The 57671-nt window shown below is 32.0% G+C and carries 47 protein-coding genes; 8 read left to right on the top strand and 39 right to left on the bottom strand.

Annotated elements, in window-relative coordinates; genetic code table 11:
* Positions 1 to 104: 104 nt before the first annotated feature.
* Together recG and RBH29_RS01070 are read right to left on the bottom strand one after the other, a co-directional pair.
* Entirely contained in the window at positions 105 to 2171 is a 2067-nt protein-coding gene (gene recG / locus RBH29_RS01075; RefSeq protein WP_306694499.1) for an ATP-dependent DNA helicase RecG, read from the bottom strand.
* A gap of 109 nt (positions 2172 to 2280) precedes the next feature.
* Positions 2281 to 2628 (bottom strand): hypothetical protein, encoded by a 348-nt coding sequence (locus tag RBH29_RS01070; RefSeq protein ID WP_306694497.1) that lies wholly within the window; start codon positions 2626 to 2628, stop codon positions 2281 to 2283.
* 205 nt (positions 2629 to 2833) lie between these two features.
* Between RBH29_RS01070 and rpmB the strand changes: the two genes are divergently transcribed.
* Positions 2834 to 3022, top strand: a complete 189-nt coding sequence (gene rpmB, locus RBH29_RS01065) for a 50S ribosomal protein L28 (RefSeq protein ID WP_306694495.1) — start codon at positions 2834 to 2836, stop codon at positions 3020 to 3022.
* Positions 3023 to 3374: 352 nt separating this feature from the next.
* The gene (locus tag RBH29_RS01060; protein WP_306694493.1) at positions 3375 to 4064 is read left to right on the top strand and encodes a hypothetical protein; all 690 of its coding nucleotides are present in this window, start codon (positions 3375 to 3377) and stop codon (positions 4062 to 4064) included.
* A 218-nt stretch (positions 4065 to 4282) separates the two neighbouring features.
* On the opposite strand, the gene RBH29_RS01055 is transcribed toward RBH29_RS01060, so the two are convergent.
* The 8 genes from RBH29_RS01055 to RBH29_RS01020 form a co-directional block, all read right to left on the bottom strand.
* Positions 4283 to 5962, bottom strand: a complete 1680-nt coding sequence (locus tag RBH29_RS01055; RefSeq protein ID WP_306694492.1) for a sensor domain-containing diguanylate cyclase — start codon at positions 5960 to 5962, stop codon at positions 4283 to 4285.
* A gap of 107 nt (positions 5963 to 6069) precedes the next feature.
* Entirely contained in the window at positions 6070 to 6705 is a 636-nt protein-coding gene (nth, locus tag RBH29_RS01050) for an endonuclease III (RefSeq protein ID WP_306694491.1), read from the bottom strand.
* Between the two features lie 177 nt (positions 6706 to 6882).
* Positions 6883 to 8328 carry a glycogen synthase GlgA gene (gene glgA, locus RBH29_RS01045; RefSeq protein ID WP_306694489.1) on the bottom strand — a complete coding sequence of 482 codons (1446 nt, stop codon included), beginning with the start codon at positions 8326 to 8328 and terminating at the stop codon, positions 6883 to 6885.
* A gap of 168 nt (positions 8329 to 8496) precedes the next feature.
* Positions 8497 to 9390 carry an HD-GYP domain-containing protein gene (locus RBH29_RS01040; protein ID WP_459076745.1) on the bottom strand — a complete coding sequence of 298 codons (894 nt, stop codon included), beginning with the start codon at positions 9388 to 9390 and terminating at the stop codon, positions 8497 to 8499.
* A 358-nt stretch (positions 9391 to 9748) separates the two neighbouring features.
* Complete coding sequence (locus tag RBH29_RS01035; protein WP_306694488.1) at positions 9749 to 11200, bottom strand: S1C family serine protease; 1452 nt, start codon at positions 11198 to 11200, stop codon at positions 9749 to 9751.
* Between the two features lie 197 nt (positions 11201 to 11397).
* Positions 11398 to 12891, bottom strand: a complete 1494-nt coding sequence (locus tag RBH29_RS01030; protein WP_306694486.1) for a sensor histidine kinase — start codon at positions 12889 to 12891, stop codon at positions 11398 to 11400.
* Positions 12891 to 13577: a response regulator transcription factor gene (locus RBH29_RS01025; protein ID WP_306694484.1), complete on the bottom strand. Its 687-nt coding sequence runs from the start codon at positions 13575 to 13577 to the stop codon at positions 12891 to 12893. Before RBH29_RS01025 ends, RBH29_RS01030 begins: the two co-directional genes overlap by 1 nt.
* A gap of 39 nt (positions 13578 to 13616) precedes the next feature.
* A complete protein-coding gene (locus RBH29_RS01020; protein WP_306694482.1) occupies positions 13617 to 13805 on the bottom strand; it encodes a hypothetical protein in 189 nt (62 codons plus the stop codon).
* A 364-nt stretch (positions 13806 to 14169) separates the two neighbouring features.
* Here RBH29_RS01020 and RBH29_RS01015 point away from each other — a divergent pair, with 364 nt between their 5' ends.
* Together RBH29_RS01015 and RBH29_RS01010 are read left to right on the top strand one after the other, a co-directional pair.
* On the top strand, positions 14170 to 14526 hold the full coding sequence (locus RBH29_RS01015; protein WP_306694481.1) for an OadG family protein: 357 nt from the start codon (positions 14170 to 14172) through the stop codon (positions 14524 to 14526).
* A gap of 93 nt (positions 14527 to 14619) precedes the next feature.
* Positions 14620 to 15792, top strand: coding sequence for a sodium ion-translocating decarboxylase subunit beta (locus tag RBH29_RS01010; RefSeq protein WP_306694480.1), 1173 nt, complete (start codon positions 14620 to 14622; stop codon positions 15790 to 15792).
* A 78-nt stretch (positions 15793 to 15870) separates the two neighbouring features.
* Here the strand turns inward: RBH29_RS01010 and RBH29_RS01005 are convergent, their stop codons facing one another.
* Together RBH29_RS01005 and RBH29_RS01000 are read right to left on the bottom strand one after the other, a co-directional pair.
* Positions 15871 to 16512 carry a bifunctional 4-hydroxy-2-oxoglutarate aldolase/2-dehydro-3-deoxy-phosphogluconate aldolase gene (locus RBH29_RS01005; protein ID WP_306694479.1) on the bottom strand — a complete coding sequence of 214 codons (642 nt, stop codon included), beginning with the start codon at positions 16510 to 16512 and terminating at the stop codon, positions 15871 to 15873.
* 142 nt (positions 16513 to 16654) lie between these two features.
* Positions 16655 to 17089: a Fur family transcriptional regulator gene (locus tag RBH29_RS01000; RefSeq protein ID WP_306694478.1), complete on the bottom strand. Its 435-nt coding sequence runs from the start codon at positions 17087 to 17089 to the stop codon at positions 16655 to 16657.
* A gap of 192 nt (positions 17090 to 17281) precedes the next feature.
* Here RBH29_RS01000 and RBH29_RS00995 point away from each other — a divergent pair, with 192 nt between their 5' ends.
* Entirely contained in the window at positions 17282 to 18490 is a 1209-nt protein-coding gene (locus tag RBH29_RS00995) for a cofactor-independent phosphoglycerate mutase (protein ID WP_306694476.1), read from the top strand.
* A gap of 81 nt (positions 18491 to 18571) precedes the next feature.
* Here RBH29_RS00995 and RBH29_RS00990 read toward each other — a convergent pair whose 3' ends face one another.
* The 5 genes from RBH29_RS00990 to RBH29_RS00970 all read right to left on the bottom strand — a co-directional run bounded on the left by RBH29_RS00990 (position 18572) and on the right by RBH29_RS00970 (position 23866).
* Entirely contained in the window at positions 18572 to 20095 is a 1524-nt protein-coding gene (locus tag RBH29_RS00990) for a recombinase family protein (protein ID WP_306694474.1), read from the bottom strand.
* Positions 20096 to 20330: 235 nt separating this feature from the next.
* A complete protein-coding gene (gene rpoN, locus RBH29_RS00985) occupies positions 20331 to 21677 on the bottom strand; it encodes an RNA polymerase factor sigma-54 (RefSeq protein ID WP_306694473.1) in 1347 nt (448 codons plus the stop codon).
* A 94-nt stretch (positions 21678 to 21771) separates the two neighbouring features.
* Positions 21772 to 22416, bottom strand: coding sequence for a 5-formyltetrahydrofolate cyclo-ligase (locus RBH29_RS00980; RefSeq protein ID WP_306694471.1), 645 nt, complete (start codon positions 22414 to 22416; stop codon positions 21772 to 21774).
* Positions 22379 to 23437, bottom strand: a complete 1059-nt coding sequence (cobT, locus tag RBH29_RS00975; protein ID WP_306694470.1) for a nicotinate-nucleotide--dimethylbenzimidazole phosphoribosyltransferase — start codon at positions 23435 to 23437, stop codon at positions 22379 to 22381. The genes RBH29_RS00980 and cobT overlap by 38 nt, the downstream gene beginning before the upstream one ends.
* Before the next feature lie 117 nt (positions 23438 to 23554).
* Complete coding sequence (locus RBH29_RS00970; RefSeq protein ID WP_306694469.1) at positions 23555 to 23866, bottom strand: hypothetical protein; 312 nt, start codon at positions 23864 to 23866, stop codon at positions 23555 to 23557.
* Positions 23867 to 24186: 320 nt separating this feature from the next.
* Here RBH29_RS00970 and RBH29_RS00965 point away from each other — a divergent pair, with 320 nt between their 5' ends.
* Both RBH29_RS00965 and RBH29_RS00960 read left to right on the top strand, forming a co-directional pair.
* Positions 24187 to 25134: a hypothetical protein gene (locus tag RBH29_RS00965; protein ID WP_306694467.1), complete on the top strand. Its 948-nt coding sequence runs from the start codon at positions 24187 to 24189 to the stop codon at positions 25132 to 25134.
* A gap of 174 nt (positions 25135 to 25308) precedes the next feature.
* A complete protein-coding gene (locus tag RBH29_RS00960; RefSeq protein ID WP_306694466.1) occupies positions 25309 to 26568 on the top strand; it encodes a nucleotidyltransferase in 1260 nt (419 codons plus the stop codon).
* A 70-nt stretch (positions 26569 to 26638) separates the two neighbouring features.
* Here the strand turns inward: RBH29_RS00960 and RBH29_RS00955 are convergent, their stop codons facing one another.
* The 5 genes from RBH29_RS00955 to RBH29_RS00935 form a co-directional block, all read right to left on the bottom strand.
* Complete coding sequence (locus tag RBH29_RS00955; RefSeq protein ID WP_306694465.1) at positions 26639 to 27439, bottom strand: dihydropteroate synthase; 801 nt, start codon at positions 27437 to 27439, stop codon at positions 26639 to 26641.
* A gap of 35 nt (positions 27440 to 27474) precedes the next feature.
* Positions 27475 to 29142 carry a ribonuclease J gene (locus tag RBH29_RS00950; protein WP_306694464.1) on the bottom strand — a complete coding sequence of 556 codons (1668 nt, stop codon included), beginning with the start codon at positions 29140 to 29142 and terminating at the stop codon, positions 27475 to 27477.
* 554 nt (positions 29143 to 29696) lie between these two features.
* Positions 29697 to 32279 (bottom strand): glycoside hydrolase family 9 protein, encoded by a 2583-nt coding sequence (locus RBH29_RS00945; RefSeq protein WP_306694459.1) that lies wholly within the window; start codon positions 32277 to 32279, stop codon positions 29697 to 29699.
* 581 nt (positions 32280 to 32860) lie between these two features.
* Positions 32861 to 34078, bottom strand: coding sequence for a glycosyltransferase family 4 protein (locus tag RBH29_RS00940; protein WP_306694452.1), 1218 nt, complete (start codon positions 34076 to 34078; stop codon positions 32861 to 32863).
* Positions 34079 to 34328: 250 nt separating this feature from the next.
* On the bottom strand, positions 34329 to 35708 hold the full coding sequence (locus tag RBH29_RS00935) for a PhoH family protein (protein WP_306694447.1): 1380 nt from the start codon (positions 35706 to 35708) through the stop codon (positions 34329 to 34331).
* A gap of 182 nt (positions 35709 to 35890) precedes the next feature.
* On the opposite strand from RBH29_RS00935, the gene RBH29_RS00930 reads away from it, so the two are divergent.
* Positions 35891 to 36325, top strand: a complete 435-nt coding sequence (locus RBH29_RS00930; RefSeq protein WP_306694444.1) for a hypothetical protein — start codon at positions 35891 to 35893, stop codon at positions 36323 to 36325.
* A gap of 158 nt (positions 36326 to 36483) precedes the next feature.
* On the opposite strand, the gene RBH29_RS00925 is transcribed toward RBH29_RS00930, so the two are convergent.
* The 17 genes from RBH29_RS00925 to lepA all read right to left on the bottom strand — a co-directional run bounded on the left by RBH29_RS00925 (position 36484) and on the right by lepA (position 57569).
* Positions 36484 to 38343, bottom strand: a complete 1860-nt coding sequence (locus tag RBH29_RS00925) for an S-layer homology domain-containing protein (RefSeq protein WP_306694443.1) — start codon at positions 38341 to 38343, stop codon at positions 36484 to 36486.
* A 12-nt stretch (positions 38344 to 38355) separates the two neighbouring features.
* Complete coding sequence (locus RBH29_RS00920; protein ID WP_306694441.1) at positions 38356 to 39702, bottom strand: WD40/YVTN/BNR-like repeat-containing protein; 1347 nt, start codon at positions 39700 to 39702, stop codon at positions 38356 to 38358.
* A 254-nt stretch (positions 39703 to 39956) separates the two neighbouring features.
* Entirely contained in the window at positions 39957 to 42581 is a 2625-nt protein-coding gene (ppdK, locus tag RBH29_RS00915; protein ID WP_306694440.1) for a pyruvate, phosphate dikinase, read from the bottom strand.
* A 261-nt stretch (positions 42582 to 42842) separates the two neighbouring features.
* A complete protein-coding gene (locus RBH29_RS00910; protein ID WP_306694438.1) occupies positions 42843 to 44231 on the bottom strand; it encodes a glycine--tRNA ligase in 1389 nt (462 codons plus the stop codon).
* 103 nt (positions 44232 to 44334) lie between these two features.
* Positions 44335 to 45564, bottom strand: a complete 1230-nt coding sequence (coaBC, locus tag RBH29_RS00905; RefSeq protein ID WP_306694436.1) for a bifunctional phosphopantothenoylcysteine decarboxylase/phosphopantothenate--cysteine ligase CoaBC — start codon at positions 45562 to 45564, stop codon at positions 44335 to 44337.
* 74 nt (positions 45565 to 45638) lie between these two features.
* Complete coding sequence (gene rpoZ, locus RBH29_RS00900; protein ID WP_306694434.1) at positions 45639 to 45869, bottom strand: DNA-directed RNA polymerase subunit omega; 231 nt, start codon at positions 45867 to 45869, stop codon at positions 45639 to 45641.
* Positions 45870 to 46023: 154 nt separating this feature from the next.
* Entirely contained in the window at positions 46024 to 46293 is a 270-nt protein-coding gene (gene remA / locus RBH29_RS00895) for an extracellular matrix/biofilm regulator RemA (RefSeq protein WP_306694432.1), read from the bottom strand.
* 28 nt (positions 46294 to 46321) lie between these two features.
* Positions 46322 to 47200: a YicC/YloC family endoribonuclease gene (locus RBH29_RS00890; RefSeq protein WP_306694430.1), complete on the bottom strand. Its 879-nt coding sequence runs from the start codon at positions 47198 to 47200 to the stop codon at positions 46322 to 46324.
* Between the two features lie 178 nt (positions 47201 to 47378).
* Positions 47379 to 47750, bottom strand: coding sequence for a response regulator (locus tag RBH29_RS00885; RefSeq protein ID WP_306694429.1), 372 nt, complete (start codon positions 47748 to 47750; stop codon positions 47379 to 47381).
* Entirely contained in the window at positions 47743 to 48492 is a 750-nt protein-coding gene (locus RBH29_RS00880) for a 16S rRNA (uracil(1498)-N(3))-methyltransferase (protein WP_306694427.1), read from the bottom strand. The genes RBH29_RS00885 and RBH29_RS00880 overlap by 8 nt, the downstream gene beginning before the upstream one ends.
* Positions 48474 to 49418: a 50S ribosomal protein L11 methyltransferase gene (prmA, locus tag RBH29_RS00875; protein WP_459076744.1), complete on the bottom strand. Its 945-nt coding sequence runs from the start codon at positions 49416 to 49418 to the stop codon at positions 48474 to 48476. Before prmA ends, RBH29_RS00880 begins: the two co-directional genes overlap by 19 nt.
* Before the next feature lie 28 nt (positions 49419 to 49446).
* Complete coding sequence (dnaJ, locus tag RBH29_RS00870; protein WP_306694426.1) at positions 49447 to 50592, bottom strand: molecular chaperone DnaJ; 1146 nt, start codon at positions 50590 to 50592, stop codon at positions 49447 to 49449.
* Positions 50593 to 50678: 86 nt separating this feature from the next.
* Positions 50679 to 52544, bottom strand: coding sequence for a molecular chaperone DnaK (gene dnaK, locus RBH29_RS00865; RefSeq protein WP_306694425.1), 1866 nt, complete (start codon positions 52542 to 52544; stop codon positions 50679 to 50681).
* A 60-nt stretch (positions 52545 to 52604) separates the two neighbouring features.
* A complete protein-coding gene (gene grpE / locus RBH29_RS00860; protein ID WP_306694424.1) occupies positions 52605 to 53201 on the bottom strand; it encodes a nucleotide exchange factor GrpE in 597 nt (198 codons plus the stop codon).
* A 106-nt stretch (positions 53202 to 53307) separates the two neighbouring features.
* Positions 53308 to 54372 carry a heat-inducible transcriptional repressor HrcA gene (hrcA, locus tag RBH29_RS00855; protein WP_306694422.1) on the bottom strand — a complete coding sequence of 355 codons (1065 nt, stop codon included), beginning with the start codon at positions 54370 to 54372 and terminating at the stop codon, positions 53308 to 53310.
* Positions 54373 to 54479: 107 nt separating this feature from the next.
* Positions 54480 to 55616 (bottom strand): radical SAM family heme chaperone HemW, encoded by a 1137-nt coding sequence (gene hemW, locus RBH29_RS00850; protein ID WP_306694421.1) that lies wholly within the window; start codon positions 55614 to 55616, stop codon positions 54480 to 54482.
* A gap of 141 nt (positions 55617 to 55757) precedes the next feature.
* Positions 55758 to 57569 carry a translation elongation factor 4 gene (lepA, locus tag RBH29_RS00845; RefSeq protein ID WP_306694420.1) on the bottom strand — a complete coding sequence of 604 codons (1812 nt, stop codon included), beginning with the start codon at positions 57567 to 57569 and terminating at the stop codon, positions 55758 to 55760.
* Positions 57570 to 57671 lie beyond the last annotated feature (102 nt).

The following is a 57671-nucleotide window of genomic DNA, read 5'->3' as shown; positions in this document are numbered from 1 at the left end:
AGAATCTCTACTTAAAACTCAGATGTTTAGACAAATCTAAACGAGCTCACTTCTATAATGTTATTTTATACTATCATGTATCATTGTCAACCATAATAAATCATTTAATTTAAACTTAATATATTTATCTTTTCCTTAAACTCCTTTTTTATTTTATTTTTTAACAATAAATGCTCTTTTGTCGAAAGATTTCTGTCCTTGTCTATTATATTTATAGCCGTATCTTGAGCCTTTTTTAAAACATCCATGTCATTATAGAGATTGGCAATTTTAAGCTGAGGAATTCCATGCTGCCGTGTTCCAAAAAATTCTCCTGGTCCTCTCAACTCCAAATCTTTTTGAGATATGACAAAACCATCCCTGTTTTTTTCCATTACTTTCATTCTTTCCTTTGCCACTTTGCCTTTTCCCTCATTGTATAAAATGCAATATGATTTGTGTATACTTCTTCCTACCCGGCCTCTTAATTGATGAAGTTGTGACATCCCAAATCTCTCAGAGTTTTCAACAACCATTACTGCTGCATTAGCAACATTAACTCCAACTTCAATAACCGTTGTAGAAACTAATATATCAATATCTCCTTTTAAAAACTCCTCCATTACATTATCTTTATCTTTTCCACTCATTTTTCCATGAATAAGACCTACTCTTAAATCCTTAAAATCCTCTTTTTTTATTTTATCTGCCAATTTTTCTGCTGATTTTGCTTCAATTGAGTCAGATTCTTCAATTAAGGGACATACTATATAAACCTGCCTGCCTTCTAAAACTTTTTTTCTTATAAACTTATTTATTCTTTCTCTCATACTGTTATCAACAGCATAGGTCTCAACAGGTTTTCTCCCAGGAGGAAGTTCGTCAATAATAGATACATCCAAATCTCCATATAAAATAAGAGCTAAAGTTCTTGGAATAGGAGTAGCTGTCATTACAATTATATCTGGATTCTCCCCCTTATTTGAAAGCACTGTCCTCTGTCTTACACCAAAACGATGTTGTTCATCGGTTATAACAATCCCAAGACGAAAAAAGTTTACATTTTCCTGTATAATAGCGTGAGTGCCTATAACCACATCTGTTTTTCCATTTTCAATATCTCTTAAAACATCTCTCTTTTCTTTTGGTGTCTGACTTCCAACCAGCAAATCAACTTTTATTCCTTCTTTTAAAAATAATTTCTGTACAGATTCAAAATGCTGCCTTGCTAAAATCTCTGTAGGTGCCATTAGGGCTCCTTGATATCCACTTATTACAGCTTTATATAAAGCTATAATGGCAACAATAGTTTTACCTGATCCTACATCTCCCTGAACAAGCCTATTCATTACTTTAGGCCTTTCCATATCATTTTTTATTTCCTCAAACACTTTTTTTTGAGCATTTGTAAGGGGAAAACCTATATTTTTAATGAATTTTTCAATTTTCTCACTATACACACCAAATTCAATCCCCTCCTTATCCTTATCCAATGTATTTTTTATGGATAAAAGGGCAAGTTGAAGCAAAAAAAGCTCTTCAAATACCAATCGATACCGAGCCTTTATAAAATCATCATCACTTTTAGGAAAATGAATATTAGAAATTGAATAATTTATATCCGCGAGATTATATTTGTTTTTTATCCAACAGGGAAGTACTTCTTCAATTTTTCCACCAGTTAATTCTAAGGTATCTTTAATTGAAGAGCGAATAATATTTTGGCTTAACCCTTTTGTAGAAGGATAAACAGGTACAATCCCCATTAGCTTATCTTTTTTATCTTCTCTCTCATAAATAGCATTTTGAACTTCAAAACTATTAAACTTTTTAGAAATTGTCCCATAGAAAATATATCTAGCTCCAAGTCTAAAAATCTTTTTTATAAAATGTTGATTATACCATATTGCTGTAATTCTACCAGTATCATCCCTTATACTAACTTGATAAATACTAAGACCTCTTCTAATATGCTTTTCTCTTACTCTTGAGTCTATAACACCTATAAAAGCACACTTTTCTCCATCTTCTAATTTGGCAATCTTTTTAATATGACTTCTATCTTCATAATCTCGAGGGTAATAAAATATTAAGTCCTCAACATTAAAAATACCCAGCTTATTAAAAAGTTTTGCACGAGTAGCTCCTATTCCCTTAACAACAGTTATAGCTTTATTAAATACATCACTCATATCTTTACTCACATACCTTAATTTTTAACTATAATTATAATATACTAAGTCCATAACTGCAACGAAAGAGAATGATTAGGGTATATATTAAATGACATGATCCTTAAAATTATAAATCTGAAAAATCAACCTGTTCTGGCTCATCAGTAAAAGCTACGTATCCAAGAACAACAAGGTTTACAAGAGGTATAAACATTAATAAACCAAGCCAAGGGCTTTTTCCTACAAATGCAAATATCCTCATATAACAAAAAGCTATTAAAAAATAATTTACTACTGGAATTAAAAAAGCTATGCAAGCATAAATTGGCAAGTCTGCAAATGACACTAATACGTACAAATTTAAAAGAGGAACAAATGCCATCCACGCATCCTCTTCTCTGTTTAACTTAATAGCAATAGCATATGTACAAAAAGCCACATACCCATAAATCAGTAATCCAATTATATAATACATAAAAACAACTCCCCTCATTTTATTTTATTATAAGCTACACCTATAATTGTAAATCATTTATTCAATTTATTCAATAAAATAATCCATTTTTCTTTTAAAAAAACTTGCTATAACTCTAAAGGATGTGTTAAAATGAATGTTAGTTTTATTAAATATAATTTGTGTTTTAAATATTTCTCCAGATTAAAAGGAGGTGTGAATATAAATGGCTAAATGTGATATCTGTAGTAAGGACAAACTTTTTGGTTCAAATGTCAGTCACTCAAATAGGAAATCTAACAGAGCTTGGAAACCAAATGTAAGAAAGATAAAAATTGTTGATAATGGTTCTCCAAAAACAATAAATATATGTGCTAAGTGCTTGCGTTCAAACAAGGTTACAAGAGCAGTATAATATTGGTATTTTAAATTGAGCATCAACAATCTTCAATTCAAAAAAGTGTATCCTTTTTTTAAGTGATACACTTTTTTAAATTGTAACTTGACACTAAGTACATCAATCCATTTTTAATACCCGTCTTATGATGTTACCAAGGAACTTTGGCATTTTTACCACCAGTATTTTCATACAACACTCCTCCCAGCTGGAATTTAAACTCATCACTACATAATATACAAAAAAGTGTTTTTTTGTGAATATCCCTGTACATACTTAAAATTATGTTTTTTTATATTAAAAAGTCTTTTTTAATGGTCAATTGAATAGGAATATATAAATAGGTATTGGCTTTTAAGGGGGGCTTATTTTGTATATTATTTATATTAAACACTATAAAAGAAGAATTGCGATAGCTTCTACAATTACTTTTCTATGGCTGATTATTTTTTTAGTTACTAGTTTATTTTTTAATAATAGTTTTTTTATAGATATGATAGTCGATGAATATATATCTTTTTCACATCCTGTAGAATACCAAATTGAAAATATATATATAAATAAAGACATAGATGATATATCAATTGAAACAAGCCATAATTTTAACAAACCAATAACTCAAAATTTTTCTACACATAAATCATTAAAAGGCGAACTTACTTTCTCATACCCTTCAGCCTTTGAATTAAATGAACAGGATTTTCATGACTCAGAAGTGCTTTATCATATTTCTTTCAAAAACAAAAACATACATGGCTTTATTCAAACTTGGAATTTACCTTATGAACTAGATGATTTTTTGAAAAAATCTAATTCATTATCTCAACAAGAATATGCTGATTTTTTGAAAAAGCCAGTCACTGTTAATGATATTCCTGGCTTTTATTTAAGTTATACTATTTCTACAATGGAAGGCAAAAACATTAAGGGATCTGAAATTTTCTTAAAGAAAAATGATAAAATGTATAGAATCAGCTATTTTGTCCCTATAGAATTGTGGGATGAAAAAGAAGCAAAAATTTTCTGGCATATAGTAGATTCCTTTAAAGTAAACAACTAAAATTTCTAAATTACAACATAGCAGACTAATTTGGGTATATTTAATAAGTGTGAAGAAAAATATTCCAAAAGTGAACTCGTTTAGCTAAAGCTAAACATAGAGACTTCAGTTGGAGACTCAACTCCAACTGAAGATTTATAAGAGGAAAGTTGTGCAATATAGAGTCTTAAAACAAAATTAATTTTTTTAGAATCTTTCAGGAAAATTTAAATAATTATCTATTCCTCTAAAGAGGCTACTTTAACACAATTTCTACCTGACTCTTTTGCATCATATAGTGCATTATCTGCTGTTTTTAAAAGATCTGATTCTGTCTGTGCAAATTCAGGATAACAGGAGACTCCAAAACTTACCGTCACAGAAGCAGATACCAACTCATCTTTAATGGTGGTTTGCTCAAGTTTTTTTCTAAGATTTTCAACTTTTTCCACAGCTCTACTTATATCTGTTTTAGGCAATACTATTACAAATTCTTCTCCTCCATATCTTGCAATAAGGTCTCCACTTCTTAAAGAATTTTTTATAAGACTGGCAATATGTTTTAAAACCTTATCTCCAAATAAATGCCCGTAAGTATCATTAAACTTTTTAAAATGATCTATATCAAAAATAGCAAGAGACAGTGGATAATTGTTTTTCTTTGCAATTTCAAATTCATCTTTAAGTTTCTCCTGAAATGAAAGTCTGTTGTAAACCTTTGTCAAATTATCAATGGTTGCTAACTCATGCATTTTTTGATATAACTCAGCATTTTCCATTGCAATCCCTACCTGTCTTCCGATAATATTCATAAGCCTTAGATTGTTGTCGTCAAAAGCATTTGCTAATTTATGCTCAATTAAAACAAGACCAAACTTCTTTGTCTTTGTAAGAAGAGGAATACAAATTAATGAATTAATATCTCTGTTTTCAATAAACGGAAATTCTTTAGAATCCACAAAATTTTCAATTATAGAGTCCCCATTCCCGAGAGTTTCCATAAGAATATTACAGTTAACATTGTCGTTTATGGTTATAAGCTCCTGTTTGTTTCTTATATTTGTAGTGTGAACCTTCAACTTCTTTTTGTTTTCATCATATATCAAAATAGTAGAATTATTTACTCCCATAACTCCTATAATTATATCATTAACATGCTGTAAAAGTTCCTTAATATCAAAAATAGAGCTTATAGCCTGTGCAATCTGTTGAACAGTATATAATTCTGCTAAACTTTCCATCAACTTTTTATTTGTATCTTCTACTTTGTAATTTGTATCCTTTAACTTATCATTTTGATTCTGTATCTCTTTTTGTGCTTCTTCTAATTGTTCATATCTACTGGCAAGTTCAGCAAACAGCCTTTTATTTTGTTGCTCACTTTCATAATTGTCTTCATATATTTTTCCACAGAGCTCTGAAAACATTAATAATACAATATGTAAAAAAATTATTGTTGAAAAGCAACAAAATATATTTATATTTAAAAGTTCATATTCAGAATATACCTTTACTCCCTGAAACACACCTGCAAATGCCAAAGAACAAATCAGAAAAAACTGAGCCTTTCTTTTTCCCTTTTCCAAAGTTGTTATTAGAATAGAAAACACAAGCAATATATACGCCCATTTTTCAAATCCAATAACAATTACTGCAAATAAAACAAACATGATTTCCAGTAATCTTACTACATAATAAGTATGCTTACCTTGAAATATGTTCTTTTTTATAAAACAAATTTTACATATATTAGTGATTGATGCAATGGATAAAAAAATGATTGCAACCAAATTAGAAGTTTCTAGTACATTTTCACATTGAAAACCATACTTTATAATTACCATCCGAAGTAAGGCAATTATAATAAAAATCCATGTAAAATTAACATACATTTTTTCATACTTGTCAATTTTTCTCACAAATACACATCCTTGTATAATTGACTTGGAAATTCTAAGTGTATAACTTTATTGTAAATATTATTACTGCGTACAACTTTTGTGTGAATAAAGCGATTAGATTTTTTTTATTTTCGACTTTGACCATAACAACAATACTTTAAAATGTTACAGTTTTCACAATCAGGCTTCCTTGCCTTGCAAACGCTTCGACCATGATATACTAATTGGTGACAGAACTTTGACCAGCTTTTTTTGGGAACAACTTCCATCAAGTCGAATTCAACTTTTTTAGGATTGTCACTCTGGCTAAGCCCTATTCTATTACTTAATCTTTTTGCATGGGTATCAACAACAACACCAGGAATTCCAAATACGTCTCCTAAAATCAGATTTGCCGTTTTACGTCCTACTCCTGGAAGTTTCAACAACTTTTCCATAGTATCAGGTACTTGACCATTATGCTGCTCTATTAAAATATTACAGGTCTCTTTAATATTCTTAGCCTTATTTCTAAAAAAACCTGTTGATTTAATATCCTTTTCTAACTCTTTTAAATCCGCATTAGCAAAATCATGTACATTTTTGTACTTTCTATAAAGCTTATCAGTTACAATATTTACTCTCTGATCAGTACATTGAGCTGCTAATTGTGTAGATATCAAAAGTTCTAACGGCTCTTTGTATTTTAGAGTACACTCTGCCTCTCCATAATCATTATAAAATATCTGTAATATTTTTTTTACTGCTTCTTTCTTGTCCATAAATTCTCCTTACATATATTATACCAAAAAAACTGGTGATATACTATACAAGATATCCCGCTAATGTTTGTAAGTATCAAGCCCCAAGCTTTTAAAATTTGGATTTTCAATTATTTTAAAGGGCTTATATGTATTAAATGTACAAGTCCAAACACTTAGATCTCTATTATGTACAAACTAATTAAGATTTTGGTACAGTACCATATATTCTTTGGCCGATTTATCCCATGAAAAATCTGTTGTCATAGCATTTTCCATTAATTTATTCCATCTCTCTTTGTTGTTTTTATAAAATTGAATACCTCTGTTAATCTTTTTTATCATATCTTCAGCACAAAACCTTTTGAATAAAAAACCATTTCCCTCTTCTTTATTTGTTTCAACATCAACTATCGTCTCAGCTAATCCACCTGTTTCTCTTGCTATTGGAATTGTACCATATCTCAAACTTATCATTTGACCTAAGCCACAAGGTTCAAAACGTGAAGGCATTAGAAAAAAATCACTGGCAGCATAAATCCTTTGGGATAATGAAGCATCAAACCCTATGTAAACTGCCATTTTATCTGAATATTTTTCCTGCAATTTTATAAAAGTCTTTTCGTAATGATCTTCACCAGATCCAACTAAAACAAATTGCAAATCATTTTCCATCATTTCGTCAATCTTATCTATTATTAAGTTTAATCCCTTCTGACTGGTCAGTCTTGAAACCAAGCCAATTACAGGAACATCCTTCTTCGGTAATTCCATTTCTTTTTGCAATGCATATTTATTGTCCTTTTTATAGTTTAAAGTATTCACATTATAGTTTTTATAAATTCTTTTATCTGTTTCAGCATTAAAAACTTCATAATCTATACCATTTACAATACCAAAAAGATCTTTTGATCTGCTTTTTAATACCCCTTCAAGCTTTTCACCATATTCTGGGGTTTGAATTTCTTTAGCATATCTCTTACTTACAGTGTTTATAATATCTGCATACACTAACCCTGTTTTCATAAAACTAAACATTCCATAAAACTCGGTTTTCTCTGGTACAAATAACTCTTCCGTCATTCCAAACAAGTCTAATACCTTTTTAGAGAAATTACCCTTGTATTCAAGATTATGAATGGTAAATAGCGTTTTCATATCTTTATAAAATGGTAAAGCTTTGTACCCTTCTTTTAAAAGCATACAAACAGGACCTACATGCCAATCATTACAATGTATTATATCAGGTTTAAAATCAATTTTGGGAAGCATTTCTAAAACAGCTTTTCCAAAAAAAGCAAACCTCTCTGCATCATCTGAATAACTATATATATTTTCCCTGTTAAAATAGTGATAATTATCCACAAAATAAACAGGAATTTTTTTATTGCTTTTAAAGTTAATATTCCCCTTTTTTATGATGCAAGTTTCCTGCCTTGAGCCAATCTCAACAGGAAAATCTTTGATATATTCCATATTTGATTCTATTTTTTTATATCTAGGCATAATTATTCTTATATCGTAACCCTTCGAAACCAGCGATTTAGGTAAAGAGCCCGCCACATCTGCCAATCCACCTGCTTTAGCAAATGGTGAAACTTCAACTGAAACAAATAAAATTTTTTTCTTTTTTTCCCTACTCATCGTTATTCCTCCGTTATGTCTTCTTTATGTCTTCTTTATGTCTTCTTTATCTTATTCTAAAATCCCACCAAAGTGAAACTTTTCTTCACTTTTAATAAATCTTCAGGTGGAGTTGAGTCCCCACCTGCTAGGGTTTTTATAAATTCTCTGCTTTTAAAAGCTGTATTTTCAGGACAATATACTAGGTTTTTTTTCACTATCCATTAAATTTAAAAACATATTTACTATACTAGGGTCAAATTGACTTCCTTTGCATCTTTCTAGTTCTCTCATGGCATCTTCCACCCTCATTCCTTTTCTATAAGGTCTGTCGCTTGTCATTGCATCAAAAGCATCTGCCACACACATTATTCTTCCAAAAACACATATTTCGTTACCTTTTAATCCATTTGGATATCCTTTTCCATCATATCTCTCATGATGCTGCAATATTCCACATACTGCTTCTTTTAAAAATTTAATATCCTTTAAAATATTATAGCCAATTTGTGGATGTTTTTTTATTTCCTCAAATTCAGCATCATTTAATTTTCCATTTTTATTTAGTATGTTGGGTGAAATTCCTATTTTACCAATATCATGAAGTATTGCTGCGTATCTTAAATTTTCAATCTGCACATCATCCAACTCAAGTACTCTAGCAAGTTCGCAAGATATTTCCATCACTCTCTGACAATGCCCTCTTGTATATGCATCCATTGCTTCAATAGAATTTGCCAGCGACATTACAGTCTGAAGATAGCCATACTGCATTTCATCAAAAAATCTGATAAGCTCATTATTTTTTCTGTTAAGTTCTTTTTTTGTCTTGTCCAGTTCTTTAATATAGGCACTTAGAGCTTCTGTTTTAATATCATATGTTATATCGGATTTTTTTTTGCATTTATTTGTATTTTTCAAAGTATAAGTATTGTGTAGCAATGCAAAAAGAATGCTTACTAAAATAGCAGACATTATTGTTAAATATGTGAAATCAAAAGTTTTTATAAATATCATTAGTGTGTACAACAAAGCAAAACCTATGGTGATATGTTTTGCATATTCTATAGATTTGTTTTTCATGAATTACCTCCTATAAAGGTAACGTACCAGATAGCTTTAAATAAGCTTATACTATATATATTCTATACATCATTACAAAATCCTTCTTGACAATAAATTATTCCTAGAAAACTCGCCAAAAACTTCCTTTGCCAATCCCCAGCATATTAATTTACAAAAAGCAGGATTTTTATAAATTAATATGCTTCTAAAAAAAGGAGAACCTCTATAGAAGTCCTCCTTTTTGAATTTATTCACTTACATTATTCCCTGCTAAGCAATATCTAAGACATTTTTAAGTATTAATTTGTTTTTTTGTTAAATTCACTATACTGAATTTAACTCTTAGTTCACCATTATATGTTAGTTTAAAACAACTTTATTGACCGCCTTCTTCACCCATTTCAAGTTCAAGCTCTATTGTCTCACCATCTCTGAACACTTCAATTGTAACAATATCACCTGGCTCATAGTTGTCTCTTTCATCATTTAGTTCTTCTAAACTTTTAACTCGAACTCCATCGAATTTAGTAATTATATCCATTCTTCTTACCCCTGCTCCATGAGCTGCACTGTAAAGTGAAACTTCCTCTACTAATACTCCCATTGGCATATTATTACTCTCTGCAATCTCTTCTGTAAATCTGGTTTCAACTATAATTCCTATTAAAGGTCTTCCTCTTACATAATTGTACTCAATAAGATGGTCTGTTATTTCCTTTACCCTGTTTACAGGTATTGCAAATCCTAATCCTTCATATTCAAATCCACCTATTTTTACAGTATTTACTCCAATAAGCTGACCACTTGCATTTACAAGAGCTCCTCCACTATTCCCTGGATTAATAGAAGCATCCGTCTGAATAAGTTTCATATCTCTATCATCAGTAATAGGTATTGTCCTGTTAAGTCCACTGATAACTCCTACTGTAACAGATCCCATATACTCTAATCCACCTGGATTACCTATTGCAACTGCAAGCTCACCGACTCTTACTTCATCTGAATCACCGAATTCAACTGCAGGTAAATTATCCTTTTCAATTTTTAAAACAGCTAAGTCAGTTCTTCTATCTCTACCAACAAGTTCTGCTGGATAAGCTGTGTCCTTATCGTTAGGAAGAATAACTTCAATTTTAGCATTCTCTCCAATTTCATTTGATGTTCCTTCTAAAGCTGCTTCTATAACGTGATTGTTTGTCATTATATACCCATCACTTCTAATTATAATACCTGACCCCTGTGACGAAGTTTCACCTGAATCTGGTCCAAAAAACCAAAAATCTCTTTGCACACTTTGTCCAGTTACACTTATACCTACAACTGAAGAACCAACTTTTTCTGCTATGGCAACAACAGGTGAATCAGCACTTTCAACAACAACTTTCCTGTAATAGTCAGATCCCTCTGACTCACCTGAATTAACTGTGTTTTGAGCTGTCATATCATTGTCCTCAAAAAGAGATTCTGCTGATGGCTGTAATTCCTGATTAGAAAGTTGAGAATATACCACACTAGATACTACACCACCAAGCAGGGAACTAATCATTGCAACAATAATCAGCTGTGCTAAAACAGCATTCTTCTTTTTTTTGGGTTTAGAATAAGTTTCAGTGTAGAAAGAAGAATCTTCTAAATCTTTTTTTGTACTGTCATCTTCATAATAATCTTGCTCTTTGTTTTCCTTTTCATAATAGCTTCTAGCATTTTCCCTTTCCTTATTCTCACCTTCATAATAACTTTCATTTTCAAATTGCTTATCATTCACACCTTCATAATTGTTCTCTTCCATATTTTCAATTTCATCATTGTACTTATTGTAATCATCCATATTAAACACTCCTTTCATATTTTATATTTCTTTTCTTTGTTAACTATATTCTATAAAAGGTTTTTGAAAAAGCTATGAATAAACTGTTAATAATAATCAATAATTTTTTAAACTATTTATGAATACCATTTATCTTAATCTAATATCCAACTAAAAACCCAATGTATACCTTTAGCCAAACAAGTTCGCTTATAATTTTACCCAACATCAGTAGCATTATCCAGTGTAAAACTGAATTTTGTACCTTTTTCAACTTTACTTTCAACCCAAATTTCCTGTCCATGTTCATTTATTATATTTTTTACAATGGCAAGACCTAATCCTGTTCCTTTTTTTTCTACACCTCTTGACTTATCAGTTTTATAAAATCTTTCCCATATCAAATTAATTTCCTTTTCATCAATTCCAATTCCATTATCCTCTATAGATATCAAAGCTCTTTCTTTGCATTTTTTTGTAGTCAAAATTATTTTTCCCTCTTTACCCACAAATTTTACTGCATTGTGAATAAGATTCATTATAACTCTTTCAATAGAGTCCAAATCTCCTTTTACAAACATATCTTCATTTTCAAAATTAGCTTCAATAAAAATGTTCTTTTTAATTATATGACTTTGCATCTTTATAATACACCTTCGAATAAGCTCATTAATATTAAACCTTATTGGAGTTAATTCCATCTCTCCTGACTCAATTTTTGCTAAATCAAGTAAGTCTGTTGTAAGCCTGTTAAGCCTATCTGTCTCGTCTTTTACAATGGTAAGATAATCATGCTCTTTTTCTTTAGGAATCGTCCCGTCCAATATCCCCTCTATAAATCCACGTATTGATGTCATTGGTGTCCTTAGTTCGTGAGAGACATTTGCAACAAATCCTCTTCGCATTTCTTCTGTTTTCTCTAAAGCATTTGCCATGTTGTTAAAACTATCTGACAATTCACCAATCTCATCACTTGATGATATATTAAGTCTTTTTCCAAATTCTCCATTTGCAATAAGCTTTGCTGCATTATTTATCTTTTTAAGTGGGCTTGATAACCTTAATGAAAAAATATATATAAGAACTATAGATATCATAATTGAAATAAATACTGAGAAAATAAAAAAGTTAAAAACAACCGTTCTTGCACGCTCAACTTCTGGAATAGGAGTATGAAGATAAACAGCTAAGGCAACCTCTTCATCAATTTTTAATGGTCTGGCAATTGTTAACCAAGAAACACCTGTCTCTTTAAACAGTCCAAAAAAATCTCCTCTTTCCCTGATATAATCTTCATTTCCCTGCATAACTCTATTGTATTGTCTTTCATCAGGTAATTTTAATGCTCCACCATCTAATAGCTTATTAATGATTTCATCACCTAATCTGGTCTCTCCCTCACTCTCAACTATTTTCCCATCAGGAGATACTATCCATATAACTGAATCTGTATTATAACTAAAAGTACTTAAAATTTCTTCAAAATAATACATATGCAATCTATGAATTGCCGCATTTTGCGAATCTGCATTTTCATTTATATAGGTCAGATAGCTATTTATAATTTTAGCACTTTCATTTAATTCGTATTCTTTTTCTTGAGATACAAAATTTCCCAAAAAAACGTATAGCATCACACCTGTTATGGATGTACTCACAAGCAAAATAGCTACAAATATTACTACAATTTTGCTAAACAATGTTTTTAACATCATTTCACCTCAAATTTGTATCCAACGCCCCACACAGTTTTTAGCTGCCAGCTTTGACCTTCCTGGTCAATTTTCGCTCTAAGTCTTTTTATATGAACATCTACCGTTCTTGAATCACCATAAAAATCAAATCCCCATACATGCTCTAACAGCTGTTCTCTTGTAAAAACCTTGTTAGGATTTGATGCTAAAAAGAAAAGAAGTTCTAGCTCCTTTGGTGGAAGCTCCAATTCTTTTTCATGTATTTTAAGTGTGTAATTTGATTTGTTTATAATAAAATTGGGATACACTACCTCTCTTGAATCCATCTCTTTATTATCATATCTTCTCAAAACAGCTTTTAACCTTGCCACCAACTCCTTTGGCTCAAAAGGCTTAACTAAATAATCATCTGCTCCTAATTCCAACCCCAGCACTTTATCAAATGTTTCCCCTTTAGCTGAAAGCATAATTATAGGAATGTTACTCATTTTTCTTATTTCTCGGCACACCTGCCATCCATCTGCTCCTGGAAGCATAATATCCAATACAACTATATTGGGCGTAAAGCTCTTAAAAGTATCTACAGCTTTAATTCCATTATAAACTGTAGTAACCTCAAATCCTTCTTTTTCCATATAAAGTTTTATAAGCTCACAAATATTAACATCGTCATCAATTATAAGTACCTTTGTTTTGTTATTCATTCGCTCACCCCACTATTAGTAATAAACAGCTTTTTAAATCTAATTAAGAATTTCTGTACGAGCTGGCAAACTATTTAGCACAATATTTTGTATTTTTATTTCTTCCTGCATTTTTTTCTGCTCTTCTTTTAATTCACCAACAGTAACTTTAAGTTTATCATTTTCTTCAATTAAAACTTTTATCATTTCTTTAAGTTCATCTAACATAATCTTTTCCTGTTGTTTCATTTTTCAACCCCCTAATATATAGAAATAGATATTTGTGATTAAAATTTTAGCTTACATCAATTGTAAACGTCATTTTCACCTATGTTTTATGCTAATATCAAATTAAGCATATATTTAGCACAAGGTTACCATTTTTAATAATAGTTAGCTTGAATATATTATAACAAAATATCCTTTTTGTAAATACATTAATTATTATTATACCACAAATTCCTTCATTAAATCTTATTTTTCTAAATGTTAAGAGCACTTTTATTTATATTAGAATAATACCTTATATATATTGACTTAAAGGCTTTATTGTGTTATTTTAACATAGTGAAAATAAACTATTATATAAATAATTTTTAGGGGGTGTTCAATTATGATAGATATGGAAAATTTAAACTTTGCTCTTGGTACGTCACTTTTAGGAATAACAATTGTTTTTTCAGCATTGGTGATTCTGTGTATGTTAATAAAATTATTTCCATTACTTAATTATGAAAGAAAAAAATCATCTGCTACTGAAGAGACTTCAGATGAATCTTCCTATTTAGAAATTGAAGAAGACGATTTATCTGATGATTCTCTTATTGCTGTCTTAACAGCTGCTGTTATGGCATCTATGAGAAACAGTCCGGATATTAAAATAAAAGTTACTTCTTTTAAGCGTATTCCACAGACATCTCCTGTTTGGAATACAACTGGAAGAAATGAACATATATCTGGAAAACTATAACCTAATTTTACCAAGGTGAAGTTAGATGTTGTAAATTTACTACGAATTTTTACAAAATAAATTAAAAGTAATAAAAAAAGGATGAATAATAAAATGTTAAACGACTTTTTTAATACAATTAGTGAGGTTATATCGAGATCTGGATATGTAAGCGGCGAGCCTTTACAGTTTCTAATGATTTTGATTTCATGTGTTTTAATGTACCTTGCCATAGCCAAAAAATATGAGCCGCTTTTACTTCTCCCAATAGCATTTGGAATGCTTCTAACAAATCTTCCTTTTGCTGATTTACACAATCCAGAACTTTTTAGCGGAGATGTTGACATGAATAATGTTGTCAACAATGGAGGACTTTTTGACTTTATATACATGGGAGTTAAGTTTGCAATTTACCCTCCACTTATATTTCTGGGTATAGGTGCAATGACAGATTTTGGACCTATGCTGGCAAATCCAAAAAGCATGCTTCTTGGTGCAGCCGCACAAGTTGGTATTTTCTTTACCTTTATCGCTGCTTTGTTGATTGGCTTTGACGAAGGTCTTGCAGCTTCAGTTGCAATTATAGGAGGTGCTGACGGTCCTACGGCAATATATGTAACCAGTATTTTAGCTCAGGATATGCTAGGTCCTATAGCAATAGCTGCATACTCTTATATGGCTCTAGTTCCAATGATTCAGCCTCCAATTATGAAACTTTTTACAACTAAAAAAGAAAGACAAGTTGTAATGGAACAGTTAAGACCTGTATCGAAAATGGAAAAAATCATATTCCCAATAGTTGTTACAATACTATTTTGCTTATTCCTTCCAGATGCAGCTCCTCTTTTAGGAATGTTAATGCTGGGTAACCTGTTTAAAGAAAGTGGAGTGGTAGACAGAATAAGTAACACAGCTCAAAATGAATTGATTAATATTGTAACTATATTTTTAGGTCTTTCAGTAGGAGCTACTGCAAAAGCTGAGAGTTTTTTGAATTTACAAACATTAGGTATTATCGTCTTAGGACTTGTTGCCTTTTGCATAGGTACATCATTTGGACTTTTATTTGGTAAGCTTATGCATAGACTCACTGGTGGTAAAGTTAACCCATTGATTGGCGCGGCTGGAGTATCTGCTGTTCCAATGGCAGCAAGAGTGGCTCAGAGGGTAGGTCTAGAAGAAAATCCTGGAAACTTCCTTCTTATGCATGCGATGGGTCCTAATGTGGCTGGTGTAATTGGTTCTGCTACAGCTGCAGGAGTTTTACTAACAGTTTTGGGATCGTAAACTTGGTTTAGGTAAAAAAATAATGTTTTTTCTAAAGGTGTATAATATATTAAAGGTAAGAACCATAAAGGAGATAGTTTAAACTATCTCCTTTATCATTTCAACATATTTTTTAGCTTCTTCTGTTATGGCATTATAATTGCCGTCTTTAATAAATCTTGGATTAGCCAAGTTGTTACCCACTCCTATTCCAAATGCACCTGCTTTCAAAAAATTATAAGCATTATTACGATCAATTCCCCCCACAGCAAGTAAAAACTGATCGCTAAAAGGACTTTTTATTTGTTTAAAATAATCTACCCCAACAGATATTGCCGGGAAAATATTAATAAAATCCGCACCACTTTCTTTTGCAGATATTATATTTGTAGGCGTTAGTGCTCCTGCAATACATACCCTTTCTACTTCTATAACTTTTTTTATGAGATTCTCATCTGAATGTATACAGCTAATAAATTGAGCTCCGGAAACAGCGGCACTGTCAACATCCTCAGTATTCATTACAGTGCCTGCACCACATACAATTTTTCCACCCATTCTTTTTCTTATTTTTGTAATACTTTTTAGTGAATCTTCATTTTTGAGTGTTATTTCAACTACTCTTATTCCTCCTTTATAAAGAGCATCAACAGTATCTTCAATATACAAGCTCCCTACACCTTTTATGATTGCAACTACCCTGTATTGCTTAATCCATTCCACTATACTTTTTTTTATCATGTTAATCACCTCGTGTTTAAATATTTTGTCGCACCTAAATTAGGGTGCATATAGTAAATGATATTTAATCCCTAAATTACACATTAAATAACTTGGACTTTAATTTATATATATAAGTAAACTAAAACCAAACAGCAATTTTCTATTCATTACTACAATTTTCACAATAACCATAAAATTTAACTCTGTGATCAGTTACTTTGAATTTGTTTTTTTTAAGAATCTGTTCTTCAAGATTATCTAATAAATCTTCTTGAACCTCAAATATTTTATTGCACTTTATACAAATAAGATGATGATGACGATGACCTTCATTTTGATTGTTAAGTTCATACCTAGTCAATCCGTCATCTAAATCTAGTTTGTATACAAGACCTATGTCATCTAAAAGAAGAAGTGTCCTATAGATTGTTGCAAGGCCTATTTCTGGATAGTCCTCTTTTACAAGAGCATAAATTTCTTCTGTACTAAGATGTTCATCATTATGTTCTATAATTATATCTAAAACAGCCTGTCTTTGAGGTGTAAGCTTATACCCCCGCTCCTTTAATAAAGCTTTAAAATTAATTGAATCCATCTTTTAACATCACTCCTGATAAAAATTATAGCACCTTTGCTATTTCTATTATTATACACCATTATTGCTATCTAAAAACTATTATAAATTAATATTTAAAGGTATGCAATTTTTCTATGAATATATTTTTAAATCTGCTATAATAAAATAGACATTCATAATAAAATATTATATTAAAGGAATTGATGGTAAATGAAACATGTATTAATTTTAGGCGATGGTATGGCAGATTATCCATTAGAGCAATTGGATAATAAAACACCTTTACAGTATGCCAAAAAGCCCAATATTGATTTTTTAGCTCAAAATGCCGAGGTAGGAATGGTTCAAACGGTACCTAAAAATCTTTTGCCTGGAAGCGATGTAGCCAACCTATCAGTTATGGGGTACAACCCTGAATTATATTATACTGGCAGGTCACCTTTAGAAGCAGTAAGCATGGGACTTAAATTATCAAACACTGATGTAACATTAAGATGTAACCTAGTAACTTTGTCTGACAATCAAGAGTACCAAAATAAAACCATAGTAGATCACAGCTCTGATGAAATAAGTTCTGAAGAAGCTAAAGAGCTAATAGAAGAACTAAACAAACACTTTAAAACAGATGAAATATGTTTTTATCCTGGAATAAGTTATCGCCATTGTGTAGTATGGAATAATGGACTGACAGACTTAAATATAACTCCACCTCATGACATATTAGATAGAAAGATAGCTTCTTATCTTCCAGATAATAAAATGATTTTGGACATGATGATTAAAAGTTATGATATCTTAAAAGATCATCCAATAAACAAAGAAAGAATTTCTAAAGGGCTTAATCCTGCAAATTCAATTTGGTTATGGGGAGAAGGCAAAAAACCTAGTATACCTAGTTTTTATGATATGTACAAGGTTCAAGGCTCTGTTATATCTGCTGTTGACCTTATTAAAGGAATAGGAATTTTATCTGGACTAAACAGTGTAGAAGTAGAAGGTGCTACAGGCAACATTCATACAAATTTTAAGGGTAAAGCTTTAGCTGCACTAGAAGAATTAGAATCAGGACGTGATTTTGTATATGTTCATATTGAGGCTCCTGATGAATGTGGGCATAGGTATGAAATAGAAAATAAGGTTAAGTCTATAGAGTTAATAGATGAACAAGTTGTTGGTACAATTTTAAAAGGACTTGAAAAGTACGATGATTATAAACTTATGATTCTTCCAGATCATCCCACTCCATTATCTCTTAGAACCCATACCTCTGAACCTGTACCCTATTTGCTCTATCAAAAGTCCTGCAACAAAAAATCCGGTGTAACTGGATATGATGAATCACAGGCAAAAAGCACAAATATTTTTGTAGATGAAGGTCATAAACTTATGAAACATTTAATTTTAAATGATAAAAGCTAGGGAACCAGTGGGTTCCCTAGGGTATGTATTAAAGGTGGATATTTCATTCACTTAAATAATATGCACCTCGGTTTCCTTTTCTTAAAAGTTTAAAATGTATTCTATTATAACTGCTCCATTTTTTTTAATATCTCTCTCCTGCTCTTTAGTAATATTTAAATTCCACAATTTTTCTATATATTCCTCTCCTTTTTCAAAAATCACTATTTTATTAACAATTAGTCTTGTAATTTCATGGGTAATCCCTTTTATATAAAGATTATTTTTTATATTCTCTACAAAACTATTTATATCACCTATTTTAAAGTTTCTTTTTTTAGTATTTTCTACTTCTTTTCTTAGCACTAAGAGCTTTTTTTCTATTTGTTTGTTAACCCTTAAAAATAATTCTTCAGATATTTTTTTTTCCAATTTATCCTGATAAATTATTTCCTGCTGTCTTTTTTTACATTCAATTTGTTTTTTAATTATATCAATTGAAAAATCCCTGCTATTTAATTTGTTCCTCTTAGAGATTATATCTGCTATATCTTTATTGCTAAAAAAATTAATCAAATCTTTTAAAATAATTTCAGATAAATCTCTTTCACATATATGATGGCTGGTACACAAAGATTTCCCCTTTTTGCTGTAACAACTGCAAATGTACCCCATAGGCCTTTGATTTCGTTTTCTGGCATACATCAAACTTCCACAACCTCCACAGTATAACAAGCCTCTAAATGTATGCAACTTACCCTTGTGGGGACTTAATATTTCACTTCTTTTTTTTCGTATTTCCTGTATTTTTTCGTACTCCCCCCTTTCAATTATCCCTTCATGGGTATTTCCTGTCACAATCCAGCTGCTTTGAGGAAGTCTCCTTGTCTTTTTACTTTTAAAACTTATCTTTTCACTTACTCCCTGTACAGTGTCACCTGCATAAACGCTATTACAAATAATCCTTCTAACTGTTGTCGAATTCCATAAACCCTTTCTTGGTGATTCGTACCCTTCTTTGTTTAAAAAATCTGCTATGCTTCCATATCCATATCCCTCACCATAAAGATTATATATTTTTTTTACCACTTCTGCCTCTTCTCTTTTAATAAGCAGTTTATTTTTTTCAGTAACAGATTTTACATAACCATAGGGCGCTCTTCCAATGTATTCACCTTTTTCTATTTTAAATCTTAAAGTTGCTCTGATTTTTTTTGAAATATCTCTTATATACCGTTCGTTATACCATGTATCAATACCAACTGTATCGTTATCTTTTAAACTATCATATCTTCCATCAAAAGTCCTAACTCTAACTCCATGTTCTTCTAAAAAATCAAGGAATAAAAGTGTCTTAGCATTATTTCTACCTAAACGGGACAAATCTTTTATTACAAGTAAATTGATTCTGTTATTTAAAACATCTTCTCTTAATTCCTCTATACCCCTTCTTTCAAAACCCGCCCCGGACACATTATCATCTATATAAATTTTTTGTACTTCCCCTAATTCACTGTTTTTTATATAGTTTACAAGCAAGTCTTTTTGAGTCTCAATCGTTTCATAATTTTCTTCACCATCATCTCTGCTTTCTCTTACATAAATCCCCACTTTATAAAAGTACATTTAATAAACCTCACTCAATTAACAAATTTATTAATTTATTAATAATACTTTCTTGGTTTTTCTTTTTATTTATATTCTTTTTTATAATAATCTTGGATTTTAATTTCATAAAATATTGATTCCCACATTATATATTTCCAATTATTAATATATGTTTTAGGTTATCAATATAAAACCACTAAATTTTTTTAATAAGAAAATTTTTTAAGGATACATATATTTGTTATATATATTCTTAGTTTAAGGAATGGTTTTTTCTTTTTCTAGATTCAGGAATGTTCATTTCCATTCGATATTTTGCAACAGTTCTACGTGATATTTCCACACCTTCTTTGAAAAGCATTTCCATTATGTCATTATCGCTTAAGGGGAATTTTTTATTTTCTGAAATGATAATTTCCTTTATTCTCTCTTTTATATTTTCTCCTGACATTTTACTATCAGGAACCCTTGAGGGAAACAAATGCTTCATGTCAAAAACCCCCCAAGAACATTGAATATACTTTCCACTAATCGCTCTTGCTACAGTTGACTCATGAAGAGAAATTTCTCCAGCAACTTCTTCTATTGTAAGAGGTCTTATACTTTTCTTTCCCTTTTTAAAAAATTCATTTTGCCTGTCAACAATACATAAGGACAATTTTAATAATGTATTTTTTCTTTGCTCAATACATTTAATTAACCAATTAACTCTGTCAATTTTAGATTGTATAAATTTTTTTGCCTCTACATTTATATCTTCATACAATACACTTTTATAATAGCTGTTTATGTTGATATTAGGCACTGCATCTTCATTTACATATACTTCAAAATATTCATTGGTCTTTTTTACTACAACATCAGGAATAATGTATTTAAATTGTCCTCCCCCATAAAATTCCCTTCCAGGTTTTGGTTCTAAGGTTTTAATAAATCTATAAATTTCAATTATTTTCTCTCGCCTAAGACCTGTTTTTTTGACGATAGATGATATTTTGTTGTCCGCTAAATCGTCTAAATGGTTGTTTATAATATTTTCTATATTTTCATCCTCAATATCCATTTGATTTAACTGTATTATAAGGCATTCCTTTAAATTTCTAGCACATACACCTGACGGCTCAAAAGCCTGCAATACTTTTAACACCTTTTCAACTTTAACTATTGGAAAATTCATAAATGATGCAGCCTCTAAAAGAGTAATTGTCAGATATCCATTATCATCAACATTATCTATTAGGTATTCTGCTGCATCTATTTCACTTTCAGATAAAAGTACAGTGTTAAGCTGCATAAGCAAATGATCTTTTAACGATAAATTTAAAGTTGACCTTTCTGCTATATTATTGTCCATAAAGTCAATTATCTCATCATTTTTTTCAAAATACTCCTTAGTCTCCAAGGTCAAAGGACATACATGTTCTTGTGTATCAGGACAATCTGGACAAATATCTAAAGCAGGATTTGTCTCTATTTCATTTTGAATATACTCTGTAAGCTCCTGAGAATTCATTTTAAGTATTTCAAGAGCTTGCTTTAATTGAGGTGTAAGTATTACTTTTTGTGATTTAATAAGATCTAAATCAAAATAAAAATCCAATTTCCTTCTCCTCACTTTAGTTAAGTACTAATCTTTTCTACAACATTTACAGATAACTTGTTTATATCAATCTATAATAATTTTAAAATAAGTGCTATATTATTCTTTTTTCAGTAACAATCATGTCTAAAGGAACATCATGTTCTTCTATGGGTATATGGTAGCAAATCTGAAGCTCAAAGGCAATCCCTGTTTTATAACATTCTTTTCTAGTCTCTCTTAAAAAACTGTCATAACAACCGGCTCCATAACCTATTCTATTCCTATTTTCATCAAAAACAACCCCTGGAACTACAACCATATCTATTTCTTTTGCATCAATTCTTTGAGTTAATTCTTTTTTAGGCTCTAAAATACCATATTTACTCTTGCCAACTTGATTCTCAATATCTGTTACTTCATAAACTTCAAGCTTGCTTTTTTCTGACTTTAAATTTGCCAATGGTAAAAGAACTCTTTTGTTTTTCTCAAAGCATTTTTCTATTAAAAGCTTAGTTGAAACTTCCTTTGAGAAATTCATATAAACCATTATATTCTTACTCTCTAAAAACTGATTTAATGTTATAATTTTTTGTGTAATAGCTTTACTTTTTTTTAATACTTGCTCTTTTAAAAGCTTTTTTCTTAAATCCAATATCTTTTTTCTAATTTCTTTTTTGTCTTTCAAAATATCACCTTCAACAAAATTACTGATGCTAAAACTAAATTTGCTCTCTATACTGATCAATATTCGCATCATCAAATGTTCCCATATTTTTATAAGCACAAAAAGCACAGTCAATAATATTAAAAAAGAGTGCCGCTCCAGTACCTTCCCCAAGTCTCATATTTAAATCAAGCATTGGTTCAAGTTTTAATGCTTCCATCACTTTTTTATTCCCTGGCTCAACTGAAGCATGAGAAGGAATAATAAAATTTTTAACTTTTGGTTCTAATCTGACAGCTGCAAGTGCTGCTGTAGCAGATATAAACCCATCTATAACTATTGGAATACGATATGCTGAAGCACCAATAAAACACCCTATAAGACCAGCTAAATCAAACCCTCCTACTTTAGAGACAACATCTACAGCATCATTAGCGTCAGGCTTATTTAATTTAACAGCTTTTCGTACAACTTCTATTTTATTTTTAAACCCTTCATTAGATATCCCTGAACCACATCCTACCATATCTTCTGGCTTACTATTTGTGAGAACAACTGAAACAGCACTACTTGTTGTGGTATTTCCTATTCCCATCTCACCTGTTCCCAATAATTTTACACCTTTACTTTTCAAGTCCTTTACTATTAGAATTCCTGTCTCAATCGCCTTTATGGCTTCTTCTCTCGTCATAGCAGGACCTTTTGCTATATTCCATGTTCCCCTTCTTATCTTTCTGTCCACAACTCCTCTTGATTTAACATCTCCATCTACTCCTACATCTACTACAACTATATCTGCACCTGCAAATTTAGTAAAAACATTTATTCCTGTAAACCCTTTTAAAAAGTTTCTAGTCACTGTGGCTGTAACACTTTTAGGACAGGAACTAACTCCTTCCTCAACAACTCCATTATCCCCGCACATAATAACCACAGTTTTTTTATGCACATCTGGATAAATATCTTTACTTATACCAACAATTTGTTGCACTATTGCTTCAAGTTTCCCTAAGCTTCCTAGGGGTTTTGTCAGACTATCAAGCCTCTTTTTTGCTTCATCCATTAAGTCCCTATCTAAATCACCTATACATTCTATTGCCTTTTCAAAAACCATGCTTCTTTTCTCCCAAAATAAATTATCCACTATAGACCTAAATTATATTTCTTTCTTCTCTATAGATTACATCATATTTCAACATAATTATATTCTAAATTTTCTTATAAGGCAAATTTATGTACTCTCTTCATATAAACCTTCTTCTTTATAGTATAAGTATAATAATGCCTTAATAATATCATTGTAGTTTTCGTATGTTACAGAGTGTACGTCACATCTATCAACCTGTACACAAACCTTAATTTTATGCTGATCATTGTTGTCGATAACTGTACTTATCATTTCGATAGCTTCAAGTGGTTTTTTATAAATATAAATCCACTGTTCCACCCCTTCATCCATATCAAGTTCTCTTTGGTAAAACCTCTCTAAAAAGCATTTGATTTCTCCAGTCTTCCTTGATGATAAATTTACAGTAACATACATTTAATTACCTCCAGTTTTACTATTTTTATTAATTTTATAATGGCCTATCAATATTCTAAATTAGACAGTATCACTTAAAATCCTTTATGTAATTTTTTCTTTACAGAAGGTGTTTAAAGCACCTTTCTACTACTGCAGCCTGCATTTTTTATAGGGATATATTAAAGGTGAAAAATAATGTTTCTTCCATATTTTCATTCACTTAAATAAAATGCACCCTTTTTACAGAAAAATCTTTTTTAAAAATGTTTGTTTTTTTTAAAGGCTTTTTGAGAATAATACTTGTAAATCATCAATAGAAATGGAGGAAAATATTTAAAATGAAAAATAAAACATTTATAATCGCAGTAATAATATTTATAACTTTAAGTGGGTGTAATGTAAATCTTGAAAATAATGAAGATTCCCAAAATGAACAGTTAAGTGCTGAAAAAGACAAAAATGAGGTTCCTAAAGATTTAGAGAGCATTGAAGAAAGTATTGAAAAAATTTTTCTATCATTAAATGGACCAGCTTCAAATGTTGAAGAAACAGAAGATAATCAAGAGGAAAATAATCAAACTGACAATAGTACAGAAGATGATAATGAGGAAAATAATGATGAAGATAATAATCAGGATAGTAATCAGGATAATAATCAGGATAATAATGAAGATGAAGATGATGAAGATAATAATCAAGATGATGAAAATCAAGATACAAATAATGCCAAAGAAGATTCAGAAAAAGCACAAGATGAAGATGTTTGGGTAGAAATTGATAGCACAATAAATAAATTACACTATCAGTGGAATGGCTTTACATCTTCTGCTATGGAAATAAATGCATCAAAAGAACTTATTGATAATTTTAGTGTGGCACTAAATAGTCTTACAAATACAACTTTAAATAGAAATCAAGCTAATTCTTTAATTGCTGCAAGTAATCTTTATTCTCATGTTCCCGATCTTTATATGCTTTTTGATACACAGTATTCACCAGAAATAAAAAGACTACGCCATTATACCAGAAATGCAATCTTAAATGCTCTTGCAGAAAATTGGACTGATTCAAAAGAAGATTTAAAAAATCTTAAATCTTCCTGGTCTTTTTACAAAACTTCCATACAAAAAGACAGACCTGAAAGATCAAATAAGCTTGACTACTCCATACAAGAATTAGAAACGGTTATAAACGAAAAAAATAAATATCTTTCTAATATTAAAGGTAAAGTAGCTTTGAATAATATAGATGTGATAGAAAAAGAACAAAAAGAAGAAAATGATTAAAACAGCAAATATACCTGTTTGTGCTAAAGCATAAGGGCTTTAAGATATAATTTCTACTTGTATATTATAATTAAATAAATTATACATTCAAAAGATGTTTATTTGGTTAAAAGTTTGATATATAATAAAATTATTGATTTTTAAAAATACAAACTCAAAGAAAGGATTTTTTATATGAAAGTATTGGGGGTAATTGTAGAGTATAATCCTTTTCACAATGGTCATCTTTATCACATTGAACAGGCAAAAAAAATTACTGGTGCCGAATATGTAATCTGCATAATGAGTGGTAATTTTATACAAAGAGGAGAGCCTGCAATTATAAACAAATGGGCAAGGGCAAAAACAGCTTTGTTAAATGGTGTAGATTTAGTAATTGAGCTTCCTGTAACTTACGCCCTGTCTAGTGCTGAATATTTTGCACATGGGGCTGTGAAAATTTTAAATGATATTGGTATTGTAGATTACTTGTGCTTTGGAAGCGAATCAGGAGAAACAAAAACTCTTGATATCATTGCTAATATCCTCTATAATGAACCTGATTTATATAAATCAATATTAAAAAAAGAGCTTAAAAAAGGTCTATCCTACCCAGCATCAAGAGAAAATGCTTTGGCAAAATACCTTTATGCAAAAAAAGACCTTAATTTAAGCATTGATAAATTATTAAGCCAATCAAATAATATTCTTGGTATAGAGTATTTAAAAGCTTTAAAGCGTTTAAACAGCAATATAACACCTGTTACAATCAAAAGAATTAATAACAGCTATAATACAGAAGATATAACAGGAAGTATTTCAAGTGCTACAGCAATTAGAAAACATCTTTTAAAATCAATGAATTGCTCTGTCCAAAATGTTTTAGACATGGTTTTACCTAAGACCTCTTATAATATTGTTAATGAAGAAATAACAGCTGGCAGAGGTCCAATTTCCCCTTCTTGTTTTTATGACATTATTTCGGCACTAATAAGAAAGAGTACATCAGTACAACTTAAAGAAATTATGTATGTTTCTGAAGGATTAGAAAACAGAATCAAAAGTGCAACTAATACCACTGGCACATATAATGACCTATTGGAGAAAATATGCACAAAGAGATATACTGTTACAAGAATACAAAGAATCCTTATGAACATAATGCTAGGAATAACTTCAAAGGATATTACTATATTCAATTCATATAATGGCCCCCAATATGCTAGAGTGTTAGGATTTAATCAAAGAGGTAAATACCTGATGTCACTTATTAAAAAAAATTCTTCAATTCCAATGATTCTAAAAACTGCTAACTTTATAAACTCATGTAATCCTCTTTTGAGAAAAATGCTAGAATTAGAATCTATTTCTACAGACATATATGTACTGGGCTATAAGAATTCAGCGTATAGAAAGGCAAGCCAAGAGTTTACTCAAAATGTTATAATAATATAAGGTAAACTCTTTAGCTAAAGCAAAAAAATTGGAGATTCAGGTAGATATTCTACCTCCACCTAGAGATTTTTTATATTTCTAAAAGTCCCTCTCTAAACTTCATTTGATAATTCATACAAAACTCATCTTTTCCCATAAGGGCTTCTGTTGCAAAAATAGTTGACATAAGCTTTTTATCCATGGAATCCATTATAGCTGCATCCAACCCAGATATCATTGCAGCTACTAAAAACGACTGATTCATAAGCTTTCTAGCTGGAACTCCAAAAGAAATATTATTTATACCACATATCACTTTCACTTTTGGAAACTGAGCTTTTAATTTCTTAATAGCTTCAATTGCACAAACTCCATAATTAGTACCACTTCCAACTGGTCGAACTAATGGATCTAATAGTATATCATCTATTTTTACTCCTTCTTTTAAAAGACTATTAACTAATTTATCTGCAATAACTATTCTTTCATCAACCGTTTCAGGCATACCATTGTTGTCCATACAAAGTGCTATAACATATGCGTCATATTCTAAAACCAGTGGAAGTATTTTGTTGTATTTTTCTTTTTCTGCTGTTATAGAGTTTATAACAGGCTTACCATTCTTATTTGCCTTTAAAGCAGCCTCAATAGCTTCAGCGTTAGAAGAATCAATAGAAAAAGGTACATCTGTAACTTCCTGAACTACATCAACAAGCCACTTTAGCTTACTCACTTCATTTTCCTTAAAAACTCCTGTATTTATATCAATATATGAAGCTCCTGCCTCCTGCTGTTTTTTGGCAAGTTCCTGAATAATCTCTTTATTGTTCTTATCTAGTGCAGCTTTTATTGACTTTAAATCTGCATTTATTTTTTCACCTACAACAATCATTTTAACCCCTCCAAAATGCTGGATTGTATTTATTATTACACTTCCATAATTATAGGAAGAATCATTGGACGTCTTTTTGTCTTTTCATACAAATAATCTCTTAATGCATCTCTTATAATACTCTTTTTAGTAGCCCAATCATTTTTTTTCTTTTCAGAACATTTTTTTAATGCAATCCTTGAAACTTCACGAATTTCTTCCATAAGGTCCTCTGACTCTCTAACATATACAAAACCTCTGGAAATAACATCTGGACCTCCAACTACATTTCCACTACTACCTTCAATTGATACTACAACCACAATTAATCCATCTTGGGAAAGATGTTTTCTATCACGAAGAACGATATTTCCCACATCTCCAACTCCTAATCCATCCACTAGAACTCTTCCTGACGAAACATTTCCATTTAATCTTGCCCTGCCATCTGTAATTTCCAAAACTTTTCCTATATCCATTATAAAAATATTTTCCATAGGCATCCCTAAATTGTTGGCAAGATTTCCATGCTGTTTAAGATGTCTATACTCTCCATGTACAGGAAAAAAATATTTTGGCTTTATAAGACTGTGAATAAGCTTTAATTCTTCCTGACATGCATGTCCAGATACATGTATATCTGCTAATGCTTCATATATAACTTCTGCTCCTTTTTTAAATAAATCATTCACAACTTTTGAAACAAACTTTTCATTTCCAGGTATTGGAGTGGCTGAAATAATAACCTGATCTCCGGGTACAATTTCAACTTTTCTATGTTCACCTGCTGACATCCTTGACAATGCCGACATAGGCTCACCTTGGCTTCCAGTTGTGATAATAACTAATTTTTCTGGAGGGTACTTGTTAATATTGTCAATATCAATAATTACACCCTCTGGAACATTCATGTAACCAAGCTCCATAGATACATTTACTACATTAACCATACTTCTACCACAAATAGCAACTTTTCTTTTAAATTTAACAGCAGCATTTATAACTTGTTGTACTCTGTGAACATTAGATGCAAAAGTAGCTACCAATATTCTACGCTTACTATCCATAAATATTTCATCCAGCGTTTGTCCAACTGTCCTCTCTGACATTGTATATCCTTCTCGTTCCACGTTTGTACTGTCAGCCATAAGCAGTAAAACACCTTTTTTTCCTAGCTCAGCCAACCTTGCTAAATCGATAGGCTCTCCCTCTATAGGTGTGTAGTCAATTTTAAAATCTCCTGTATGAACAATTGTACCTATAGGAGTGAATATTGCAAGTGCAACAGCATCTGCAATACTATGACTTGACCTTATAAACTCTACCTTAAAGCATCCTAATTGAATAACATCTGACTGCTTAACAATTTTAAGCTTTACGCTGCTTAAAAGCTCATGCTCTGCAAGTTTTTGCTCAACTAGACCTAAAGTCAATTTAGTACCATAAACAGGCACGTTTATATCCTTGAGTACATAAGGCAGTGCCCCAATATGATCCTCGTGACCATGTGTTAAAACAATTCCTTTGATTCTATCTTTGTTTTTGGTCAAATAAGATACATCAGGTATTACCAAATCAATACCTAGCATATCATCCTCAGGAAATGCAATTCCACAGTCCACAATAATGATATCCTCCCCATATTCAAACACAGTGATGTTTTTTCCGATTTCACCTAAACCACCAAGGGGAATAATCTTTAGTTTTTTTCTTTTCTTTGCCACAACTAAACCTCCATTTACTATATATATGTATATCTTTTGTTTAAACGAGACTCCTTTAAAAAAGCCCAGTATATAATTCTAAAAATAATTGATAACTTTATTATTATAGCATATTTCTAGTGAATATAAACAATAATTTAGTACATCTTTAAAAATACTTTTATATATTTATGATAATATATATAAACGAGTTCACTAACCGATAGTTCTAACACTTCTTTATACCTTCTATACTATATTTCTAAAGTCATTTCTAGCGACATAAATGAAGATATTATAATTGATTTCCTAGAATTGTTGTGCTTATAATATATATTTTTAAAATTATAGATATTCTATAAAAAATAAGTACGCTACAGCACATTTAAATTTAGATGACAAAATTAATTAAAGACTATAAGATATTAAGAGGGTGCATGTCATTTATGGGAATGAAAATATGGAAGAAACATTGTTCTTCACATTAAATATATACATCCATATTAAGAAACTACCTTGACATATTAAAAGAGGATGGCAATTTGCCACCCTCTTTTTTTATTGTACTATGTTAATTAGTTTATTGAGCTTATTTCTAAAATATGTCTTGAAAGTAATGCATAGTCTGTAGTATCGATATTTCCATCTCCATTAATATCTGCCGCATCTACATCTGCACCTGGAACAGGTATATCAAGTATAAGTCTTGAAAGCATTGTTGCATCTGTTGAGTCAATTACTCCATCACCATTAATGTCTCCAAGCATAACATCATCATCAAGAGGAGGACCATCAACTGGACCAAACTCAGCAATTTCTGTTAAGTAACCAGTTACCCAAGCAAATGGAGCATTCCAGTTAATTGTAACCTCGTTTGTTGACCATGATTCAATATGATCCATGAAACACTTTTGTGGCGGATTTTCAGCTGGCTGCCATCCAGAACCTTTAACCCAAGGATCCTGTAATCCAGAGTTAGGACCACCTGATACCCATCCAGGAGGTGCCTTTGGATATGATGGATTGGACTGGTATGCAAACCATCTGTGGTGAGGATTTTCTAGTGGTACATCACCATAGCCTGTTACATAACACTGATTCATTGGGTTACGTCCCATGATATAGTCCATAGCTGTTGTCAATGCGTTATAATACTTTTCATCACCTGTTAAGTCATATGCATATGCAAATGTTATACCTTGGTTTAATACAAATGAATTTGATCCCCATGGATAACCAACTAAATCTGGATCGTCATAGAAAACTGGTCTTTGCTGGATTGTAATTCCGTATCCCTGCTCATCTTGGTAACCAATCCACACATCACATGCTGCTGCAATGTTATCTATTATTGTATCAATTTCATTTGATGACAATGCATCTGGCTGATTAAGAGCAAGTGATAATGTTCCAGCACCTTGTGTATTACCCCAGTCAAATGCACCTACAAGACCTAATTCTGCTTCTCCACCAGTCATCTCATCAGGCATCTCAAGGAAATGAGTTGAACCACTTATGTAGTCATAATATTCTGAATTACCCGTAGTTATTAACAACTCACATGCAGCCCAGTAGAAATCATCTTCTACATAATTGTCACCATAAGGTCCTCCACCCATAGTTGCAGTAAATGGTGCATATAAATCAGGATTTGCTAGTGCTGCATCCCATGCAGCCTCTGCTGCTTGTATAAGTTCGCTTGCAAATGAAGGATCATACTCTTCCCACAAACGTGAACCTTGTGCTGCTGCTGCTGCAAGATTTAGTGTAGCCGCTGTTGTCGGTGGCTTAACTACACGCTCCATATCTTCAGCATCACTTTCGTGAGGCCCTAAGCCTAAAGCTGTCCAACGCTCATCATGAGCCTTGTGATAAGCCATACCAGCTCTGCTTCCTGATTGTTTTTGCATTTTAAGCATGAATTCTAAGTTTATACGTGCTTCTTCAAGAATATCTGGTAAACCACTTCCACTTTCAGGAATATCTAGCATTCCATCACCATATAAGTCATCCATTCTTCCGTGTTCTAATGCACGCTCGTATTGGTTTTGCATTGTCCATGTGGACATACCACCATTAACAACATATTTACCATAGTCACCTGCATCATACCATCCACCTGTTACGTCAACAGTACCACTACCAGCTGGAATATTGGCATTAGCAAACTCAACTGGTGTAGCTATATCGTTAGTATGACCTGCTGGGCGAGCAAAACTTGGATCATGTGAATAAGTAGCTTCTATCGGCTGTGCCGCTCTGTTGTAGTAGAAGTACTTTAATGCATCATACATGATATCACTGTAGATATCATTGTCTATTCTAAATTCATAACTTCTCTCTCCACCAGCTTCTAAGTAATAAGTTCCTGTGTCTGTAAAGTCAGAAAAATCAATTAGTGAAACATTATCGCCAGAATCTGCATCTTGACCAAATGAAGTCACATTTCCATCTGCAACTGTGCTTCCACTAGTGTCTTTTAATTCCCATGTACTTGCAGAACCTATTAAAGTAGCTATTTTATCAGAATTAGGATAGTAACCAACCTGATTTACACGAATCTCTTTTCTAGGTGTTGGTTCTGGTGGTGGCGGTGGCTGATAGCCTTGCCCCTCTAAATACATATTGGTAAATCTTAATGTTGTACCTGATGGAACAGTAGCATTAGTGTACTGCGTACCAGTACCATCACCAATATGGAAAGCCCACTCAGCACTTTCATTATTAGCATTGGCTGTAAACTGAGCTTCATGAGTATACCACTGATTTGCCTGCAATTCATGTGGCATCCAGTCATTATTCCAGTACTCTTCATAATCTCCATCCATTTCACCTATTTTAGTGTAAATTCTACAGTTAGCATCAGCTTGTACTGTAAAAGACAATCTGTAATTCATACCTGATTCTATAGGGATATTTCTGTGTCTAAACTGAACACCCCACTGATCCACCCCTGAATCGATTACATGAATTACAAATTCATTATACGCAATTTCAAACTCTACCTCTGCCGGGAAATCCTCAGTAACGTGCCAAGGAAGCCCTACATCTCCTTCAAAGTCATTGTTGGTAATAATGTCTGTCCATGCAAAACCACCTACGCTTGTAGCTAATAGTGCAAAAACAAGGACACTTACCAATGTTAATTTTTTTAACATTCCTTTTTCCTCCTTTTAGAAATGAATTAATATATAAATTTACACAAATATACAAAAACCAAAAGAAATATACCTTACTCTCTGCTATTGTGCCTTGTAATATTTTTAAACACTAAAAACAGCAATCTTCACAATTTAATATTTGATGCTTACCTTGTTTTGAATAAACTCTTACATATCTACTATCAGTTATTTACAAAGATAGCAATAGCGTGTTTGGAAAAATAGATCTGACTATAAAAATACAAAAAGTGAATTGGATTTCAATTGTTAGATTTTTTTGTTCGAAGAAGTTGTATTGAAATACGAGAAAAAATAAAATACTGCATATTATCAAAATAAACACGACCAACAGGAGCTTGATATATTTACTTTTCAAGGTTCTTTTATATCTGGTAAATTTAATTCTCAATACTAATTATAAAACAATAATTTCAATGCAGGAAAAAGAAACATCTTCCCGACAAACACATACCCTAATGTTAAAATAAGATTTTTATATATATAATAACAATTTCATTTAATTTAATTTTACCTAATATAATTAAAAAGGTCAACTGTTATATAAGAAAAAATTATAATCAATTTAAATCTTTTTTTATAACCGATATATTCCAGTCCACTTCTTTACTTTCATTTATAATGTTTCTATATACTTCCATAGTTTTATCAGTAATGACTTTCCAATTATATATGGTATGAACTTTTTTTAATGCATTTTTTTTCATATTTTCTGCCTTTTCATCATTATGAAGTATTTCCAGTATGCTATCAGCAAGAGAGTTTGCATTACCCGTATAAGACTTCATTCCATCTACACCATGTTCCACTATCCCGCCTAAACCTCCAGTATCCGAAACAACAACTGGAACATTTGCCACCATCCCTTCTAAGGCAACTATTCCAAAAGGTTCATAGAGACTTGGAAAAACCGCAACATCGGCACATTTATAAATTTTCAAAAGTTCTTCATCACTTATGTATCCTGTAAAATACACTTTGTGAGATACCCCCATACAATCTGCCTTGGATTTTAAGTGCTCAAGCTGGGGACCTTTGCCAGCAACAACAAATCTAGCATCATTGTAGTGTTGCAAAACTTTAGGTACCGAATCAATCAAAACATGAACACCCTTTTCATTTACAATTCTTCCTACAAAAAATATAATCTTTTCATTATCCTTTGCATATTTTCTTCTAAAATCTATGTCTTTTTCATATCCATCAAATTTATCTAAGTCAACACCATTTGGTATTATATTTATTTTATCTCCAGGTACTTTAAAAACGTGCTTTACTTCTTCCTTCATATATTCGCTGTTTACTATAATTCTCCAAGACTCAAAAGCCATCCACCACTCAATATTATTTATATATCTTTGAGTGTCATCATGTATTCCCCAATTTCTCCCATGTTCAGTTGCATGAATGGTAGAAATAAGAGGCATTGAATAGGAATGTTTTAAAACCCTTGCTGCAAAGGCAACTATCCAGTCATGAGCATGAATAATATCAAACTTATCTGTTTCGTTTATAAGTTTTATGCCATGTTCTATTAAGGAAAAATTTAGTTGTAACACCCAATCAACAAAATTATTTGGTGTAACATCATATGAGTGAATTCTATGAATATATACTTCTCCGTCTTTTTCAAACTCCTTTGTTCCCATCTCCCAGCAAGTAATAACATGAACTTCATTGCCTCTTTTTCCTAATTTTTGAGCCAAGCCATGTACAACCCTTGATATACCTCCGACAATCCTGGGAGGATATTCCCATGATAGCATTAGAATTCGCATAATATTCTCCTCCAAATTCTGTCAAACCTCCCTGGTTTGTTATACAGATGTTTTTACGTTACAAAATCAATTATTATAATGATATCTTCATTTATATTATACTCAATATTTGTTTATATTATTGAGAAAGAACAAAACTAAAAGTAAAAATTTTTACCAAAAAATTACCCACAAGTTTATTATGTTCTGTAAAACCTAAAAAACTCCTTCTTATTATTCTTAATTTATATATAATAATTCACTTAAGGAATTACAGCATCCTCTTTGCACCCTCATATGCCAACTCTGAACGCTCACATTCTTCATCAAAAAGCGTTAACTGATAACACAAATGGCTTCCTTTCATCCTCTCTGAAGCATAACATAGTCCATTTGTTCTTATGTCTAAAAAAGGTTGATCAATTTGCTCTGGGTCACCTATAAGTATTATTTTTGTTCCAGCTCCAGCTCTTGTTATAATCCCCTTAACTTGCTTTGGAGTCAGATTTTGTGCTTCATCTATTATAACCCACTGTTTTACTATCGACCTTCCTCTTATAAAGGCAATTGCCTCAGTGTTAATTATTTTTCGATCAAATAATTCATCAATTTTATCTTTTAACTCATTTTCACTGGAATATCTTTCATTTTCATCATTATCAACTAAAACCTCTAGATTATCAATTACAGGTCTTAGATATGGAGCTATTTTTTCCTGCTCTGACCCAGGGAGAAAACCAATATCTTCATCAAGTTTTACATTGGGTCTGCAAACTAAAATTTTTCTATATAATTTTTTTTGTTCAGCCATAATTTTGTGCAATCCTACAGCTAGTGAATAAAATGTCTTAGCTGTCCCGGCAGGACCTTTAACAATAACAAGAGGAGCTTTATCAGCTTCTGTCATAAGTGCTTCCTGCATAAATTTTTGGCCTGCATTTCTTGGAGAAACTCCAAATGGTCTTTCCTTTAAAAAAATCAAAGGAACTATATTTTTTCCATCGAAACGACCTAATGCAGTTTGCTTTTCATTTGTTTCCGAATGTATTATCAAAAATTCATTTTTAGTCAACATTGGAGTGGTTTTTTTTGTATATTCAGCCTTATAGATATAAATATCATTTATATTAATGCACCCATCTTTATAAAAGCCATCAATCTTTTCTTTGGTTGTATATACTTCCCGCCTCCCTCTATATTGTTTGTGATACTCTGGAACCTGTTCTGCAAAAAAGTCCTGTGCAGTAATCCCCAAAATATCTGCCTTAATTCTTTCAAATATATCTTTTGTAACTAAAAAAACTGTTTCTCCATCTTCCATTAACCCTTTGCATAACTTTAATATTCTATTATCATTATTGGAGTCATCCCAACTTTCAGGCATTTTAACACTGGTGTAACTAAGCTCAACTTTTAAAACACCGCCATTTTCAAGTTCTACACCTTCATTTAAGTTTCCCTTTAATCTAAGTTCATCTAAAAATCTTGCAGTATGACGAGCATTTGCTCCTAGCTCTGTATTCTCCTTTTTAAATTTATCTAATTCCTCTAAAACTACTTCTGGTATAACTATTGTATTATCTCCAAAAGAATGTAGTGCATAAGGCGTTTGTAAAAGTACATTGGTATCAAGAACAAAAGTTTTTTTCAATTGCAACATCTCCCATCTCTATAATTTTTTCAAAGCCCTTATTAAATAGTAACATGTTTTAGAAAATAATTTCTAAAACTAAGATAATATTAATTATATCATAATATGAATATCGGAAAAATAATTCCATCGTTTTAAAAAAAAATTGATATGTCTTGAATAAAAGCAATACATAAAGTAAAATGGTTATATCAATTTTTATAAAGGTGGCGATTAACATTAATAATATTTCACCAGCAATTGTAAATATCATTATTTTTGATGAAATATCCAAACTTCATGGGCGAAGTCTACTTTTTAACCCATTTTTTAAGGCACCTCCAGCGCCTATGACATTTGTCACATATACTACAGTAGCAAATGTTCCAAATGGTATAAATAATTTTAAATTTAGACTTACCAATCCAAACAATGAAGTAATATACGAAACAAAGCTGAGTGCTGTTGAGGTAAAGCAAAACTGTTTTTCAAACGTACTTATCTGGAAAAATGTACACTTTAAAATAATGGGAGAACACAACATAACATTGTACCTTTCCACAGAATCAGGCTTTGAACCTGCTGGAAGTGCAGTGCTGTTTATTGAAGAACTTCCAATGAAACCTCCTAAAGCATAAAAAAGCTAAACATCGGGTTTCCACATGGTAATTCTTTTCATCTGAAAATCATAAGAAAAAATCCACCTTATAGAAGGTGAAGTCCTAAAATAAGATAAAAAAAGCTTTAAAACTTTCTACCAGTTTTAAAGCTTTTTATTTTAGAAAAACAAATATGATTACATATAATATATTTTATATATCATAGCTGCCAATTCAGCCCTTGTAGCATTTCCAAAAGGATTGATATTATTTCCACTCCCCACTACTATACCTTCCTTAACCAATGTGGCAACTCCTTCAACTGCATATGAGGCAATTTGATTTTTATCATTAAACTGATCTATATCAGAATTATTACCTGTAGTGGATACTTTTCCAGCAATCTTTAAGGCATTTGTTGTAAGAACCATCATATCCTGTCGAGTTATTTTTTCTAAAGGATTAAACATATTGTTTCCAACTCCAGAGGTAATTCCAAGCTCTTTAGCCATACCAACATATTCATAATAATAACTTTCAGATGAAACATCACTAAAATTAGATTCAAATTCAGAATATAAGTCTAAAGCCTTTATAAGAAGAATCATAAAATCAGCTCTTGTAATATCATTTCCCGGTGTAAACGTAGTTTTAGAAGTTCCACTTATCACTCCTTTAGATGCAAGAACTTCTATCTGCTTCTTTGCCCATGAGTATGAGTCAATATCATTAAATGTCTTATGATCGTAGGCTACTGCAAATTTACCAAAATTATTTGTTACAAATTCAACTTTTCTTGTAAATGATACGTCGTATTTCCCACTTGTGACTGGTATTGCTTTGTTTGTAACTTCTTCAATATGCCGCACTACAATATGCTCATAATTCTCAAATTCCTGTATGGATGGTGAATAAGGTATTGAAACTTTAAAAGGTACGAATAAATTATCCCAGTCTATCACTTCTCCACCAATTAACACATCCAATTCTATAACCGGTCTTTCACCTATTTTACTTTTTGAGTTCTCATCTACTCCTTCTGCGTCAGAAGCTTTAATAGAAAAAGAAACTGTCGAGCTGTTAGTAATTTCTGTCGGTACACCTTTTTGACTAAGAAAATTTGATGGGATTTCAATGGTTCCAAATTCCGTTGATATCAAAATTTTGTGAACTAAATTACTATATGACAGTACATCAGTTGGTAATTCCTGTACATATGTATAAGCTCCCTCAACCTCCTTAATATTTAAAAGAACACTTCTAATTCCACCCACTGCTTTCGCCTCACTAATAGCCGTTAACAACTCATTACTCTCAATTGCCGACTTTGCCTCACCTGTATAGTTATCCAGTTTAGGCACCAACTCTCTTTCAAGAAAAACAGAAGCTTCATCAGGCTCTGGAGTTGGTTCTAGAGTTGGTTCTGGAGTTGGAGCCATTGACGAGTTCAACGGTTCAGGCATTGTAACTGTATAATTACTTATACGATCTCCATTCAAGTCAAACAAAGCAGTTCCAGATATATGATTATTCAATCCATTTGCTTTAAACTTAATTGATGTCATTTCTTCTTTTATCACTTTAAATCCAACTTCAAATAAAATTCCTGTTTCCTGTACCTGTCCACTTTCTTTAAAATCATCTAAGTCCATGTACGTTCTAGCTACAGTAAGCAATCCCTTTTCACTGTCATTTGAGATAACAGGTAGTATGCCATATTCTGACTCGTTCACCAAATCCCCTATCACTACACTTGGCGAATCTTCCCCTGTATCAGGATTTACCACTTCAACAACATCTGGGTCGTAACCTATGTTTAACTGATACCCTGCAAAATTTTCAACATTATTTATCCTTACAGTTGCCCGTACAACTTCACCTACTTCAACTTCTGTCCTGTCAAGTTCTAAAATTACATCTGAATCAGTATTCGCATTAACAAAAGATAAGGTTAAACCCCAAACAATTAAAACGGATACAGTCAAAAATGCTGCAATCATACCATAATCCAAATTCGTAGGCTTTTTTAATACTTTTATCCCCCTGTACATTTTCATAAATTATCCTCCTTAATTTTTTTTCTTGATTTTTCTTACCAAAAACATAATTATAATGGTCAATGCTATGATGATTGTAAGTCTTATAATGATTTCAACAATTGCATCTAATATCTCATCACTATCTTCTTCACCTTCTTCATCTACGTCATCCTCTACATCATCTTCATCTTGGTTTAAATTCTCTTCATGTTTTTCTACAGTTACAGGTATTTCTAATATTTGACCATCATAAACTGCCTTTATTACTGACTGACCATCACTTAAACCTTTTATTAGTCCTACATTTTCTACAGCTGCTACATTTTCATCTGATACTTCATAATCTATATATCGGGTAATATCCATCTTCATATTAAAGGGAAATTCAATTAAAACTTGAAAAGACTTTTCCTCAGTTTCTAGTAGAGTATATTCACTCAAATCAGCAACCAACCTAGTCAAATTTTCCCATTCCCCTTCGTTTTCTGATACAATAATAATCCCGTCTTCTCCAACTCCAACTATCCTATCTTCACTTGACACAAGTGACAAAATAGATTTTTCTGTTACTTCCATTTCTAATGTCCAAGTTTCTCCATCTTTTAATGATACTATAATACCATCTTCTCCTGCCGCTATAAGTCTGTTTTCTTGCCATGCAATGCTTTTTATATTTTTGCCAAGGTAAGCTTCTGTTTGATCTTCTAAATAGTCACTGTCAATACTTGTCCACTCCATGCCATCTTCTGAGGTTAAAATATTCATATTTTCTCCTGCCACCACATATTCATTTCCATTCCATATAATACCTTTAAGATCTATATCTGAATGCTCTACAATTATTTCTTCCCAGTAAATCCCATCATCAGAAAATAAAATAACTTTATCATTTCCAACAGCTAGAAAAACACCATTAACCCACTTTACTTCATTAAGCACTTCATTAACAATCATTCTTATTCTTGACCACATTGTACCATCAGGCGATACAAGTATTTTCCCCATGTCACCTACCGCAATAACTTTATCTCCATTGCCCTCTATTCCATATATATCTGATGATATACCTGAATTTCTTTCAATCCATTCTTTTCCGTCTTGCGAGGTATATATTACACCTTTTTCACCTACTGTAACAAACTTATTCATTACCCACGTTACGCCATATAAGTTTTTATCCGTATCTATGTTTTCCATAGTCCAGTTAAATCCATCATATGAAGTTATGACTGTTCCATTTTCACCTACTACCACATAGCTTTCTCCATTAAATGCTATATCATAAAGATTAGGAGCTTTATCAATATCTCCTGCTGCAACAAATACAAAATTAAATACTATTACCGACAACATAACTAAATACAATATCTTTTTCATACACCTTTGTCCTCCAAAAATTTTTATTTTTGTGAAATTAACCAGTATTGCTAAATGTTTTAGCAATATCTGCCCTTTAGGTATGGGAATTTATTTAATTTTAAAAATAACTACATAGCAATATAGTATTATAAATAAAGCCAATACTCAATAGTTTAATGAATTTGTAATTTAATTTTTGCTTTTTATGCAAAAGAGCTCAAAAAAGGAGTGGTATATTACCACTCCTTTTTAATATGTTTTATAGTTTATTTTTAATCTTCTTTTGCTGTTGCCTGAGCTGCTGAAAGTATTGCTATTGGCACTCTAAATGGTGAACATGAAACATATGCAAGTCCAACTTTGTTACAAAACTCAACAGATGAAGGATCTCCACCATGCTCTCCACAAATGCCTAACTTAATATTAGGTCTTGTCTGTTTTCCAAGTTTAACTGCTGTCTCAACAAGTTTTCCTACACCTTTTTGATCAAGTCTTGCAAATGGATCAGATTCGTATATTTTCTTGTTGTAGTACTCATCTAAGAAATTACCTGCATCATCACGACTAAATCCAAAGGCCATCTGAGTAAGGTCATTTGTACCAAATGAGAAGAACTCTGCTTCCTGAGCTATTTCATCTGCTGTAAGAGCTGCTCTTGGAATTTCTATCATTGTTCCAACTTGGTACTCAAGTTTAACTCCTTCTTTTTCTATAATCTCATCTGCAGTCTTAACAACTACATCTTTCACATATTTCAACTCTTTAATTTCTCCAACTAGAGGAATCATAATTTCAGGTACAATGCTCATACCTTTTTTATTTAAGTTGATAGCTGCCTCAATAACGGCTCTAGTTTGCATTTCAGCTATCTCAGGATAAGTAACTGCCAAACGACATCCTCTATGACCCATCATTGGGTTAAACTCATGAAGGTCATTTACTATTCCTTTTAGTTCATCAAAGGACATTCCCATATCTTTTGCAAGTGCTTTTATATCATCATCTTCCTGTGGAAGGAACTCGTGTAGTGGTGGATCAAGGAACCTTATTGTTACAGGGAATCCCTTCATCTCTGTGAAAAGAGCTTCAAAGTCACTTCTTTGCATTGGAAGAAGTTTATCTAAAGCTTTTCTTCTCTGCTCTTCCGTCCTTGCAACAATCATTTCTCTCATTGCAGGAATTCTATCTGACTCAAAGAACATATGCTCTGTACGACAAAGTCCAATACCTTCAGCACCAAACTTTCTTGCCTGTCCAGCATCTTGAGGAGTGTCAGCATTTGTTCTTACTTTTAATTTTCTTATCTCATTTGCCCACTCCATAAGTGTAGCAAAATGTCCTGTCATTTCAGGATTTATTGTTGGAAGCTGCTCTCCATAAACATTACCTGTTGAACCATCAAGAGAAATCCACTCGCCTTCATTGTATTTCTTTCCATTCTTATCAGCAAAGTATTTTTCTTCTTCATTAATTTTAACCTCACTACATCCTGCAACACAGCAAGTACCCATACCTCTTGCCACAACAGCAGCATGGGATGTCATTCCTCCACGAGCTGTAAGTATTCCACTTGCAACATGCATACCTTCAATATCTTCTGGTGATGTCTCAAGTCTAACAAGTATAACATTTTTTTCGCCATTCTTTTGTGCATTAACAGCCGCCTCTGCATCAAAATAAACTTTTCCTGTAGCAGCCCCTGGAGAAGCAGGAAGCCCCTTTGCTACTGGAGTAGCATCTTTTAATGCTTTTGGTTCAAAATTTGGATGCAACAGTGCATCTAACTGCTTTGGCTCAACCTTCATAATAGCTTCCTTTTTTGAAAGCATTTTTTCTTCTACAAGTTCAACTGCTATTCTTAATGCTGCAGCAGCTGTTCTCTTACCATTTCTTGTTTGAAGCATAAACAGCTTACCTTTTTCAATTGTAAACTCCATATCCTGCATATCTTTGTAATGATTCTCAAGTTTTTCAGCTATATCTACAAACTGATTATAAACTTCAGGCATTTCATCTTTTAACTGTTGTATAGATTGTGGAGTTCTAATTCCTGCAACAACATCTTCACCCTGTGCATTCATTAAAAACTCCCCATAAAGCTTTTTCTCCCCTGTAGATGGATCTCTTGTAAATGCAACTCCTGTACCAGAATCATCACCCATATTTCCGTATACCATTTCCTGAACATTTACAGCAGTACCCCACTCACCAGGTATATCATTAAGCCTTCTATAAACTATAGCTCTAGGATTGTCCCATGAATAGAAAACAGCCTTTATAGCTTCCATCAACTGAACTTTAGGCTCCTGTGGAAAGTCAGTGCCTTTCTCTTTTTTATACAATTCTTTGTATCTTTTAACAACTTCTTTTAAGTTTTCCGTTGTCAATTCAGTGTCTAGTTCAGCACCATTTTCTTTTTTAACTGCATCTAAAATTTTATCAAACTTGGACTTTTCAACTTCCATTACTACATCACTAAACATTTGAATAAATCTTCTGTAGCTGTCATATGCAAATCTTTCATTATTGGTTAGTTTTGCCAGTCCCTCTACAACAACATCATTAAGACCAAGGTTTAATATTGTATCCATCATACCCGGCATTGATGCTCTTGCACCAGAACGAACTGAAACAAGAAACGGATTCTCTGGATCACCTAATTTTTTCCCTACTATTTCTTCAGTTTTTGCCAGTGTTGTGTATATTTCTTCTTCAATGTCTTTAGAAATTTTTCTTCCATCATCATAATACCTAGTACACGCGTCAGTAGTAACTGTAAATCCTCTTGGAACTGGAAGACCTAAACCTGTCATCTCAGCAAGGTTCGCACCTTTACCACCAAGAAGATTTTTCATTGATGCATCGCCTTCACTAAAAAGATATACGTATTTTGCCATTAAAAAAACCTCCTGTTTATATTTTCTTTTTTTATTTAGAAAAAGTATATTAGCAATATAAATACTTTCCCAGTTTACTTTTATAAACTTATTTAATAAAATCTCACGGCATCGAGCCCCTTTTATATTAAGCCTTTCAATTCTTTCTAAGGCTTCTAGTAAGAATAATTTCCCATAGCCCATATAATTATAACATATAAAAAAATTATTTCACTATTTTTTTATGATTTTATTAAAAATTTTTGTCATTCAATAAAATTTTTAATAGTCAAACTTATCTTCAAAATATTCGTTTAACTGATCTATCTTTATTCTTATCTGTTTCATAGTATCTCTGTCTCTTATTGTTACACTATCGTCTTCTCTTGAATCAAAATCATATGTAAGACAATATGGTGTTCCAATCTCATCCTGTCTTCTATATCTTTTTCCAATACTTCCCGTCTCATCGTATTCACATACATATTTCTTTGAAAGTAAATCATAAACCTTGCGTGCTTCATCTCCCAGCTTTTTTGAAAGAGGAAGAATAGCTATTTTTACAGGTGCAATAACAGGGTGAAATCTCAAAACTACTCTCATATCACCTTCTGAAACTTCTTCTTCATCATATGCATCACACAAAAATGCAAGAGCAACCCTATCTGCTCCAAGTGAGGGTTCAATACAATATGGTACATATTTTTCTTTTGTTGTTGGGTCAAAGAAAGACAAATCTTCTTTAGAGTGTTCCATATGTTGTTTTAAATCAAAATCAGTTCTGTCTGCAATTCCCCAAAGCTCACCCCAGCCAAAGGGAAATTTAAATTCAATATCTGTAGTAGCATTGCTGTAATGAGATAACTCTTCTTTGCTATGGTCACGCATTTTAAGGGTTTCTTCCTTAAGTCCCAAACTTATAAGCCAATTATAACAAAAATCTTTCCAGTATTTAAACCATTCAAGATCTTCACCTGGTTTACAGAAAAACTCCAGTTCCATCTGTTCAAATTCTCTAGTTCTAAAAGTAAAATTACCTGGTGTTATTTCATTTCTAAAAGACTTTCCAATTTGACCTATTCCAAATGGTATCTTTTTTCTTGTTGTTCTCTGAACATTTTTAAAATTTACAAATATACCCTGTGCAGTTTCAGGTCTTAAAAATATCTCTGCCTTGGAATCTTCAGTTACTCCCTGAAATGTTTTAAACATAAGATTAAACTTTCTTATATCTGTAAAATTCTTCGAAGAACAGGCTGGACATTTTATTGATTTTTGGTCTATGTACTCCATAAGTTGTTGGCTTGTCCATCCTTCTATGTTAATATCAATATCGTTCTTATCATTCCACTCTTCTATCATTTGATCCGCTCTTTGACGAGTTTTACAATCCTTACAATCAATTAAAGGATCACTAAATCCTCCTAAATGACCTGAAGCTTCCCAAACCTTTGGATTCATTAGTATTGCACAATCAACACCAACATTGTAAGGATTTTCTTGAATAAACTTACGCCACCATGCATCTTTTACATTGTTTTTAAGCTCAACACCCAACGGGCCATAATCCCAAGCATTTGCAAGTCCGCCATAAATATCTGAGCCTGAATAGACAAATCCTCTATTTTTAGCCAGTGCTACTATTTTTTCCATAGTCTTTTTTACTTCCATTTAAAAACCTCCTTAATAAAACAAACAATATTATATTGTTAATATAATTATTCTCATTATAAATTTATATACTTTAAAAAAACCCTTTAGGAATGTTAATACTTTAACATTCCCGGGCACCTTTTGTCAGCAGTACTTCATCTAAAATATTGTCAGCAACTTTAGTTTTGTTCATAATAGAAAGGCTTCTTATATACCCTTTTCCCTTTATAATTTTAACAATGTTAGTGTCAGTGGAAAATCCAGCACCTTCCTGCGTTACATCATTAGCAACTATCATATCCATATTTTTAGATTCCAGCTTTTTTAATGCATTTTTCTCTACATCATCAGTTTCAGCACTAAAACCTACTAGAATTTTATTGCCTTTCACTTTTCCCAACTCTTTTGCAATATCAGGATTCTTAACAAGATTAATTATCATTTCCTTTTGAGACTTTTTTATTTTTTTCTCTGAAACCTGATCACATTTATAATCTGATACAGCAGCCACCATTATTAAAATATCGTAGTCTTTATAATCTTTCATAACTGCTTCATACATTTGCTGGGCACTTGTAACACTTTCTATTTTTGCATCAAATGGTACTGAAATATTCACAGGACCTGATATAAGCTTTACCTTTGCACCTCTTTTTACTGCACAATCAGCAATAGCATATCCCATTTTACCTGAAGAGTAATTCGTTATATATCTTACAGGATCAATGGCTTCTCTAGTAGGCCCAGCAGTGATTAAAACCTTTACATCTTTGAAATCCTTTTTTATATAAACAGAATCAGTATTTTTCGATTCAAAAAAATTAGCTATGTATTTTATAATATCAGAAGGATCTGGTAAACGCCCTCTACCTTTTGTACCACATGCCATAAGTCCAAAATCCGGCTCTATAAAAACATATCCTAAAGATTTAAGTTTATCTATATTACTTTGAACAATTGAATTTTCATACATGTTAAAATTCATTGCAGGCGCAAAAATAACAGGTGCACGTGAGGCCATTATGGTAGTAGAAAGCATGTCATCAGCAATACCACCTGCAACTTTTCCAATAGCATTAGCTGTTGCAGGTACAACAACAATAAAATCCGCTTTTTCAGCAAGGGAAATATGTCCTATATCCCAACTTTGCGGATTGTCAAACATTCCTATTGTTACAGGATTACCAGAAATAGACCTGAATGTAAGAGAATCAATAAATTCAGTAGCATTCTTTGTCATTATAACGTGCACATCTACATTAAGTTTCTTTAATCTGCTAACCACTTCAACAGCCTTATATGCTGCTATGCCTCCACAGACTCCAATAACTGCCGTCTTTCCTTTGAGCACAATTTCAGCTCCTCCCCAAATTAAACACCGGGGCAAAAAAACCCTGTGTTTTAAGCCTTCTATTCCATCTTATTTTATTTTATTCCACTCTTTGTTCTTATGTATGTAATTTTCTTTTCATCAATCTCATTAACAGCAATAGTAACAGACTTTTCTGATTGACATTCTGTAAGTTTGTGAGCACCTTCTGTCAATTGCCTAGCCCTTTTTGCAGTTGCCACCACTAATGTATACCTGCTGTCTACCTTTTCAAGCAGTGAACCTATTGCCGGTTCAATCATTGTTCTTTCATTTTTTTCATTCATAATGTACTCATACTCCTTCCGCATATATATAATAAGCTTAACTCGTACCTAACACACAAGATAGATAAACATCAAAACATTGACATTTCCATCTTCCTAAAGGAAAAATGATTCTTGCTTCAGCTTCTTACAGCTAAACCGATAATTCCAAGACTCAATCAGTAATATCTTCTTCTACTACATCTACATCTTTGGCATCTAGTCTATGAGCAACTGTCTCAGGCTGAACTGCAGACAAAATAATATGATCACTGTCAGTAATAATCACTGCCCTTGTTCTTCTTCCATAAGTAGCATCTACAAGCATTCCTCTGTCCCGTGCTTCCTGAATAATTCTCTTTATTGGTGCCGATTCAGGACTAACTATTGCTATAAGCCTATTTGCAGAAACAATATTACCAAAACCTATATTTATTAACTTCATCAAATCTTCCTCCTGTTTACACGCCACACTACTCAATGTTTTGTATTTGTTCTCTTATCTTTTCTAGCTCACTTTTAATTTCTACAACTTTTTTTGATATGTCCAAGTCATTTGCCTTTGAACCAATTGTGTTTATTTCCCTGTTCATTTCTTGGAGTAAAAAATCAAGCTTTCTTCCTACTGGCTTATTTATCTCTAATGTTTCTCTAAACTGATTAATATGACTTTCCAAACGTACCAGCTCTTCATCAATACTACATCTATCAGCAAATATAGCAAATTCCATCATCATCCTATTTTCATCAACTATCTGCTGATCTAATAATTCTTTCATCCTATTTTCCAGCCTACTCTTATATTCTTTTACAATTTCGGGACATCTTATGCCTATTTCTTTAATAATATTTTCAATAAGCAGTGCTCTTTCAATTAAATCAGCTTTTAGTCCCTCTCCCTCACTTTTTCTCATATTAATAAGCATTTCCAATGCATTATCCAATGCCTCTGACAACAATTCCCAAATTCGTTCCTCATCATGTTCTGCTTTCTCAACTTTAATTACATCTGGAAATTTTGCTATCAAAGATACAGATATATCATCTTTTAGCTCATACTTATCCCGTAACAGTTCCATACTTTTTATATATGTCTTAACAAGACCTTCATCTACCAATATGCTTTTAGAGTCTTCTGAAAAATCGTCAAAGCTAATATAAATATCTGCTTTACCTCGAGATATTGTTTTACCAACTTTTTGTCTTATCTTGTCTTCTAAAAAAGAAATCTGTCGGGGAATCTTTATATACATGTCACAATATCTATGGTTAACAGTTTTTATTTCAACTGAAAACTCCTTACCATCTCCTTGAGATTTTCCTCTTCCGAAACCCGTCATACTATAAACCATTTTTTTCATCCTCTTCTATATGGACTTAATACTAACAGATGTATCAATTTATGTTTTTTATTCTTTATCTAATACACATTTCTTAATATATTCACAAATATTAAAATTTAAATGTATTTTTCAATACGTATTATAACATAACCTATATAAAGCTGCAAACAAAATAGATACTGAAAACCTATCCCTCAAGTACATTCTTTATTGCCTGCAAAACTCTGGATTTTTCAAAAGGCTTAATAACAAAATCTTTAGCCCCCGTTTTTATAGCTTCAATAACCATTGATTGCTGCCCCATTGCAGAAACCATTATTATTCCTGTATCCGGATTGCTTTGGAGTATATCTTTTATAGCAGATATTCCATCCATTTCCGGCATTGTAATGTCTAATGTTATAATATCCGGCTTATGGATTTTCACCTGTTCAATTGCTTCAAATCCATTAGAACCCTCTCCAACCACTTTGTAACCATCTACTTCCTCAATCATCCTTTTTAAAAGAGTACGCATAAAAACAGCATCATCAACAACAACAAATTTTACATTATCCATTACCAACATCTCCTAATTCATACATTAGTATTGACAAAACAACAATTCCAGCTGTTTCTGTTCTTAGTATTCTTGGCCCTAAAGAAACTGTACTAACACTACTATTAAAAGCTAATTCTATTTCGTTATCAGAAAATCCTCCTTCAGGTCCAATAAAAATAAATATATCTTTAATATTTGATTTATTACTCAGAATACGCTTCATCTTTATGGATTTTTCTTTTTCATAAGGCAAAATTTTCAAACTCTCATCTGTAAGTGAATCTATTGCATCTTTAAAAGTCATCGGGTACTCTATTTGAGGAACTCTCCCTCTCTTACATTGCTTTGCTGCTTCCATGGAAATTCTGTTCCATCTTTGATGTTTCTTTTTATAATCTTTATTTTTTGAAATTTTAACAACTGTTCTTTCTGTAATAACAGGAACTATTTTTTTTGCCCCTAATTCTACTCCCTTTTGTATAATAAAATCCATTTTATCAGACTTAGGCAATGCCTGGAAAAGGGTTATATTTACAGATGGCTCGGATTTATTTTTTTCAGAATTGATAATTTTAGTAGTTACCTTATCCGAATCTATTTTTTCTATTTTCACATAATAGTCTGTTCCCATTCCGTCAGATACAGTTATATTATCTCCATTCTTTAATCTTAATACTTTTTTTATGTGGACAACATCTTCACCTGTAATATCAATTGAATCTGGAAAAATATTTTCTCCGTTTACAAAGAATCTGGACATTTTAAAACAATCGCCACCCATTCACCTTGTTCTAGTACCTCTGTGCATGAAAATCCTTTTTTTGCATATTCATCCACTACTTCCTGTTTTCTTTCTTTTATAATGCCTGATGCTATAAAAATACCTCCATCTTTTAAATAAGCTAGAACATCAGATGACAATCCAATTATAACATCTGCAATAATATTGGCCACAATTAAATCTGACTTTCCCTCTTGTATATTATTCAACACACCTTTTATGGCATGAATATTTTCAACTTTGTTTATTATAGAATTTTCCTTTGTAATCTTTACTGCTACATCATCTATGTCAACAGATGTAATATGGGATGCTCCCAATTTAGAAGCAATGATTGATAAAATCCCTGTTCCACATCCCACATCAATAACTCTGTCATCTTTGTTTATATACTTTTCTAATAACCTAGAACACATACTTGTAGTTTCATGAGTACCTGTTCCAAAAGCCATACCAGGATCAAGTTCTATAACTATTTCACTATCCTTTTTATCATAAGCTTCCCAAGACGGCTTTATTACTAGTTTATCTGTAAGATGAAATGGCTTATAATACTTTTTCCATGATGTGCTCCAATCTTCCTCATCAACTTTCAAATATCCTGCAAATCCTTCACCTGTATCAAGAAATCTATTAATAAAAGATAACTTTTCCTTTATTAAAATTACTAATTTAGAAATATCAGTCTCTTGCGAAAAATAGGCCTTAATGACTACCACATCACCTAAACTGTTTATAAATTCTTCATCAAAATAGTCTAAAGAATCCTGTCTTAAAACCTCTCTTCTTATATCATCTGGATCTTCAATAGAAAAACCAGCCGAGCCTATGGAAGAAAGCATTTCACATATTGCATCCTGAGCTTCCCCAGTTGTTTTTATAACAATCTCATACCATTTCATCATTTTTCCTCCAAATAAATAACTTAAAATGTTACATTCCCAATGCATCTTTCATTTTGTCAAAAAAACTTTTTCTCTGTTCATGAAAATCATCTCCGATTAAATCTGCAAATTCTCTTAACGCTTCTTTTTGTTTTTCATTAAGTTTTTTTGGTACTTCTACATTTACAGTAAAGTATTGATCTCCCTTTCCATTCCCTCTGATAGAAGGTGCTCCTTTGGCTTTAAGTCTAAATCTTGTACCTGTCTGAGTTCCTTCAGGTACGCTAAATTTTTCCTTGCCATACACTGTAGGTACTTCTATTTCTGCTCCTAATGCTGCCTGAGTAAAAGTAATAGGTATTTCGCAAAAAATATTATTTCCCTGACGACTAAATATTGAATGGGTCTTTACTCTAATTGTAAAAAAAACATCCCCTGCAGGACCTCCTTTAGAACCTGGTTCCCCAGCACCTCTTAGCGAAATAACCTGACCATCTGCAATTCCGGCTGGAATATCTATTTTTTGTCTTACAGTTTTCCTCACTCTTCCTCTTCCATTACACTCTTCACAGGGATTTGTAATAATTTTACCTTCCCCGTGACATACATCACAAGTTTTAATATTTACAAACTGTCCAAATGGTGTTCTTTGCTTATACTGAACCTGACCTGAACCAGCACAATGTTTACATGTTGTAGGTTTACTTCCAGCCTTTGAACCATTTCCATCACACTTTGAACACACATGCATTTTATTTATAGGAACTTCCTTTTCAACTCCAAATATTGACTCTTCAAAAGTTAATTCTACTGCAAATTGTATATCAGCACCTTTTTGGGGTCCTCTTCTTGTTCTAGACCTTCCACCCATTCCTGAGCCACCAAAAAATGTTTCAAATATATCTCCAAAATCAAAATCTCCAAAGCCTCCACCAAAGCCTTCACCAAAACCACCGAAGCCTCCCTGTTCACTGGCTGCATGACCAAATTGGTCATACTGAGCTCTTTTTTGAGAGTCACTTAACACCTCATATGCTTCACTAGCTTCCTTAAACTTAGTTTCAGCAGTTTTATCATCTGGATTCATATCAGGATGATACTTTTTTGCAAGTTTTCTGTATGCTTTTTTTATATCGGTATCTGATGCATTTTTATCAACCCCAAGAATTTCATAATAATCCCTTTTACCAGCCACCCAATCAACTCCTCCATTCTAATCTTTCTTTTCATATATAATCCAAGTTATTGATATAACTTGGATTATATATGCTAAAATCTATTTTATTTTTTGTCATCCTCATCATCTACAACTTCATAATCTGCGTCATATACATCTTCCTGTCCATCTCCAGCACCTTTATCCGCTTCTGCTTCAGGGCTTGCTCCCATATCTGGATTTCCCTGTGCTGCCTGTGGATCTTGCTGATACACTTTTTGAGATATTTCGTAAAATGCTTTTTGCAACTCTTCAGTAGCATTTTTAATAGCCTCAATATCTTCACCTTTTAATGCTTCTTTTACCTTTTCAACTTCCGCCTGAACCTTTGATTTTTCTTCATCACTTATTTTGTCACCTAAATCATTCAGTGTTTTTTCTGATTGAAAAACCATAGAATCAGCATTATTTCTAACTTCCACAGCCTCTTTTTTCTTTTTATCCTCTTCTTCAAATTTCTGTGCTTCATTAACAGCTTTATCTATATCTTCTTCAGTAAGGTTAGAAGTTGCTGTAATTGTAACTTTCTGCTCTTTTCCTGTTCCCTTATCTTTTGCTGAAACATGAACAATACCATTTGCATCTATATCAAATGTTACTTCTATTTGCGGCACTCCTCTTGGTGCTGGTGGAATACCATCTAAGTTAAACTCTCCTAAAAGCTTGTTGTCTGCAGCCATTTGTCTTTCGCCTTGAAACACCCTTACTGTTACTGCTGACTGACCATCTGCAGCTGTTGAAAAAATCTGACTCTTATTTGCCGGTATTGTGGTGTTTCTTTCAATAAGTTTTGTAAACACTCCACCTAATGTTTCAATACCCAAAGATAGTGGTGTTACGTCCAATAAAAGCAAGTCTTTCACATCACCAGTAAGTACTCCTGCTTGAATAGCGGCTCCTATAGCAACACATTCATCTGGATTTATTCCTTTAAAAGGATCTTTCCCATAATACTTTTTAACCGCTTCCTGAACTGCAGGTATTCTTGTAGAACCTCCAACCAAAAGAATTTTATCTATTTCATTTGGTTCAAGTTCTGCATCTTTCATAGCTCTTCTTAATGGTTCCATAGTTTTTTCAACCAAATCAGATGTTATCTCATCAAACTTTGCCCTTGTAAGTGTAACATCTAAGTGTTTTGGTCCTGATGCATCTGCAGTGATAAATGGAAGATTAATATTTGTAGTAGTAACCCCAGAAAGCTCTATCTTAGCTTTTTCTGCCGCTTCTTTAAGTCTTTGCATTGCCATTTTATCACCTGATAAATCAATGCCACTATCTTTTTTAAAAGCATCTACCAAATAATCTATTACTCTGCTATCGAAATCATCTCCACCTAGTTTGTTGTTACCATGTGTTGCCATTACTTCAAATACTCCATCTCCAATTTCCAATACAGATACGTCGAAGGTTCCTCCACCTAAGTCAAATACAAGTATTTTTTGATCCTGTTCCTTATCTAATCCATATGCTAACGCTGCTGCTGTCGGCTCATTTATTATTCTCTTTACTTCCATCCCGGCTATCTTTCCCGCATCTTTAGTAGCCTGTCTTTGTGAGTCACTAAAATAAGCTGGAACTGTAATAACAGCTTCTTCCACCTTCTCTCCTAAGTAGCTCTCAGCATCTGCTTTTATTTTTTGCAAAATCATTGCAGATATCTCCTGAGGAGTATATGTCTTATCATCTATAGTTACTTTTTTATCAGTACCCATATCTCTCTTTATAGAAATAACAGTTCTGTCCGGGTTTGTTATAGCCTGTCTTTTTGCTACCTGACCCGCCAATCTTTCATTTGTTTTAGAAAAAGCAAGAACAGATGCTGTTGTTCTATTACCTTCTGAATTTGGAATAACAACAGGTTCTCCCCCTTCCATAACAGCTACACATGAGTTGGTAGTTCCTAAATCTATACCAATTACTTTTGCCATAAATAAATCCTCCTTTTTAAATTAATAATATAAGTATATTTTTTGCTGTATTAATATACATTAGTTAGCGACTTTAACCATACTATACCTTATTATTTTGTCTTTACATCTGTATCCCTTCTGAAGTTCTTCAACAATTGTACTTTCATCGTAAGAATCATCTTCCACATGCATAACAGCATTATGTTGGTTTGGATCAAAGGTACATCCTACACTTTCTATTTCAGTAACCTCTAATTTGTCCAACACCTCTTTAAATTGTTTATAAATTAAGTCAATACCCTCTTTTAATGTGTTAGAATCTGATTCTTCATTTGATGCTTGAACAGCCCTTTCAATATTATCTATCACAGGCAGAAAAGCCTCAACTACATCACTCAATGCATTTTCATATATTGCACACTTTTCTTTGGCAGTCCTCTTTTTGTAGTTATCAAACTCTGCCACTGTTCTTTGAAGCATACCCATGTACTCTTCACACTTTTTTGACTTTTCGTCTAGTTTAACCATTAACTGGTCAACATCTTCTTCTAAAAAAGCATCATCACATTCTGAGTCACCATTACTTTCAGCATTTTGCTCAACAGTATCTTCAACATCAGTTTCATTATTTTGCATCTCTTCATTTTTATCATGCAAATTTTTATCTTTACTCATTTAAATATCTCCACCTCCTTTTTCCTATATGAAAAGCTAAAATTCATTTGTGAAAATCTAATTTCAATTATATATAGTAAAATTTTTAATAAATTTATAGCCGTCTTTAATCTCTTCTGGACATTTTTAAGTCTTCTCCAATCAGCTTTTTAATTTCTTCATTTACCCTCTCTCTCATATAGTTCATAGCTGCCAGCACTCTTGAATATTCCATACGAGTAGGTCCAATAACCCCTATTGTTCCAATTACAACATTCCCCATATTATATGTGGTGGTAATAAGACTGCAATCCCTCATTTCTACAACTTTATTTTCTCCACCAATAGTAATGGTAATATAGTCACCATCTTTATAGACATTATTAAGAACTTTCCCTAAAATATTCTTTGCATCCATAAGATTTAAAAATTCCTTTGCTCTTACAACGTCATTAAACTCAGGATAATTGAGCATATTTATTGTTCCATCAAGATAAACTTCCGGACAGTCAATTTGATTTATACAATCAGTTACTCCGTTTAATATAGGAAGTAAAATATCACTAGTATGTCCTAGTAAAAACTCTATTTCTCTTATAACCGGCAAATTTATTTTGTCTATAGTAAGCTCTCTCAACTTCTCATTAAATATGTTAGAAACGGTTATCAAATGTTCTGGAAGAACCGTTTCAGGAATATTTATCAAACTATTTTTTATAATTCCTGCATTTGTTATTACAACAATAAGAGCTTTTCCTTTTTCAACTGGAACAACTTGAACAGCCTTTAACACACTGTTTTGTTTTCCAGGAGTTGCAGCCATAGATGCATATTTAGTAATTTGCGACATAACAACAGAAGCCTGCTTTAAAAGTTGGCTTAATTCATTTATTCGTGTCTCCATAGCATCTTTAATGCTGTAAATTTCTTCAACAGTAAGTTCTCTTGACTTCATAAGCTGATCAACATAAAAACGATACCCCTTGTCTGATGGAATTCTTCCAGCAGAAGTATGAGGCTGAGTTAAATATCCCATCTCTTCTAAATCAGCCATTTCATTTCTTATTGTTGCAGAACTCAAACCAAGCTCATGTTTTCTTGCTAATGTTCTTGAGCCAATTGGCTCTGCAGTATTGATGTAATCGTCGATAATTGCATGTAAAATACTTTTTTTTCTATCGTCCAAAAACATCTCACTCTCTCCTTTGTTAGCACTCTATTTAGTTGAGTGCTAATTCTATTTTAAAAATACCATCGTAATTTTCTTTTGTCAAGATGTTTTATGATATTATACTATTTTTATAAAAATTCCACAAAAACCTGATTTGCCAAATCAAGCCCTAAAGGTGTAAGTTTTAACATATTACCATCTATTTTAATAAGATTTCTTTTTTTAAGATTTTTAATTTGCTCTTTATATACCTCTAAAACTTCCATTTCAAACCTATTTTTAAAATCTTTCATATCAACACCTTTTATGAGCCTCAATCCTAATATCATATATTCTGAAATTCTATCTTTTTTTTGTATTAGCTGTTTATTTTCCTTAATGCTTATGCCTCTATTTATATTTTCTACATATTCATCCAAACTTGCTATATTATTATATCTTACATTTTTAAAAAATGAATGAGCTCCAGCTCCAATACCAATATACTCTAAACTTTTCCAATATACAAGATTGTGTCTGGATTCAAAACCTTTTTTTGAAAAATTAGATATCTCATAGTGCTGATATTTTTTCTCTTTTAACTTTTCTATTGCTTCCCAATACATTTTTCTATCACATTCATCACTAACAGGTATAATTTTTCCTGAATTTAATTTCTCCCCAAACACTGTATTTTCTTCAAATTTAAGGCTGTAACAGGACAAATGGGCAGGCTCACACTCAATTACATATTCCAATGTCTCCTTCCAGTCATCTAAAGTTTGACCGGGTATTCCAAAAATAAGATCTATATTAGTATTTTTAAAACCTGCTTTTAAAGCCAATTTATATCCATCTTTAAATTCTTCTAAATTGTGGATTCTTCCCAAGCTTTCTAGAAAACTGTCCTGAATTGCCTGAAGCCCAATACTAAGCCTGTTTATTCCACTTTTTGTATAGGTATCAAGCTTTTCTAAAGACAATGTGCCTGGATTTGATTCTATTGTTATTTCAGCATCTTTATCAACATAAAATGTTTGTCTAAACAATAACATCAGTTCATATATATTATTTGCATCAACTAAAGAAGGTGTTCCACCTCCAATGAAAATAGTACTTACCTTATAGTCTTTTAATTTTTTTTCGTATTGAATCAATTCTTTTCTCAAAGCATTAAAATATGCAGGAATAAACTCAGCCCTGCACGGAAAAGAATTAAAATCACAATAATAACATTTTGCCATGCAAAAAGGTATATGAATATATAAACTAATTTTCTTTTTCATAACTTACACCATTCTTTTATCCAGTCTTTCAACTTATCTTGTACTCCACCTGCCTATAATATAAGCTCACTGTTATAATATTCGAGTAGAGTAGAATCTTCACCTTAATCCAATGTTTATCTTTAACTAAACATAAAACTCTTAAGTGTCCAGTTTAAGAACACTCATAAAAGCTTCCTGAGGAACTTCAACGCTTCCTACCTGACGCATTCGTTTTTTACCCTCTTTCTGTTTTTCTAAAAGTTTTCTCTTACGACTAATATCTCCACCATAACATTTAGCCAAAACATCTTTTCTGTATGCCTTCACTGTTTCCCTTGCAATTATTTTTCCACCTATACATGCCTGTATAGGGATTTCAAATTGCTGTTTATGAATTGTGTCTTTTAATTTTTCTGCAATTCTTCTTCCTCTCGTATATGCTTTATCCCTGTGAACTATAAAGGAAAGTGCATCTACAATTTCACCATTTAGCATAATGTCTAATTTTACAAGGTCAGATTGCTTATAACCCATTAATTCATAGTCTAAAGAGGCATACCCTTTTGTTCTTGACTTTAGTACGTCAAAAAAATCATATATTATTTCATTTAAAGGCATATCATATGTCAACACCACTCTATTTTCATCGATATAAGACATGTCTTTAAATGTTCCACGCCTTTCTTGCGAAAGTTCCATAATATTTCCCACAAATTCTTCAGGTACCATAACAGAAGCCTTGACAACAGGCTCTTCCATATAATCAATTTCTGCCATAGAAGGCATATCTGTAGGGTTGTCAATGCTAAAAATTTCCTCTTCATTCTTTTTGACTTTATAAACAACACTTGGAGCTGTTGTAACAAGGTCAAAGTCATATTCACGCTCCAACCTCTCCTGAATAATTTCCATGTGCAAAAGCCCTAAAAAACCACATCTAAATCCAAACCCTAAGGCAACTGAGGATTCAGGCTCAAAAGTAAGTGATGCATCATTTAATTGAAGCTTTTCTAACGCATCTCTTAAATCTCCATATTTTGAACCATCAGCAGGATAAATACCACAAAAAACCATAGGATTAACTTTTTTATATCCAGGTAAAGGCTCCTTTGCAGGATTGTCCAATAATGTAACAGTATCACCCACTCTTGTATCTTTTACATTTTTAATACTTGCTACAATATAGCCCACTTCTCCAGCTGCCAGATAATCACATGGAGTCATGCCCCCAGGTCTTAAATAGCCTAATTCAGTTACAATAAAATCTTTTTTGGTATACATCATTTTTATTTTGTCACCAGTTTTGATGGCTCCATCTTTTACTCTCATATATACAATTACACCTTTATAACTGTCATAAAAGGAATCAAAAATCAAAGCTCTTAAAGGAACATCTGAACTTTCAACAGGACATGGAACACCTTTAACAATTTGTTCAAGTACATCTTCAATATTTAGTCCATTCTTTGCAGATATTAAAGGAGCATCAGCTGCCTCTAAGCCAATTACATCTTCGATCTCCTTTTTTACAAAATCAGGTCTTGCACTTGGTAAATCAATTTTATTTATTACTGGAATTATCTCCAAGTCATGTTCTAATGCAAGATATACATTTGCCAACGTCTGTGCCTCAATTCCCTGCGCGGCATCGACTACAAGAATTGCTCCTTCACACGCTGCAAGACTTCTTGAAACTTCATAATTAAAATCCACATGTCCAGGAGTATCAATAAGATTTAATACATATTCTTCTCCATCTTTAGCCTTATACAACATTCTTACTGCCTGAGCCTTTATTGTAATACCTCTTTCCCTTTCTATATCCATAGTATCTAACACCTGCTCATCCATCTCTCTTTGACTAAGAACACCAGTGAGTTCTAACATTCTATCTGCAAGTGTAGATTTACCATGATCAATATGTGCAACTATACAAAAATTTCTAATCTTTTGTTGTCTTTCACTTGACATTTATTCGTCCTCCTGATACTTTAGGAAGTATAATTTGATATTTAACATATCAACACATTATTATAACATAACAAATATCATGTGAACAGAAAAATTTTTAGT

Origin of the sequence: Herbivorax alkaliphila, from assembly GCF_030848475.1 — a bacterium.
Lineage (GTDB): Bacteria > Bacillota > Clostridia > Acetivibrionales > Acetivibrionaceae > Herbivorax.
This window is presented reverse-complemented; position numbering and strand designations above follow the sequence as displayed.

What these genes read in the sequence shown, in the direction of transcription:
- recG (WP_306694499.1), bottom strand. Translation starts at nt 2,171, where the DNA reads ATGAGTGATGTATTTAATAAAGCTATAACTGTTGTTAAGGGAATAGGA.
- RBH29_RS01070 (WP_306694497.1), bottom strand. Translation starts at nt 2,628, where the DNA reads ATGTATTATATAATTGGATTACTGATTTATGGGTATGTGGCTTTTTGT.
- rpmB (WP_306694495.1), top strand. Translation starts at nt 2,834, where the DNA reads ATGGCTAAATGTGATATCTGTAGTAAGGACAAACTTTTTGGTTCAAAT.
- nth (WP_306694491.1), bottom strand. Translation starts at nt 6,705, where the DNA reads ATGGACAAGAAAGAAGCAGTAAAAAAAATATTACAGATATTTTATAAT.
- glgA (WP_306694489.1), bottom strand. Translation starts at nt 8,328, where the DNA reads ATGAGTAGGGAAAAAAAGAAAAAAATTTTATTTGTTTCAGTTGAAGTT.
- RBH29_RS01040 (WP_459076745.1), bottom strand. Translation starts at nt 9,390, where the DNA reads ATGAAAAACAAATCTATAGAATATGCAAAACATATCACCATAGGTTTT.
- RBH29_RS01035 (WP_306694488.1), bottom strand. Translation starts at nt 11,200, where the DNA reads ATGGATGATTACAATAAGTACAATGATGAAATTGAAAATATGGAAGAG.
- RBH29_RS01030 (WP_306694486.1), bottom strand. Translation starts at nt 12,891, where the DNA reads ATGTTAAAAACATTGTTTAGCAAAATTGTAGTAATATTTGTAGCTATT.
- RBH29_RS01025 (WP_306694484.1), bottom strand. Translation starts at nt 13,577, where the DNA reads ATGAATAACAAAACAAAGGTACTTATAATTGATGACGATGTTAATATT.
- RBH29_RS01020 (WP_306694482.1), bottom strand. Translation starts at nt 13,805, where the DNA reads ATGAAACAACAGGAAAAGATTATGTTAGATGAACTTAAAGAAATGATA.
- RBH29_RS01015 (WP_306694481.1), top strand. Translation starts at nt 14,170, where the DNA reads ATGATAGATATGGAAAATTTAAACTTTGCTCTTGGTACGTCACTTTTA.
- RBH29_RS01010 (WP_306694480.1), top strand. Translation starts at nt 14,620, where the DNA reads ATGTTAAACGACTTTTTTAATACAATTAGTGAGGTTATATCGAGATCT.
- RBH29_RS01005 (WP_306694479.1), bottom strand. Translation starts at nt 16,512, where the DNA reads ATGATAAAAAAAAGTATAGTGGAATGGATTAAGCAATACAGGGTAGTT.
- RBH29_RS01000 (WP_306694478.1), bottom strand. Translation starts at nt 17,089, where the DNA reads ATGGATTCAATTAATTTTAAAGCTTTATTAAAGGAGCGGGGGTATAAG.
- RBH29_RS00995 (WP_306694476.1), top strand. Translation starts at nt 17,282, where the DNA reads ATGAAACATGTATTAATTTTAGGCGATGGTATGGCAGATTATCCATTA.
- RBH29_RS00990 (WP_306694474.1), bottom strand. Translation starts at nt 20,095, where the DNA reads ATGTACTTTTATAAAGTGGGGATTTATGTAAGAGAAAGCAGAGATGAT.
- RBH29_RS00980 (WP_306694471.1), bottom strand. Translation starts at nt 22,416, where the DNA reads ATGATGCGAATATTGATCAGTATAGAGAGCAAATTTAGTTTTAGCATC.
- cobT (WP_306694470.1), bottom strand. Translation starts at nt 23,437, where the DNA reads ATGGTTTTTGAAAAGGCAATAGAATGTATAGGTGATTTAGATAGGGAC.
- RBH29_RS00970 (WP_306694469.1), bottom strand. Translation starts at nt 23,866, where the DNA reads ATGTATGTTACTGTAAATTTATCATCAAGGAAGACTGGAGAAATCAAA.
- RBH29_RS00965 (WP_306694467.1), top strand. Translation starts at nt 24,187, where the DNA reads ATGAAAAATAAAACATTTATAATCGCAGTAATAATATTTATAACTTTA.
- RBH29_RS00960 (WP_306694466.1), top strand. Translation starts at nt 25,309, where the DNA reads ATGAAAGTATTGGGGGTAATTGTAGAGTATAATCCTTTTCACAATGGT.
- RBH29_RS00955 (WP_306694465.1), bottom strand. Translation starts at nt 27,439, where the DNA reads ATGATTGTTGTAGGTGAAAAAATAAATGCAGATTTAAAGTCAATAAAA.
- RBH29_RS00945 (WP_306694459.1), bottom strand. Translation starts at nt 32,279, where the DNA reads ATGTTAAAAAAATTAACATTGGTAAGTGTCCTTGTTTTTGCACTATTA.
- RBH29_RS00940 (WP_306694452.1), bottom strand. Translation starts at nt 34,078, where the DNA reads ATGCGAATTCTAATGCTATCATGGGAATATCCTCCCAGGATTGTCGGA.
- RBH29_RS00930 (WP_306694444.1), top strand. Translation starts at nt 35,891, where the DNA reads ATGGTTATATCAATTTTTATAAAGGTGGCGATTAACATTAATAATATT.
- RBH29_RS00925 (WP_306694443.1), bottom strand. Translation starts at nt 38,343, where the DNA reads ATGAAAATGTACAGGGGGATAAAAGTATTAAAAAAGCCTACGAATTTG.
- RBH29_RS00920 (WP_306694441.1), bottom strand. Translation starts at nt 39,702, where the DNA reads ATGAAAAAGATATTGTATTTAGTTATGTTGTCGGTAATAGTATTTAAT.
- ppdK (WP_306694440.1), bottom strand. Translation starts at nt 42,581, where the DNA reads ATGGCAAAATACGTATATCTTTTTAGTGAAGGCGATGCATCAATGAAA.
- RBH29_RS00910 (WP_306694438.1), bottom strand. Translation starts at nt 44,231, where the DNA reads ATGGAAGTAAAAAAGACTATGGAAAAAATAGTAGCACTGGCTAAAAAT.
- rpoZ (WP_306694434.1), bottom strand. Translation starts at nt 45,869, where the DNA reads ATGAATGAAAAAAATGAAAGAACAATGATTGAACCGGCAATAGGTTCA.
- remA (WP_306694432.1), bottom strand. Translation starts at nt 46,293, where the DNA reads ATGAAGTTAATAAATATAGGTTTTGGTAATATTGTTTCTGCAAATAGG.
- RBH29_RS00890 (WP_306694430.1), bottom strand. Translation starts at nt 47,200, where the DNA reads ATGGTTTATAGTATGACGGGTTTCGGAAGAGGAAAATCTCAAGGAGAT.
- RBH29_RS00885 (WP_306694429.1), bottom strand. Translation starts at nt 47,750, where the DNA reads ATGGATAATGTAAAATTTGTTGTTGTTGATGATGCTGTTTTTATGCGT.
- RBH29_RS00880 (WP_306694427.1), bottom strand. Translation starts at nt 48,492, where the DNA reads ATGTCCAGATTCTTTGTAAACGGAGAAAATATTTTTCCAGATTCAATT.
- prmA (WP_459076744.1), bottom strand. Translation starts at nt 49,418, where the DNA reads ATGATGAAATGGTATGAGATTGTTATAAAAACAACTGGGGAAGCTCAG.
- dnaK (WP_306694425.1), bottom strand. Translation starts at nt 52,544, where the DNA reads ATGGCAAAAGTAATTGGTATAGATTTAGGAACTACCAACTCATGTGTA.
- grpE (WP_306694424.1), bottom strand. Translation starts at nt 53,201, where the DNA reads ATGAGTAAAGATAAAAATTTGCATGATAAAAATGAAGAGATGCAAAAT.
- hrcA (WP_306694422.1), bottom strand. Translation starts at nt 54,372, where the DNA reads ATGTTTTTGGACGATAGAAAAAAAAGTATTTTACATGCAATTATCGAC.
- hemW (WP_306694421.1), bottom strand. Translation starts at nt 55,616, where the DNA reads ATGAAAAAGAAAATTAGTTTATATATTCATATACCTTTTTGCATGGCA.
- lepA (WP_306694420.1), bottom strand. Translation starts at nt 57,569, where the DNA reads ATGTCAAGTGAAAGACAACAAAAGATTAGAAATTTTTGTATAGTTGCA.